Source organism: Actinacidiphila rubida (assembly GCF_900110255.1).
Classification (GTDB): domain Bacteria; phylum Actinomycetota; class Actinomycetes; order Streptomycetales; family Streptomycetaceae; genus Actinacidiphila; species Actinacidiphila rubida.
In genome coordinates this window covers 56189-102000 of record NZ_FODD01000032.1, presented here as the reverse complement: position 1 = coordinate 102000, position 45812 = coordinate 56189, and the positions used below count along the sequence as shown (strand labels likewise).

Genomic DNA, 45812 nt, shown 5'->3' with positions numbered 1-45812 from the left:
CACGCCGCCAGCGTTCGTCCTGAGCCAGGATCAAACTCTCCGTGAATGCTTCCGGGCTATCCCGGCAACACACGAAAGAGCGGCACCACGAGGAGGAATAGTCCCCGCAGTGCACAGCGTCCTCGCTGTGTCTCGCCTTCCCGCTACAGGAAGGACTTTTCAAAGGAACCACATCCACCACGGCGAACCGTGAGGGACGGGGTATCAACATATCTGGCGTTGACTTTTGGCACGCTGTTGAGTTCTCAAGGAACGGACGCTTCCTTCGGTTCCCTTTCGGGCCCCTCCGGGCTTTCCCTTCGTTGTGTTCCAACCTTAGCAGATGCTTTCCGGTCGGAATTACCACCGGGTCTTTCGGGGACACGAGTACCCGCCCGAGATTTCTCTCGAATGACGGGGGGTGTCTTCGGCAGACGATGTGGCATTGATCTTCGTCGTACGCTACCGGACAAGCCGCCCAGTTCGTGACAACCGTTCTAACCTACCTCCTCGCCCCGGGCGCGTCAAATCAGGCGAAGGTGGATGGGGGGGACTCCAGGTCCTCCAGCTCGATGCCGGGCGCGGCGAGGACGACGTCGCCCGCGATGTGAACGTCGTACTGGTCGCCGGTGGCGAGGTCGGCCACGCGGAAGTTGTCCACAGGCAGCGAACCGCTGTCCGTCGGGTGTGCTGTCCTGGTGATCAACGACCACGACTGGTCGACGGTCAGCGGAGCGAGCACGGGGGGCTGGAATGAGACGAGACGGACGCGGGTGGCCGGACCGCCGGGCTCGAGCCGGAGCAGGCGGGCGGTGGCGATCAGGAACGCCGGCGACAGTCCCGTGAACGCGTGCGCGGGCGCGTTTCCTTCTTGCGCCTGCTCGCCGGCGGGATCGGAGCGGACCCAGGTGACGCCGTCGAGGGCGGCGCCGCGAACCTGCCAGCCGCCGGCGTGGAGTTCGAGTCGGATGGGGCGGCCGAGCGCGTCGATCGTGAGGTCGACCGATCCCGCGTGATCGCCCTCGGGCGTCGTGGTCTGTGCGGTGTAGCGCCAGCCGGAAGGGCCGGTGGCGCAGTGGAAGTGTTCCTCACCGAGGGGGGTGTGGTCGTGCGTGTCATGGAACGAGTAGCGGCCGCGGGGCATGGTGTGGTCTCTGGGTTCGGCGAGGCCCCCGCCTCGCGGACGAGACGGGGGCCTCGTGCGCGTGGGATTCGTACGCGGGAGTCGCGTACGCCGCTGGTCAGTAGCGGTAGTGGTCCGACTTGTACGGGCCCTCGACCTTGACGCCGATGTAGGACGCCTGCTCCGGGCGGAGCGTGGTGAGCCTGACGCCCAGCGCGTCCAGGTGGAGACGGGCGACCTTCTCGTCCAGGTGCTTGGGCAGCACATAGACGCCGATCGGGTACTCCTCGGGCTTGGTGAAGAGCTCGATCTGGGCGAGGGTCTGGTCCGTGAAGGAGTTGGACATCACGAACGAGGGGTGACCGGTCGCGTTGCCGAGGTTCAGCAGGCGGCCCTCGGACAGCACGATGATCGTCCGGCCGTCGGCGAAGGTCCAGGTGTGGACCTGCGGCTTGACCTCGTCCTTGACGATGCCCGGGATCTTGGCCAGCCCGGCCATGTCGATCTCGTTGTCGAAGTGGCCGATGTTGCCGACGATCGCCTGGTGCTTCATCCGCTCCATGTCGGAGGCGAGGATGATGTCCCGGTTGCCGGTGGTGGTGACGAAGATGTCGGCGGTCTCGACGACGTCCTCGAGCCGCGCGACCTGGTAGCCGTCCATGGCGGCCTGCAGGGCGCAGATCGGGTCGATCTCGGTGATGATGACGCGGGCGCCCTGGCCGCGCAGCGACTCGGCGCAGCCCTTGCCGACGTCGCCGTAGCCGCAGACCACGGCGACCTTGCCGCCGATGAGGACGTCGGTGGCGCGGTTGATGCCGTCGACCAGCGAGTGGCGGCAGCCGTACTTGTTGTCGAACTTCGACTTGGTGACCGCGTCGTTGACGTTGATCGCCGGGAAGAGCAGCGTGCCCTCCTGCTGCATCTCGTACAGGCGGTGCACGCCGGTGGTGGTCTCCTCGGTCACGCCGCGGATCTCGGAGGCGAGCTGCGTCCACTTCTGGGCGTTCTCACCGAGCGTGCGGCGGAGCAGGCCGAGGATGACGCCGTACTCCTCGCTGTCGTCGGCCGCGGTGGCCGGCACGGCGCCGGCCTTCTCGAACTCGACGCCCTTGTGGACCAGGAGGGTGGCGTCGCCACCGTCGTCGAGGATCATGTTGGGGCCGCCGGTGGGGACGCCGGGCCAGGTCAGCGCCTGCTCGGTGCACCACCAGTACTCGTCGAGGGTCTCGCCCTTCCAGGCGAAGACGGGCACGCCCTGCGGGTTCTCGGGGGTGCCGTTCGGGCCGACGGCGATGGCCGCCGCTGCGTGGTCCTGGGTGGAGAAGATGTTGCAGGACGCCCAGCGGACCTCGGCGCCGAGGGCGACGAGGGTCTCGATGAGGACGGCGGTCTGCACGGTCATGTGCAGGGAGCCGGTGATGCGCGCGCCCGCCAGGGGCTGCGACTCGGCGTACTCCTTGCGGAGGGACATCAGGCCGGGCATCTCGTGCTCGGCGAGGGTGATCTCCTTGCGGCCGAAGGCGGCAAGGGACAGGTCCGCGACCTTGAAGTCGGTGGCGGTGAGGGTCATGCGTGCTGCTCCTCGCGGGTCGATTCGCGTCGGACAGGGATGGTGCGCGGCCGCGGGACGGCGTGGGGTGCCTCGACGTGCGGGCACACCTGTCCCCTGGCGGCAGCGCAATCCGTCGGAGGCCCTCTCTCCCTCGGCCGGTCACCACTGGCTGACCGCCCGACCGCCATCAGCAGCGACGTCTGGCTACGAACGAATCTACACCGGTGCGCCGGTCTGACGCAGTGCGTCTCGAGTGGCCCGCGGGTCAGCGTCCGCCAGGAGTCTGGTCGGGGTCGGGGCCCGCCGCGGCCGCGGCCTCGCTGTAGATGTCGGGTTCGAGGTAGATGGCGCGGGCGAAGGGTTCGGCGGCGCGGATGCGCTCCTCGGCGGCGTCGATGGCGCGCGCCACCTCGGTGGCGGTGTCGTCGTGCCGGACGGCGATCTTCGCGGCGACCAGGAGTTCCTCCGGGCCGAGGTGGAGGGTGCGCATGTGGATGATCCCGGTGACGGTGGTGCCGTCGACGGTCGCGGCGCGGATCCGCTGCAGGGACTCGGGGCCGGCGCCCTCGCCGATGAGCAGCGACTTGGTCTCGGCGGCGAGGACGAGAGCGATGCAGATGAGCAGGGTGCCGATGCAGAGGGTGCCGATGCCGTCCCAGACCCCGCTGTCGGTGGCCAGCGAGATGCCGACGCCGGCCAGGGCGAAGGCCAGACCGATGAGGGCGCCGAAGTCCTCCAGGAGGACGACGGGCAGTTCGGGGGCCTTGGCCCGGCGGATGAACTCGGTCCACGACATCGTGCCGCGGGTGTGGTTGGACTCCTTGATGGCGGTGCGGAAGGAGGAGCCTTCGGCGACGATCGCGAAGAGCAGGACGCCGACGGGCCAGTACCAGTGCTCGATGGGGTGCGGGTGGCGCACCTTCTCGTAGCCCTCGTAGAGGGCGAACATGCCGCCGACGGAGAACAGGACGATGGAGACGAGGAAGGCGTAGACGTACCGCTCGCGGCCGTAGCCGAAGGGATGCTCCTCGTTGGCGGCGCGCTTGGCCTTCTTGCCGCCGATCAGCAGCAGGGCCTGGTTGCCGGAGTCCGCGACGGAGTGCACGCCCTCGGCCAGCATGGAGGAGGAGCCGCTGAACGCGAAGGCCACGAACTTCGACGCGGCGATGGCGAGGTTGGCGCTGAGTGCTGCGACGATCGCCCTGGTTCCGCCTGACGCGCTCATAGGTGCTGGTGGTCCCTTCCCTCGTCCGCCTTTGCCGCGCCTTTACGTGCGCGACGGACGGACATTGTTGCAGCCTCGGTCTCCGCGGGTTCCTCAGGCGGTCACGGTGGCCCGGAAGACGGTGCCGTTGCCGGTGATGCTGGTGCGCTCGGTCGCCGGGACGTAGGCGGACTCGCCGGGCCCCAGGGTCAGGGTGCCGTTGCCGGCGCCGATGGTCTCCAGGTGGGCGATCCCGCTGGTGCACAGCAGGATCTGCGGGGTGCCGGCCTCCAGGACGCTGGGGTCGGAGCCGGGCGCCAGGGAGTACCGGGACAGGCGGAACTCGTCGATGGGCGCGGCGTACAGCTCCTCGCCGTCGGGGCCGGCCTCGGGGCGCAGCACGCCGGGGTCGCCGGCCTCGAAGCGGACGATGCGCAGGAGTTCGGGGACGTCGATGTGCTTGGGGGTGAGGCCGCAGCGCAGCACGTTGTCGGAGTTGGCCATGATCTCGACGCCGAGGCCGTCGAGGTAGGCGTGCGGGACGCCGGCGCCGAGGTAGAGGGCCTCGCCGGGCTGGAGCCTGACGTGGTTGAGGAGCATCGCGGCGATGATGCCGCGGTCGCCGGGGAAGCTGTGCGCGGCCTTGGCGTAGGCGGCGTAGTCGGAGGCGAAGGGGGTGGTGGGGTCGGCGGACAGGCGCCGGGCGGCTTCGGTGGCCGCGTGCACGGTGGCGGCGATGGCGTGCGGTTCGGCGCCGAGCACGGCGGCCAGGACCTCGCGCAGGGCCCGGTCCTCGGGGTGGGCGCGCAGGATGTCGACGTAGGGGGTGAGGGTGTCGACGCCGAGGGCTTCGATGAGTTCGGCTGCCTGGGCGGGGTCGCGGAAGCCGCACAGGCCGTCGAACTCGGACAGCGCCACGATCATCTCGGGCTTGTGGTTGGCGTCCTTGTAGTTGCGCTCGGGGGCGTCCAGCGGGATGCCGCGGGCCTCCTCGTCGGCGAACCCGGCCTTGGCCTGGGCCAGGTCGGGGTGGACCTGGACGGACAGAGGGGCGCCGGCGGCCAGCACCTTGAGCAGGAAGGGCAGGGTGGGGCCGAACCGCTTGACGCTGGACTCGCCGAGTTCTCCGGCGGGGTCGGCCGCGATGACGACGTCGAGGGGTTCGGGGCCGTTGCCGCGGTCGATGCGGGAGGGTGCGCCGGGATGGGCGCCCATCCACAGTTCGGCCTGGGGCTCTCCGGTGGGCTCGGTGCCGAGGAGGTCGGGGATGGCGGTGAGCGAACCCCAGGCGTACGGGCGGATGGTGGTGATGAGGCGGTTCATGCCGGTCATGGTCTCTCGGTCGAAGCGACGGCCAGGTAGACGGCCGCGAAATCCGTCAGGGCGAGGAGTTCGGCCGCGGTGTCCAGGGGGGTACCGTCCGCGGCAGAGATCTCACTCAGGGGTGTGTCGTGGGCGTAGGCCTGCTCGCGGGCCGCGGGGGCGGCCGAGCCTGCCTGCTCGGCGGACTCCTGGAGCAGCACGATCCGCAGGCGCAGACCGCCGGGGTCCTCGACGCGGTCGCGGAAGAAGTCCTCGGGGTCGGCGGCCAGTGCGCGGGCGCCGGCCTGGAGGGGGCCGTGGACGGTGAGGGCGGCGGGCAGTTCGGCGGCGAGCGCGGGGCGCCCGGCATGGGTGGCCAGCACGGTGGCGAAGCGACGGGCGCCGGCGGCGGCGATCCGGCCCTGGCTCCACAACAGCGGCAGGGACTCGTCGAGTTCGGCGGCGAGCGTCTTGGCCGGGTTGGTGTAGGTGGCGATCGCCGGGCCGCAGCGGGTGGCGACGTCGTCGAGGCGGTCGGCGACGCCCTGGAGGGCGGCGGTGGGAGCGCTGAGGACGCCGAGCCGGTCGGCGAGGGCGAGCAGGGGGGTGGCCAGGGCCCAGAAGGCGCCGGTGTCGGCGGTGGTGTCCCCCGGGGCGCCGGTGGCACTGCCGCCGGGGGCGCTGGCGTCCCAGCCCGGGCCGGCGGCGCCGTTGGTGTCGGAGGCGAAGGGCAGGGCCATGCCGCGCACCTGCCCCACGGCTTCGGCGAGCGGCGTGCCGGCGGGGGCGACCGCGCAGGCGGTGCAGCCGCGCCGGTAGGCCTGTTCCACCAGGTCGGTGAGGCCCTGCTCGTTGCCGCGGGGGGTGAGCAGGAGGAGCAGGTCGAGGGGGCCGGCCCAGCCGGGCAGCGTCCACCGGGACTGCTGCGGGGTGGGTCCGGTGGGGCTCAGCAGCTCCACCGGGCAGGTGCCGGAGCCGAGGGCGCCGAGCAGGTCGGCGACGGCGGCGGCTTCGGGGCCGTTGCCGGCCACGATCAGGGTGCGCGGGCGTCCGTCGGGCCGCAGGCCGGTCAGGCCGGCCTCGTCGGCGAGCCGCAGGGCGGTGCGGACTCGTGCTCCGGCGGCGGCGACGCCACGTAGCAGCCCGTGGACGTCGGCGCGGGCGAGCCGGTCGGGGTCGTCCAGCAGGGACTCGTCGAACACTGCGACCTCCCGGTCGGATGCGGCCTGGTCCGGCCGTGCCGGGACGTGGGCCGGCGCGGCCTGGATGCGCGCGGTCCGGGCCGTGCGGCCCGGTCGAGCGGTCCGGTCAGGAGGGGCGGCGGGCCTCGTCGACGAGCAGGACGGGGATCTCGTCCCGGACCGGGTAGGCCAGGCCGCAGCTGTCGGAGGTGCAGACGAGCTCGCTCGCGTCGGCGTCCTCGCGCAGCGGCGCGTGGCAGGCCGGGCAGGCGAGGATCTCCAGCAGGCTGGGTTCGACGAGCGGCATTGCGGTGTCCTCCGGACGGTTGCGGCGATCGGGGCGGGACTGGGCGGTGCGGGCGCGGGCGCACGGGGCGAACCGTGCGATCCGCGCGAACGCGTGATCCGGTGCGGCGTGCCGCCCGCCGTGCCTGCGGCTCTCGCTCCGTGCCCTCAGCCTATCGCCGTGGATCAGGCCCGCACGATCCCCAGGACCTCGTCGCGGAGGTGCGCGACGGTGGCGGCGTCGCGGGCCTCGACGTTGAGCCGCAGCAGCGGCTCGGTGTTGGAGGGGCGCAGGTTGAACCACCAGTCGTCGCCGGAGACGGTCAGGCCGTCGAGTTCGTCAAAGCCGACGCCCTCGCGTCCGGTGAACGCGGCCCGCACGGCCGCGGTGCTGGCGGCCTGGTCGGCGACGGTGCTGTTGATCTCGCCGGAGGCGGCGTAGCGGTCGTAGGCGGCGACGAGCGCGGACACCGGGCCCTCCTGGGTGCCGAGCGCGGCCAGCAGGTGGAGCGCGGCGAGCATGCCGGTGTCGGCGTTCCAGAAGTCCCGGAAGTAGTAGTGCGCGGAGTGCTCGCCGCCGAAGACGGCGCCGGCGGCGGCCATCTCCTGCTTGATGAAGGAGTGCCCGACGCGGGTGCGGACCGGCTTCCCGCCGTGCTCGGTGACGATCTCCGGCACCGACCGGGAGGTGATGAGGTTGTGGATGATCGTGGCGCCGGGGTTCTTGGCCAGCTCGCGCTCGGCGACGAGGGCGGTGACGGCGGACGGCGACACGGGTTCGCCGCGCTCGTCGACGGCGAAGCAGCGGTCGGCGTCGCCGTCGAAGGCCAGGCCGATGTCGGCGCCGGTCTCGCGCACCTTGGCCTGCAGGTCCACGAGGTTCTTCGGGTCGAGGGGGTTGGCCTCGTGGTGGGGGAAGGTGCCGTCGAGCTCGAAGTACAGCGGCACCAGGTCGAGCGGCAGCCCGTCGAGGACGGTGGGCACGGTGTGGCCGCCCATGCCGTTGCCGGCGTCGACCACGACCTTCAGCGGCCTGATGGCGGACAGGTCCACGAGGGAGCGCAGGAAGCTGGCGTAGTCGGCGAGGACGTCGCGGGCCGTGAGGGTGCCGGGGGGGGCGGCGGAGGCCGGCACCCCGGTCTCGGACCACTTCTCGGCGAGGTCGCGGATCTCGGTGAGACCGGTGTCCTGGCCGATGGGCGCGGCGCCGGCGCGGCACATCTTGATGCCGTTGTACCGGGCCGGGTTGTGGCTGGCGGTGAACATCGCGCCGGGCAGGCCGAGGCGGCCGCTGGCGAAGTACAGCTCGTCGGTGGAGCACAGGCCGATCTCGGTGACGTCCGCGCCGCGGGAGGCGGCACCGCGGGCGAAGGCCCGGGACAGTCCCGGCGAGGACGGCCGCATGTCGTGGCCGACGACGACGGCGGTGGCCTCGGTGACGGTCGCGAAGGCCGCGCCGAAGATCTCGGCGAGGGGCTCGTCCCACTGGTCGGGTACGACGCCGCGCACGTCGTAGGCCTTGACGATCTGCGACAAATCGGCCACTTCGCACCTCTGCTGTACGGGTTCTGAACGGTGGGGACGCTTTTCGCACCCCGAGGAGCCACAACCTACCGAAGCACGACGGTCCGCCGGCCGCACGACCCCGGGCTCAGGACTCGGGCGAGCGCAGCACCCTCAGATGGCCGCGCCGGGCGACCTCCATCGGATCGATGTCGCGGGCCGCGCCGCGGGCCGCGCGCTCCTGCGGCCGGGCCGCCTCGCGCACCGCGTTGGCCAGGGCCTCCAGGTCGTCGCCGCTGGGGCGCACCGGACCGGAGTCGGTCGCCAGCCGCACCACTTCCCAGCCGCGCGGGGCGGTGAGCCGTTCGGAGTGCTCGGAGCACAGGTCGTAGCAGTGGGGCTCGGCGTAGGTCGCGAGCGGGCCGAGGACGGCGGTGGAGTCCGCGTAGACGTACGTCAGCGTCGCGACGGCGGGGCGGCCGCAAGCGGTGCGCGAACAGCGACGTACAGGGCTCACGAGGTTGGACGGTACCGCACTCTTGAGCGGGCCGCGACGACTCTCCGGGAGGTCACCCGGTCGTGTCGCCGGAGTACGTCCGGAATCGATCGTTCCGTGCCGCGGGCCCTGACCTGCGGGTACGGCAGGGCGCCGCCTCCGGCTACCCAAGGTAACGGTCACCCCGCCCCTCCCACCGGCGGCGTCTTCGGTCGCGGGCTGGCGTATATACGACACATTCCTGGCCTGATGCGGTCCCAACCGCCGCCCTCGGAGGCGGCAATAGGGCGGCAATACGGCGGCGCTTCGCTCTTTGGAGGACAAGGGCCCGATCCCGTGCTGTACGTGCCTGCTCGCAGGACTAGGCTCACGCTGATGGACAGCACGGCACCCACCCCACCGACTCCCCCCGCACCGCGTCCGCGCCACCGCGACCGCCACGGGCGCGGGATGCGCGGACCCATCGCGCCCCCGCAGGTGCCGCTGGCCCTCAGCCGCGCGGACGCCTTCGACGACCTGGTGCGGGACGCCGCCGACCGGCTGGAGCGGCGCTGGCCGCAACTGGCCGACGTCGAGTTCGCCGTCCAGGAGGTGCCGTGGCCGCAGGACGGCCCGACCCCGGACGGCGACCCGGTGCCGCTGGGCCGGCTGATCGGCGCCGCGAAGGACCGCCCCAGCCGGATCGTGATCTACCGCCGGCCCGTGGAGATCCGCGCGAAGAACCGCGACGAACGGGCGCTGCTGGTCCACGAGGTCGTCGTCGAACAGGTCGCCGAGCTGCTCGGGCTGTCCCCGGAGAACGTCGACCCCAAGTACGGCGAGGACTGAGCCGCCGGACCCATGGCGTGCGGACGGCCGGCTCGGGGCCGGGTCTCGCCTCGGCCGTTCGGCGGAACGCGCGCGCCCCGGTCCGCAGCTGGACCGGGGCACGCGTCCACGGTTTCACGACGTCCGCGGTTCACGCGTTCAGCGGTTCAGGATCCGCAGTTCCGGCCCGGCCTTCGGCACCGCCACCATGCCCCGGTCGTCGGGCATCGGCTGGATGGTGAACATCGGGATGCCGTTGAGGGGCAGCGTCAGCGTCCGCGACGCGTAGAGGGTGCCGCCGCCGGGCGCCGGCTCGACCGTCACCGCGAACGCGCCCTTGCCGCCGCTCGGCGCCTCCGGCACGACGGACAGCGTCGTGCCCGCCTTGACCGTGACGGTCTTGGTCACCGCCTCACCGCCGGATGCCCCGGCCGAGGAGGTGATCTTGACGCTGGTGTCCTTGCCGGTCGCGGTCAGGTTCAGCGTCGAGGACTTGGCCCGGTTGTCGGCGACCGTGGCCCGGGTGTCGACCGGGGCCGTCGCCGGCAGGAACGCCAGGTCCTGCGAGCCGCTCTTGCCGCGGGTGACGCGCAGCGCGGCGACCACGGGGACGGCGCTGTGCACCGTGCTCGACCCGAGCAGAAGGGAACCGGCCTCGCCCTTGGTGAGGTCGCCCAGGTCGACCGCGGTCGTCATCCCGCTCTTGACGTGCAGGCTCTCGTTGCCGGCAGGCGTGATGGAGCCCGTGGACGTGGCCAGCTTCAGCGTCAGGTCCGCGTCGTCGGAACCCGGGTCGAAGACGACCAGGCGCACGTCGGTGGCGTCGGCGGGGATGCCCGGCATCACCAGGCTCGTCGCCGGGTCGCCGGAGGCCGGCAGCCAGTCCGCGCCCTTGTTGCCGTCGGTCGCCTGCACCGAGGCGCCGACGCGGCCGCTGCGCGCGACCACGTGCAGCGTCAGGTCCTGCTGCTTGTCGGCGACCAGCGTGGACAGCAGGACCGGCTCGGAGCTGTCGCCCGGGACGGTGATGCCGTCGCCCGTCGCCGCCTTCAGCTGGCCGTCCTTGCCGTACAGCTGGACGTCCACGACGGCCGGCGCCTCGTCGGGGTTGACCAGGTGCAGGTAGTCCTGGCGGCCCGTCGCGGTGCTCGCGCCGGCGAACCAGAACTCGCTGTCAGGGACGAGGCAGGAGGTGCCCAGCAGCCCGCGCGCGGAGCCGGAGTCGACCACGGTGGTCTGCTGCACGGTCCAGCCCGGGGCCAGCGGCCCGTCGGCGGTGCCGACCAGCGCGGGCGCGTCCGACTGGTCGGTGGTGGCGGTCACCGGCTTGCCCGGTGCCGTCAGCTTCGCGAGCGGCTTGCCCTTGGCCGCCGCCGGGACCAGCGAGGCGCTGCCGCCGGAGGCCCCGGACGCACCGGAGGCCCCGGACGAGTCGGACGCGCCCGCGGGCCCGGAGGAGCCCGGCGTGAACGACGTGTACGTGGTGGTGGCGAACTCCGACGAGGACGGCGCGGGGCACAGCAGCGTGGTGCGCTGCACCGGGAGCCGCGTCGGGCTGGTCGTGGTGGCCGCCGTCGAGCTGCCGCCGCCGGTGAGCGAGGCGGCGCCGGTGAGGGCGATCAGGGCGGCGACCACGCCGGCCAGGGAGATCGTGCTGCGGTTCACCGGTGGTCGCTCCCGTCGTGGCGCTGGTCGTCCTCTGCGTAGTAGCCGGCCGGATCGGCCTGGCCGCCGTGGCCCGCTCCCTCGGCGGCGCCGTGGTGGCCGGGGTAGCCCTGCTGCCCGTAGCCGTTCTGCTCGCCGTAGCCCTGGTCCGCGTATCCGGGCTGCCCGTCCGTACCGGGGGCCGGCGCGTAGGGGTCGTAGCCGGGCTGCTGCGGGACGTACCCGTAGCCGTCCCCGTACGCGCCCTGCTCGGCGCCGTAGCCGCCCTGGTCGGGGTAGCCCTGCTGCCCGTCCCACTGGCCGGCGGGGTCGCCCGCCTGCGCGTAGGCGGGGTCGACGTAGCCCTCCTGGTAGCCGTAGTCGGTCCCGGCCGGGGCCGCGTACGGGTCGTACGCGCCCTCTTGGGTGCCGTATCCCGGCTGGGCGGCCGCGTAGGCGGCAGCGGCGTCCTCGGAGGCGTCGTAGTTGCCCTCCTCGTGAGCGGCCTCGTCCGGTCCGTCGTGCTCGCCGGTGTCGTGCGCGCCTTGCTGCGCGGCGGCCTCCGCCTCGGCCGCGGCCTGCAGGCGGCGGGCCCTGCGGCCCTCGCCCGAGGCCTGGGCCGGGATCGCGGCCGCCGGGGCCTCGGCGTCCGGCAGGTCGTCGTCGACGTCGCGGCGGCGGCCCGGCAGGGCCAGCACGATCGTGACGAGCAGGAGGAACGCCTGCGCGCCCAGCCACCCGACGTGGGTGATCGGCTCCTCGTACGTCACGTCCAGCCGGCCGCCGGTGGAGGGCAGTGCGAAGCCCTGCGCCCAGCCGTCGACGGTCGTCGGCGACAGCGAGGTGCCGTCGAGGGTGGCGCGCCAGCCGGACGCGGCGGAGTCCGCGAGCCGCAGCACCCGGCCGGACGGGCCGGCGGGCACGGTGGTGTGCGCCTCGACGCGGCCCGAGGGCACGGAGACGGGCTGCGCGCCCTTGCTGGTGATGGTGATGCGGGAGACGGTCGCGTCGACCCGCCACAGCTCGCTGCCGTCGGTCTGGCTCACCCGGGACAGGCCCGGGGTGCTGTCCAGGATGCGGCCGAAGGAGCGCGGCGATCCCTGCTGCGCGAGCACGTAGCGGATGGCGTAGCCGGCGAGCCGGCTGCCCTGGTCGGCGCCGGAGCCGGCGACGAGGTTGGCGACGACGGTGTCGAGCGTGGGGTCGGCGGGGGCCGAGGCGGCGAGTTCCGCGTCGCCGATCTGGGCGCCGGAGCCGCGCACCAGGGCGTAGGTGACGTCGCCCGGGGTCCCGTTGAGCACCAGGGTGCGGGGCTGGTCGCGGGTGGTGGCCTCCTCGGCCACGAACGCCGGCACCTGCTGCGGATCGCCGCGCTTGATGGGGCCGTTGGCGCCGTCCACGACCCAGGTGAACGCGGCGAGCAGCGGCGCCGCGACGGCGGCGACCGCGATGAGGCCGGCCACCGGCTGGCGCCAGCCGAAGCCGCTGGCGGCGATGCGCTCGTTGGCGCCCTCGGCGCCGATCGTGGCGGCCGCCAGCAGCGCGAGGCCGTAGACGAGGGTGGCCGGGCCCGCCCAGTCCTTGCCGTTCTCCACGACGGCGAACAGCAGGCCGGTCAGGGCCGCGGCCCACGCCGCGGTGATGGCGGTGCGGCGGGTGCCGCGCATGAGGGCGGCGAGCGCGGCCAGCACGACGCCGACGAGCAGGAAGCCGCCGGACGCCTTGGGCCCGCCGGGGCTGAGCAGCAGGAGGTTCAGGCCAGAGGCGCTCTTGCTGCCGTATGTCAGGCCGGCCTCGTGGAGGAGGCGGCCGGGGTGCGCGAGCAGGCCGAGGGACCAGGGGGCGAGCAGCACCATCGGCGTCACCAGCACGGCCGCGGAGCGCAGCACGTGCGGGACGACCAGCTGGGCGGCGCCGCCGGCCAGCCGCCAGCCGAGCACGGCGGCGGCCAGCACCAGGGCGATCAGCCAGGTGACCGGGGTGAAGGCGGTGGTGAAGGTGAGCATCAGCGCCAGCGCCCAGGTGGCCCGCCAGCCCGGTTTCACACCGCGCTCGATGGCGGACGATCCCAGCTGGAGACCGGCGTACGACACGGCGGCGCGGGCCATCAGCGGCAGCAGGATGGCCAGCACGGCGGTGCCGAGCCGGCCGCCGGCCAGGGCGCCGGTGGCGGCGGGCAGGAACGCGTAGGCCACCGAGGCCCAGGCACGCAGCAGACGCGACTCGACCAGGGGGCGCGACGCGAAGTAGGCGGTGATGCCGGCCAGCGGCACGGAGGCGACCAGGAACAGCGTCAGGGTCAGGCTGGTGGAGCCGAACAGCACGGTCGCGAAGATCGCGAGCACCGCGAGGTACGGGGGTGCGGACTCGGTGCCGCCGGTGCCGAGGGCGTGCCACGAGCCCGCGTAGGCGCCCCACAGGTCGGAGGCGCCGGAGCCGACCGGCAGCAGGGCGCCGCCGGACAGCGTGCCGCCGCCGAGCAGGGAGCGGCAGGCGGCCAGCGACACGGCGAGCAGCACGGCGAAGAGCACCGGACCGGGCTTGCGGGCCAGCCGCTTGAGCCGGGCGAACTGCTCGACCTCCAGGAACTCGCCGTCCTCCTCGCCCGGCCCGGACTCCACCGCGCCGCCGTGGCGTCCGGCGGCGGCGGTCGAGGCGTCGGCGCGTCCGGCGATGTTGCTGACGACCTGGTCGACGGTGGCACGGACGGTCGCGCCGGGTGGCGGGAACAGCGGCCGCAGTTCGGCGGGCGGGACGACGCCGCGGCCGCGTCTGTGCCGGGCTCCCATGAGCCGGCCGGGCCGCAGCAGGACGCCGAGCAGGCCGACGATCTCGTCCACGGCCTGCCCGGGCACCTTGCCGACCAGGTAGGCCAGGGTGCGCAGCAGGGTGCCGACGACGATCCGGAGCACCACGTACGGGAGCAGCGGACCGCGGGTGTTGGCGAGCAGCGTGTAGACGGCGCCGGCCTTGTCGACGCGGTGCGGGTTGACCGCGGAGCGGCCCGCGCAGTCGACCGGGCGGCGCTCGCGGGAGGCCGCCTCGGCGTGGCGCAGGATCGCGTCGGGGGCGACCATCACGCTGTGGCCGGCGGCCTGGACGCGCCAGCAGAAGTCGACGTCGTCGCGCATGAGGGCGATCCGGCGGTCGAAGCCGCCGAGTTCCTCCCACACGTCGCGGCGCACCAGCATGCCCGCGGACGACACGGACAGCACCTGGCGCACCTGGTCGTGCTGGCCCTGGTCCTGCTCGCGGCGCTCGAGGCCGGTCCAGCGGCGGCCGCTGCGGGCGATGCTGACGCCGACCTCCAGCAGCTGCCTGCGGTCGTACCAGGAGCGGAGCTTGGGGCCGATGACGGCGGCCGAGGGGGTCGCCTCGGCGGTGCGCAGCAGTGCGGACAGGGCGTCGGGGTCGGGCTCGCAGTCGTCGTGCAGCAGCCACAGCCACTGCACGGGCTCGCCGTGCGGCCGGTCGTCCTCGTCGTACGACTCGTCGTTCCACGTGCGGTTGACGGGGTCCCAGCCGCTGCGGCGCGCGGCGAGGTACGGCAGGTCGTCGGCGGTCAGCGGCGGTACGGCGCGCACGGCCTCGTCGACGGCGGCGCCGAAGCCGGTGCGGCGGGCGAGGTGCAGGACGCGCTGGTCGCCGAGCGCCTCGGCGAGGAGGCGGGCGGAGTCGTCGGCGCTGCCGGTGTCGGCGGCGATGACGTCCTGGACCGGGCGGTTCTGGGTGAGCAGCCCGTCGAGGGCCTGGCGCAGCCAGCGCGCGCCGTCGTGCGCGACGAGCACGGCGGTGACGACGTGGCGCGGGAACTCAGGGGTGCCGGCCGGATGGGCGGCCGGTGCTGGGCTGTTCACGGACATCGAGGTTCGGGCCCCGGTTCGCTGGACTGCGGTGGACGCAACCGTCCCGGCGGGTGCGGGGGCGGACGTCTCGGACGGCCACCCACACTAACGGCTCACACCGCGGCCGCCGTCCGGGTGTGAGAACAACGGCAGCCCGCCTGGCCCGCGCGGGGGCGGGCAGGACGGGCTGCGGCAGGGCTCTGACCGGGCCGTTTGCCCGGGACGGCACCGGGACACGGGGGCCGCCGGGAGGCCTCGGGGTCAGACGACGCCCTTCTTCAGACGGCGTCGCTCGCGCTCGGACAGGCCGCCCCAGATGCCGAACCGCTCGTCGTTGGCGAGCGCGTACTCCAGGCAGTCGGACCGGACTTCGCACGCGAGGCAGACTTTCTTCGCCTCACGCGTGGATCCGCCCTTTTCGGGGAAGAACGACTCAGGGTCGGTCTGCGCACAGAGCGCGCGCTCCTGCCAGCCGAGTTCCTCGTCGGCCTCCTCGGCCAGCAGCAACTGGAACTGCTCGGTCATGCGCGCCCCTCGTCTGTCGTGCTTCCCCGTTGTTCCCTGCCGTCACCTGGTCCGGCTGAACGACACGAGTGAAATTACAAGTGTGTGGATCCGGGCCAGTCAAGCGGAGATCTGCTATTGGGTCCGTTATTCACTCCGCTGAACCAAGGGGTGACAGAAAGTGTTGAAATCAGCCCAAATTCCTGCATGCGTCAACCCTGGTCCGACCGATCACCCGCTCACACTCCGTCAGACGCAGTCGCGTCGCGCGGCGTTCCGCCCTCGGGGGTGAAGCGTTGTGGATCACATTTCCATCACAGAAGTACAACGTCACACCACGCGACACGTTCTCCAGGACCGGAATCGGATCTGCATCGGATCTGCACGGATGCCGCACCACCTATCCCCACAGCGCAGTGCACAAACCTTTCAGCACCTCGCGTTACCGGATCAGGTGAACCTGAAGGACATAACGGACATCCGTTTGACAAGCGGCCTACCGGCCCGGTCTCCTTGACGCCATGTACGCCGAGCAGCACGCGCCCTTCCGGACTCGCCTGAGCGAGTCCCGCTGCGTCGCGCTCGCGCAGAGCTGTTGTCGTTCCTGTCGCTGCCGCTGATTCCCCCCGCCCGGGCCGTCTCCCGGACCCGGCGCCGTCCGCATCACGCGCATCACAAGGAACGCATCCCATGGCTTCCGTGCACCCCCCGCACGCCCTGAGCACCGAATACGCCGCGAACACCGCGAACACCGAGTACCCCTCGTACTCCGACGTCTCGATCGCCGGTGACCCGCTGGCACTGCCCCACCTGCTCCCGGCGGTGCCCCAACACCCCGGCACCGTCGCCGAGTTCGCCGGACTCGCGCGCTCCCTGGCCGCCGACCGCGCCCAGTGGGCCCCGCTGGTGCGCTACGACGCCACCACCCGCTGGTACGCCCGCCTGCGGACCGGCCCCGGCTACGAGGTGTGGCTGCTGAGCTGGCTCCCCGGGCAGGGCAGCGGCCTGCACGACCACGGCGGCTCCTCGGCCGTCCTCACCGTGCTCGACGGCACCCTGCACGAACGCGCCCTGCCCCGTGCCGACCGCGGCGGCGAGACACGGCGCGGCCTGTCCCCCGGCGCGCAGCGCGTGTTCGCCCCCGGCTACGTCCACGAGGTGGTCAACGACTCCCTCGAACCCGCCGTCAGCCTGCACGTGTACTTCCCCGGACTGACCGAGATGACGCCGTACGCCTGCACGCCGACGGCGCACGGCAGGCCCGCGAGCGCCCCCGCCGGACGCTGAACTCTCCGGCGCCCTCGGCGTGCTGCAAGACTGGGCGTCATGCGAATCGTGGTTCTGGCCGGAGGTATCGGAGGCGCGCGCTTCCTGCGCGGCCTCAAGGCAGCGGCGCCGGAGGCGGAGATCACCGTCGTCGGCAACACCGGAGACGACATCCACCTGTTCGGGCTGAAGGTCTGCCCCGACCTCGACACGGTCATGTACACCCTCGGCGGCGGCATCCACGAGGAGCAGGGCTGGGGACGTGCCGACGAGACCTTCACCGTCAAGGAGGAGCTCGCCGCCTACGGGGTGGGCCCCGAGTGGTTCGGGCTCGGGGACCGGGACTTCGCGACCCACATCGTCCGCACCCAGATGATCGGCGCCGGCTACCCGCTCAGCGCCGTCACCGAGGCGCTGTGCGCGCGCTGGCAGCCCGGCGTGCGGCTGCTGCCGATGTCCGACGACCGCGTCGAGACCCATGTGCTGATCGAGGCCGACGGCGAGCGCAAGGCCGTGCACTTCCAGGAGTACTGGGTGCGGCTGCGCGCCTCGGTCCCCGCCCAGGCCGTCCTGCCCGTCGGCGCCGAGGCGGCCAAGCCCGCGCCCGGCGTGCTGGAGGCGATCGCCGCCGCCGACGTCATCGTCTTCCCGCCGTCCAACCCGGTGGTGAGCATCGGCACCATCCTCGCGGTGCCCGGCATCCGCGAGGCCATCGCCGAGGCCGGTGTGCCCGTCGTGGGCCTGTCCCCGATCGTCGGGGACGCCCCGGTGCGCGGCATGGCCGACAAGGTGCTCGCCGCGGTCGGCGTGGAGTCCACCGCCGCCGCGGTCGCCGCCCACTACGGCAGCGGGCTGCTCGACGGCTGGCTCGTCGACACCGTCGACGCGGGCGTGGTCGGCGAGGTCGAGGCGGCCGGCATCCGCTGCCGCGCCATCCCGCTGATGATGTCCGACCTGGACGCGACGACCCGCATGGCCCGCGAGGCGCTCGACCTGGCCGAAGAGGTGCGCGCGTGAACTCCCCCGCCGCCGCGCCGCGTTACGAGGTCTTCGGCGTGCCCGGCATCGGCGAGGTGCAGCCCGGCGACGACGTCGCCAAGCTCATCGCCGCCACCGGTACCGCGCTCGCCGACGGCGACGTGGTGATCGTCACGTCCAAGATCGTCAGCAAGGCCGAGGGCCGGCTGGTGCGCGCGGACGACCGCGAGGCCGCGATCGACGCCGAGACCGTCCGTCTGGTCGCCCGGCGCGGCCCGACACGCATCGTCGAGACCCGGCACGGCTTCGTCATGGCCGCCGCCGGTGTCGACGCCTCCAACACCCCGGCCGGCACCGTGCTGCTGCTCCCCGAGGACCCCGACGCGTCCGCCCGCCGCATCCGCGAGCGCCTGCACGCGGACCTCGGTGTGCGCGTGGGCGTCGTCCTCACCGACACCTTCGGCCGGCCCTGGCGCAACGGCCTGACCGACGTGGCGATCGGCGCGTCCGGCGTCCGCGTCCTGGACGACCTGCGCGGCGGGCGGGACGCCCACGGCAACCCGCTCAACGTGACGGTCACCGCCACCGCCGACGAACTGGCCGCCGCCGGCGAGCTGGTCAAGGGCAAGGCCGACGGCCTGCCGGTGGCCGTGGTGCGCGGCCTGCCCGCCGTGGTCGACCCCGCGCCCGGCGACGACGATCCCGGGGCCCGGCCCCTCGTGCGCTCCGCCGCCGACGACATGTTCCGGCTCGGCACCTCCGAGGCGGTGCGCGAGGCGGTGTCGCTGCGGCGCACCGTCCGCGAGTTCACCTCCGAGCCGGTCGACCCCGCGGCCGTCCGCCGCGCCGTCGCCCTCGCGGTCACCGCGCCCGCGCCGCACCACACCACCCCCTGGCGCTTCGTCCTCCTGGAGACCCCCGAGGTGCGGACCCGGCTCCTCGACGCCATGCGCGACGCCTGGGAGGCGGACCTGCGCCGCGACGGCTTCTCCGAGACCAGCATCGCCAAGCGGCTCCGCCGCGGGGACGTGCTGCGCCGCGCGCCCTACCTCGTCGTCCCGTGCCTCGTCGCCGACGGCGCCCACCCCTACCCCGACGCGCGGCGTTCCGCCGCCGAACGCGAGATGTTCGTCGTGGCCGCCGGGGCCGGCGTGCAGAACTTCCTCGTCGCCCTGGCCGGCGAGCAGCTCGGCTCCGCGTGGGTGTCGTCCACGATGTTCTGCCGCGACGTGGTCCGGGACGTGCTCGGCCTGCCCGGGGACTGGGATCCGATGGGGGCGGTGGCCGTCGGACGGCCCGCGGTCGCGCCTCCGGCGCGGGCGGTTCGTGAAGCTGAGCCGTTTCTGGCGGTGCGTTAGCTTTTTTTTTCCCGTTTTTCTCCCACCCGCCCGCCCTCCCCCAGACTCCGTCCGGGGGTGCCCCCAGGCCGTCCGAAGGTGCGGGTCTCTGGTGGCTGGGTCGGTGGAAAACGGAAAAAGCGAGCTACGACCGCCACGACGGAGGATTCGGTGCCAGCCGAGGCGCCCGCCTCGGCGGGCCCGGCGCCCCGAGAACGATGAGCCGGGCAGCCCGGTGCCGCTGCCCGGCGTACGGCTCCAGCAACCTCAGCATCGTCTCGTCGTCGGACTTCTGCTCGCCGGTGAGCGCGAACCCGATGTGATGCGGAAGGTGCAGGTCCCCGACCGTCACCGCGTCCGCCGCACCGTGGCTGCGCTGCAGCGTCTCCGCGGCCGTCCACGGTCCGATCCCGGGGATCGTCTGGAGGCGCAGCCCCGCCTCGGCCGGGTCCAGCGCGGCCAGCGCGTCGATCCGCGCGCCGACGCGGACCGCGCGCATCACCGTGGACGCGCGCTTGTTGTCGACGCCCGCGCAGTGCCAGTCCCAGGAGGGCACGCGGGCCCACCCGCGGGCGTCGGGCATGACCCGCATCCGGTCGGCCGGGGACGGCCCGGGCGCGACCTCGCCGTGCTGGAAGAGCAGCGTCTTCCACGCGCGGTACGCCTCGATCGTGGTGACCTTCTGCTCCAGGACCGCCGGGATGAGCGCTTCGAGGACGAGTCCGGTGCGGGTGAGCCGCAGCCCGGGGTGCCGCCGGTGGGAGTGGTGGACGACGCGGTGGCGGGGCGCGAAGCCGGACTGGTCGTCGTCCGCGCCGAGCAGGCCCGGCATGGCGTCGAGCAGCCACTGCGCGCCGGGGCCCCAGGCGTGGCCCTCGAGTTGGGCGGGGCTGCCGGTGACGCGCAGGGTGGCCGGGCCCTGAGGGGTGCGGCTGGCGCGCCACACCGCGCCGTCGGGGGTGATGCGGAACGCCGGGTCCGTGCCGCCGCGGCGCAGCGGCATGACGGTGAGGCGGACGTCCAGCGGCCCGGACGGCGTCCACCGGCGGGTGGCGGCGGACGTACCGCCGACGCGGCTGGCGGGGATGGCGGGCACGCTGCCGAGCGTACTCGGGCGCGCCGACACTGCGGCCGGGTGCGGGGCGCACCGGCACGGGACGAACCCGGCGCCGGGCGAGCAGGCCGCGCCGGACGTCCCGCGGACGCCCCACGCCCACCGCCCCGCGGGCGGCAGCGGCACCGGCGCGCGGCCCGCATGGGCCGCACGCGGTATCCGGAAGGCCGCCGCAGGCGCTGCGCGCTACCCGTCGGAGGAGAAGCGGATCGCGGCCGGCTCGATGCGCGCCCCGCACCAGACGCGGACACCGCCGAGCAGTTCGTTGTCGGCGCCGACGTGGGCGCCGTCGCCGACCACGACGCCGTCCAGGACGGTGCGGCTGCCGACCCGCGCACCCGCGCCGACCAGGGAGTTCCTGACGACGGCATCGGGCTCGATCCAGGCGCCGGCCAGGATCGCGCTGCCGTCGACGCGGGCGCCGGAGCCGATCACCGCGCCGGCGGCGACCGAGGTGCCGCCGGACAGCTTGGCGTCCTCGGCGACGTCCGCGCCGGGCAGCACGAGCCGTTCCCCGCAGCGCCCGGGCACGGCGGGCGACGGTGCCCGGCCCAGGACCAGGTCGGCGGAGCCGCGGACGAAGGCCTGCGGGGTGCCGAGGTCGAGCCAGTAGGTGGAGTCGACCATGCCCTGGAGGTGGGCGCCCGCGGCCAGCAGGTCGGGGAAGGTCTCGCGCTCCACGGAGACCGGCCGGCCGGCCGGGATGGCGTCGATGACGGAGCGGGTGAAGACGTACGCGCCGGCGTTGACCTGGTCGGTGACGATCTCCTCGGGCGTCTGCGGCTTCTCCAGGAAGGCGGTGACGCGGCCGTCCGCGTCGGTGGGCACGAGGCCGAACGCGCGGGGGTCGGGCACCTTGGTCAGGTGCAGCGAGACGTCGGCGCGGGCGCGCTGGTGGGTGTCGACGAGGGCCCGGATGTCGAGGCCGGTGAGGATGTCGCCGTTGAAGACGAGTACCGGGTCGCCGGGCGCGGAGTGCAGCCGGTGGGCGACGTTGCGGATGGCGCCGCCGGTGCCGAGCGGGTCCGTCTCGGTGACGTACTCCAGGTGCAGGCCGAGCGCGGAGCCGTCGCCGAAGTGCGGTGCGAAGACCTCGGCGAGGTAGGACGTGGCCAGCACGATGTGCTCGATGCCCGCGGCCCTGGCGCGGGCCAGCTGATGGGTGAGGAACGGCACGCCGGCCGCCGGCACCATCGGCTTGGGGGTGTGGACGGTCAGCGGGCGCAGCCGCGTTCCCTTCCCGCCCACGAGCAGGACGGCCTCTTTCGCTCCGGTGGTCACGGGTGCCGTGGCCGGGTATGCCGTCGTCTGGAGTGCCGTCGCCTGGTCAGGGTGTGCACGCATGGGGAAGATACTGACATAAGCCGCAAAGCAGATGATTCAGTGTCCGGGGAACAGCCGTTCGTGCTCCGTCGGCCACCCGTTCGGACGCGGGAACGCCCGTGCTGGTTGCCTGGGCCCCCGGCCGGGCCGCCTGCGGCAGGGACTTCTCCGGCAGGGACCTCTCCGGCCGGACGGCGGTCCGATCATGCCAGGTAGCCTGGCGGGCGTGACAGCCACCTCCGCGACCCCCGCACAACTTCTCTCCGACGCCCTGCGGGCCGACCCCGGCCGTCCGCTCGTCACGTTCTACGACGACGCGACCGGTGAGCGCGTCGAGTTGTCGGTGGCGACGTTCGCGAACTGGGTGGCGAAGACGGCGAACCTGCTCCAGGACGACCTCGGCGCGCAGCCCGGCGACCGGCTCGCGCTGCTGCTGCCCGCGCACTGGCAGACCGCGGTGTGGGTGCTGGCCGGTTTCTCGGTGGGCGTCGTCGTCGAGCCGGGCGGCGACCCGGCGGGCGCGGACCTGGTCGTGAGCGGCCCCGACACCCTTGACGCGGCGCTGGCCTGCGGCGGCGAGCGGATCGCCCTGGCCCTGCGGCCGCTGGGCGGCAGGTTCCCGCAGCCGCCGGCCGGGTTCGCCGACTACGCGGTGGAAGTGCCCAGCCAGGGCGACCGGTTCGTGCCGTACGCGCCGCCGGCCCCCGGCGCGCCCGCGCTCCGGCTGCCGGGCGGTGAGCTGCTGACGGGCGCCGAGGTGACCGCACGGGCCCACGCGGACGCGGCCGCGCGCGGCCTCGACCGCGGCGCGCGCGTGCTGTCGGGGCTGCCGTACGACGGCTGGGAGGGCCTGTCCGCGGGGCTGCTGGCGCCGCTGGCGGCCGACGCCGCGGTGGTGCTGTGCCGCCATCTGGACCAGCTGCCGGCCGAGGGACTGGAGCGGCGCAAGGACAGCGAGCGGGTCACGCACACCGTCTGAGGCCGGGCGGCGCCGCGAACCGGGACGACGGGGACGAGCGGCGGGCGGGCCACGGCGGTGAACGCCCCGCCCGCCCCATGCCGACCTCGCGCCCCGGACGTCGCACCCGTCGCCCGCACCACCGGCCCCACCTGGGCAACTCCCGTGCCGGACAAGGTTGCTTGGGCAACCAAACGGCCTGTTCGACAGTCTGAACGAATGCCGGTCGGGCATTCGGGTCCGACCCCCGGGCTGCCCGGAGGGCCCCGGCATCGGGGACCTACCGAGGGACGGCCAACGTGACCACGCCAGCTCAGCCTCCGCAGGGCGACGCGACGCCCGGCTCCGGCACCGGGGCCGACGGCACCCCCCAGGGGGGCACCCCGCGTCCCCCGCGGCGGTTCCGCTGGCTGCGGATCCTGGCGATCTGCACGGCCGTCTCGGTGCTCGCCCTGGCCGGCGGCGTCTGGTACGTCTACCAGCGGCTGAACGGCAACATCACGACGGACACGGTGACCGAGAACGAGCTGAAGGTGCACGCCTCGCAGCGGCCGCCGGAGACGCCGACCAGCGCGGAGAACATCCTGCTCATCGGCTCGGACAACCGCGGTGACGGCAACGGGCAGTACGGCCAGGACACCGGCACGCAGCGTTCGGACACCACGATCCTGCTGCACCTGTCGGCCGACCGCGGCAGTGCCACCGCGGTGAGCATCCCGCGCGACCTGATGGCGCACGTGCCGGAATGCGCCAAGCCGGGCGGCGGCACCACGAAGGCCCGGTTCGAGCAGTTCAACTGGGCGTTCGAGCAGGGCGGCGCGGCCTGCACCATCCGCACGGTGGAGGACATGACGCACATCCGCATCGACCACCACCTGATCGTGGACTTCACCGGCTTCAAGAACATGGTCAACGCGGTCGACGGCGTGGACGTGTGCGTGGCGGAGCCGGTGCACGACACCAAGGCGCACCTGAACCTGCCCGCGGGCCGGCAGAAGCTCGACGGCGAGCAGGCGCTGGGGTACGTGCGGGCCCGCTACAGCATCGGCGACGGCAGCGACACCGAACGGATGCAGCGCCAGCAGGCGTTCCTCGGCTCGCTGATCAAGAAGGTGCGCAGCAACGGGGTGCTGCTCAACCCGGTCAAGCTGTACCCGCTGCTGGACGCGGCCACCAAGTCGCTGACCGCCGACCCTGGCCTCGACTCGCTCAGCGAGCTGTACGACCTGACGCAGTCGCTGCAGAAGACGCCGACCGGGGCGATACGTTTCCTCACCGTGCCGCGCGAGCAGTACACGGCGGACCGCAACCGTGACCAGTTGCAGCAGCCCGCCGCCGACGCCCTGTTCGCGGCGCTGCTCGCGGACGCGCCGGTCAACGTCGCCGCCCACGCCGGGAGTCCGTCCGGCGACGGCACCGCGACCGCCTCTCCCGGCACCACGGCGACTCCGACGGGCACCCCGTCCGGGACCCCGTCCCGCACCGCGCCCGGGACCCCGTCCGGCACCCCCTCGGTGACGGCGGGCGGCACCCCGTCCGGCACTCCGTCCAGCGGCGCGCCGACGTTCCAGGGCACGACGGCGGAACAGGACGTGTGCGGCAAAGACCGCTGAAAACCTCCTGAAAGCCGGTCTCAAGCCACCGCCGCGTTGCGGTGGTTTGTCCTGGTCCGCACGTCGCACACCAGTCGAACACGGGCATCTCGGCCCAACTGGGCCGCTAGTGTGGGCGATCGGACGATCCCGGACCGGAGGGCCTGACGAACCGTGGACACGCAAGGCCGCAGGCGCACCGACCCTCCGGGGTCATGGGTCCTCGATCCGGCGACCGGTACCTACCGGCAGCGCGAGGAGCAGGAGCCCGCAGGACCGTCCGCGAGCCGTGGGACCCGGCGGCCCGCGGCCCCGTCGATGCCCCAGCAGACGCGGAGCGGCGACATCGCGGGAGGCCGGCCCGCGAGCAGGTCCGGCAGCCGCACGGCACCCGGCAGGACGTCGCCTCCTCCCCGCCGGACGGCACGGCCGTCGGTGCCCGGTCCGCGCCGTCGCGGCGGGGGCCGGCGCCGGTCGGCGCCGGGGGCGTCGCGCCGCAAGAAGGCGCTGCTGTGGACCGCGGGCGCCGTCGGGTTCGTGCTGGCCGCGACCGCGATCGGCGGGTACGTGGTCTACGAGCGGCTGAACGGCAACATCACCACCGTCGACGTCGGCGACGCGGGCAGCAAGAGCGTCACGCACGACGGACCGATGAACATCCTGGTCATCGGCACCGACAGCCGCCAGGGCCTGGGCGACCGCTACGGCGACCCGGGCAGCGTCGGGCACGCGGACACCACGATCCTGTTCCACGTCGCGGCCGACCGCGGCAGCGCCACCGCGATGAGCATCCCCCGTGACATCGTCACCGGCATCCCGGACTGCCCGACGCGGCAGAAGGACGGCACCACCAAGGTCGTCCCCGGCACCCCGCAAGGCCTCACCTCGCCGAAGTTCAACGAGAGCCTGGGCCAGGACGGCCGGGACCCCGGCTGCACCATGCGCCTGGTGGAGCAGATGACGGGCCTGAAGGTCGACCACTTCATGATGGTCAACTTCGAGGCGGTGAAGACCCTTTCGAGCGCGGTCGGCGGCGTCGACGTCTGCCTGGCGCGCCCGCTGGTCGACCCCAAGTCCCATCTGGACCTGAGCGCGGGACGGCACACGCTGGAGGGCGAGCAGGCGCTCCAGTTCGTCCGCACCCGGCACGCGCTGCGCGACCAGAGCGACCTGGACCGGATCAAGCTCCAGCAGAACTTCCTCGGCGCGATGATCCGGAAGATCAAGTCCCAGGGCACGCTGACCAGTCCGGCCAAGCTGTTCCGGCTGGCCGACACCGCGACGAAGGCGCTCACCGTGGACAGCGCCATCGGCAGCGTCACCAGGCTCAGCAGCCTGGCGCAGGACATCGCCGCCGTCGACACCAGGCACATCACCTTCACCACCGTCCCGGTCGTCGACAACCCCGACGAGAAGGTGCACGCGACCGTCGTCGTCGACCGCACCCGCGCACCCCAGTTGTTCGCGGCGCTGCGCGACGACGTGCCATTGTCCAAGGCCGCCGGGCACGCGGGGCCGGCCCGCCGTCCGGCCCCCGATCCGCGGCTGACCGGTCCCAAGGCGCCGCCGTCCGCGGTGGAGGTGACGGTGCTCAACGGCAGCGGCATCAACGGCGCCGCGCGCACCACGGTCACGTGGCTGCGCGACGCCGAGGGCGTCGGGCGGCCCGCGAACGGCGGCAACGCGCCGGCGCCGCTGGCCGCGACGGCGCTGCGGTACGCGCCGGCCCAGGCGGACCAGGCCCGCGCGCTGGCCGCGATGATGGGGCTGCCCGCCTCAGCACTGCGCCCGGCGGCGGACGGCACCGCTCCCCCCGGTCCCATGACCCTCACGCTCGGTGGCGACTTCACCGCGGCCGGCACCCCCGTCGACGCGCCCCCGGCCGTCCCGGCGGGATTGCAGAAGACCGAGGCGGACAGCACCGCCTGCGTGGGGTAGCTTGCGGATCGAAACGCCCGACCCCGCATGGAGGACCACGCCGTGGACGCACAAGGCCCCGGGGCCGTGGACCCGGCGGACCAGTGGGTGCTGGACCCGGCCACCGGCGAGTACCGGTGGCGGACGGACCAGCCGCCGGTCCCCGCCGAGGGGCGCTACACGCCCGCACAGCCGCCCGCAGACCCCGCATCCGACGGGTACGCGCACCAGGACACACCCGCGTACGGCACGCACGCGGCCGCCTCCGACCCGCACGACATGTACCGGCCGCACGCCGCGCAGGACGCCTACGGGACGCCCGGGGCGTACGCCGGCTACGAGGCGCGGGGCGGCTACGACGACCACGGCGCGTACCAAGCACCCGGCGCGCACGGCGCCGAGGACTCCGGCGGGGCCGAAGGGTCCAACGGGGCCGACGGGTACGGGGAGTACGCGCGGTACGACGGGTACGGCACCGACGGGTACGGCGGCAGCGGCTACGGCGACGCCGGCGGCACGCAGGCGCAGACGGCCGCCGAGCCGGGCGCGGGGGCGGGCGCCGGCGCCGGCGCGCCGGACGTGCCCGCGCCGCGGGCGGCCGCGCCCGGGGGCCGCGCGGCGGCCAGGGCCAGCCGCCGCAAGCCGCGCGGGCGCACGGCGGTCAGCAAGCGGACGATGGTCTGGTCGGCCGGTGCGCTGGGCGTCGTGCTCGTCGCGACCGGGGTCGGCGTGGCCCTCTCCCAGGGGGACTCCGGCGCGGTGTCCGTGCACGCGGTGGACGTCGGCAACGCGGCGTCACCCACGGTCTCCATGACCGGCACGATGAACATCCTGGTGATCAGCGCGACGGGACAGGGCGGTTCGGGCACGGCGGGGGGCTCGGGCGCCGCGGGCGCGGACTCCGCGATCCTGCTGCACCTGTCCGCCGACCGCGCCGACGCCACGGCCGTCACGATCCCCGGCGATCTCGTCACGGCGATCCCCGACTGCCCGGTGAAGCAGGCGAACGGCACCACCAAGGTCGTCCCCGGCAGTCCGGTGAAGGGCGCGTCGCCGACGTTCGCGCAGAGCCTGGGGGTTCAGGGCCGCGACCCGGGCTGCACGATGCGCACCGTCGACCAGCTGACCGGGCTCAAGGTCGACCACTTCCTGCTGGCCGACGCCCGGGCGGTGCAGGAGCTGACGACCGCCGCCGGCGGCGTCGACGTCTGCCTGAAGTCCCCGCTGTCCGACCCCGCCACGCATCTCGACCTGAGCGCGGGCAAGCACAAGCTGACCGCCGCGCAGGCGCCCGCGTTCCTCACCGTCCGCGACGCGCCGCCCGGACACGGCGACGTGGACCGGGCCCGGCTGCAACAGGCTTTCGTCAGCGCGCTGTTGCGGCAGTGGAAGGGCGGCGGCGAGACGGCCCGGGCGCTCGGGGACGCGGCGGCCCGCACCCTGACCGTCGACCCCGCGCTCGCGCGGTCCGGCGGACTCCGCACGCTGGCCGGCGAGGTGGGCAAGCCGGACATCACGCACGACACGTTCGCCGCGCTGCCGGTGACCGCGGGTTCGGGAGGCGGTGCGGGAGCGTCCGGCGCCACGGCGACGCTGGACAGGACCGCGGCCGCGCAGCTCTTCTCGCTGATGGCCCGGGACGTCCCGCTGTCCGCGGGGCCGGCCGCGCCCGATCCGAAACTCGTCGGGCCGAAGGCCACCCCGCACGACACCCGCGTCACCGTGCTCAACGGCACGGGAAACTTCGGCGCGTCCCAGGACGTGCTGAACTGGCTGCAGAACGAGAAGGGCGTCAACCGCTCCGCCAACGGCGGCGACGCGCCCGCCGCCCTGCCCGAGACCCGGCTCGCGTACGCCCCCAACCAGGCCGACCAGGCCCGTTCGCTGGCCGCGATGATGGGCCTGCCCGCCTCGGCCCTGCAGGAGGGCACCAAGAACGTCGGGGCGCTGACGTACATGACGCTCACCCTCGGCAAGGACTACAAGGCCCCCGGCACCCCCATCGCGCTGCCCGCGGGACCGCCCAAGGGCCTGCGGACGACGACAGCGGACAGCACCACCTGCGTGGGATAGGGTCACACCCCGACCGCGGGTTCTGACGCGGTCCGCCCGGTTCTGACCAGAGAGCACCTCCCGTTTGTGCCAAGGGGGCGATACGGGGGTCCGGCGGACTGCAACTATCGGCGGCCTGTGACCGTCTGACACTCAAACGGCCACGGCCACGGCCAACCGGGGCGGGGGCGCAACGCCCGCGCAGGGGGAAAGGCTTGCAATGCGCGACGACATGGCGCGGGGGAACGGCTACGGTTCCGCCCCCGGTCAGGGCGAACCCGCCTGGGACCAGGGGATGTTCCGCGATGACGCGCGCGCGTACTCCCCCGAGCAGGGCGGCCACGGGAGCGCTCCCGGCTACGGGAGTGGGAGTGGGAGCGATCCCGGTTACGGCCGCGAGCAGGACACCCGGGGCATACCCGGTCCGCGGCGCGCCGAACCCGGATCGCGGCGCGCGGGCGGAGGACGGGGCGGACCGGGCGGTCCCGGTGGGCCCGACGGCCCGGACGGGCTGACCCCCGGCCCCGGCCACCGGCGCGGCGGGCAGCGTGGGCGCCGGAAGGCGAAGAGCCGCAGGCGAAAGATCCTCCAGTGGACCGCGATCGGCACCTCGGTCGCCGTCCTGGGCAGCGCGGGCGCCGCGTTCGGCTACTACGAGTACCTGTCGAGCAAGATCCGCAAGGGCCAGCGCGTCAGCGGCGACACGCACGCCGTGAAGGCGAAGGCCAACGCCAACGGCGACACCCCGCTGAACATCCTCATCCTCGGCTCGGACTCCCGTGCCGATCCCGAGGACCAGAAGCTCGGCGGTGCGGCGGACAGCGTCGGCGAGCGGGCCGACGTGATCATGATCGCGCACCTGTCGGCGGACCGCACGAACATGTCGATGGTGAGCATCCCGCGCGACACCCGGGTCGACATACCCGCGTGCGAGGACCCCAAGACGCACAAGACGTTCCCCAAGACCAACGACATCATCAACGCGTCGCTGGCCCGCGGCGGTGCCGGCTGCACGCTGGCCACCGTGCAGAACCTCACCGGCGGCCTGTACATCGACCACTGGCTGAAGATCGACTTCGCCGGCGTGGTGAAGATGGCCGACGTCCTCGGCGGCGCGGACGTGTGCGTCCAGCAGAACGTCGACGACCACTCGACCCGGGCCCAACCCGGCGGCTCGCACCTGCACATGACCGCCGGCACCCACACGGTGAAGGGCCAGCAGGCCCTGCAGTGGCTGCGCACCCGGCACGCGTTCGGCAGCGACGCCGGCCGCTCCAAGGCGCAGCACATGTACATGGGCTCGCTGCTGCGCAACCTCCGCAGCCAGAACCTCTTCTCCAACCCGGGCCGGCTCAACGACATCGCCACCAAGGCGATGGAGGCGTTCCAGGTGTCGTCCGAGATCGGCACGCCGAAGAAGCTGTACGACCTGGGCATGCAGCTCAAGAGCATCCCGCCGAACCGCACGACGATGCTCACCATGCCGCGCATCGCCGACCCGCAGGACCCCAACGCGCACTACCTGCCGGCGCCCAGCGCCGGCACCGTGTGGGCGCTGATGCGCAACGACGTCGCGATGGACGCCAACGGCAAGGCGGCGAAACCCGGTTCGCCGAGCGCCAAGCCGACCGCCCCCGCGGGTCCGCCCGCCGCGGCCGCGTCGACCATCCCCGTCTCCGTCCTCAACGGCACGTCGGGCACGCAGGGCGGCGTGCCGACCCAGCACCGGGCGGCGGACGTCGCACAGGTGCTGGTGACCAAGGGCTTCACCAAGGCGGCGCCCGTGCAGCAGGCGGCGGCGAGCCCGTCCACCACGCTGGTCTACCCGTCGAGCGGCGGGGACCAGGGCAGGGCGGACGCGCTGGCGGTCGCGAAGGCGCTGGGCTTCCCGGACAAGAACGTCAAGGCGTCCAGCAGCGTGCAGGCGATCACGCTGACCGTCGGCGCCGACTGGAAGACCGGCGGCGACTACGCGAAGACGCTGCCGACGGCGGGTTCGGTGCCGTCGGACTCCGACGCGATGAACGGCTCCGAGGACGTCAAGAAGAACTGCATGTTCATCGAGCCGACCTACCGGTTCTGAACGGGCGCCCGACAGCGGTGAGCGCCGGGCCCTCGGGGCCCGGCGCCCGTGCGTTCCGGTGGTGCGGTCCGTCCGGCCGGTCAGCGGTCCGCGGCGGTCCCGGCGGCGGGCGCCTGGGACGGCGCCGGCTCGCCGACCACGGCGGGGCGGCGGCTGGCGATCACCCGGCGGGCCAGGGACCGCGGGCTCGTCAGGAAGCCGTAACCCCAGCACATGTGCATGGTGGCCAGGGCCAGCGGGATGCGCAGGCGCGCGCCGAACGGCAGCCCGCGGCCGGCCGGGAGCGAGCCCGCGGTGATGCCGACGGCGTACGCGGCCGGGACCAGCAGCGCCCACGGGGTGAGCACGGCACCGACGACCAGCCCGGCGACGTTGGCCAGCAGGGCCGCGGGGGCGGCCAGGTAGCGGAGGTTGACCGAGCCGCGGTGGTAGCGCGTCACCACGCGGCGCCAGCGGCCGTAGTCCTTGTACTGCTTGGCGAGGGTCCGCACGCTGGGCCGCGGCCGGTAGGAGACCCGCAACTCCGGCGAGAACCAGATGAGATGGCCGGCCTCGCGGATGCGGTAGTTCAGCTCCCAGTCCTGGGCGCGGACGAACTCCACGTTGTAGCCGCCCTGCTGCTCCAGCACCTCGCGGCGGAAGACCCCGAGGTACACGGTGTCGGCGGGGGCGGCGGCGCCTCCGGTGTGGAAGGCGGCGTTGCCGACGCCGATCTTCGCGGTCATCGCGGCAGCCACCGCGTGCTCCCAGTCGTTCTCGCCCTCGGCGTGCATGATGCCGCCGACGTTGGCCGCGCCGGTCTCGTCGAGCAGCCGCACGGCGGTGGCGATGTAGTCGGCGGAGAGCATGCCGTGGCCGTCGACGCGGACCACGACGGGGTGCCGGGACGCCTGGATCGCCGCGTTGAGGGCGGCGGGGGTCCGGCCCGTCGGGTTGGGCACGGTGTGCACCCGGGCGTCCTCGGCGACGAGTTCGGCCGCGATGGCGTCGGTGCGGTCGGTGGAGGGCCCGAGGGCGATGACGACCTCGAGCTCGCCGGGGTGGTCCTGCTCGAGGATGTGCCGGACCGCGTTGCGCAGGTGCCGTTCCTCGTTGAGCACCGGCATGATCACCGAGACGGCCGGGGGTGCGGGGTGCATGGCGTCGTTCATCACGCCAAACGTTACCGCTAACGGGGGACCCCAGCGCGTGGGGTCAAGACCGACAGTCCTATTTGTCCCTAGCCTGAACGGGTTCTGTGCCCCCACCCCCGGAGGTCCTGCCCGTGCCGCCCACCCGGCGCCGCCCGCCGTCCGTCGACGTGGGCGGCCGCCCGCCCGCCCCCCGCCGCGAGCGCCCGCCCGCGGAGGGACGCGGACGGCCGGGAGGCGAGGGCCGCGGCGGGGCGGCGGGGCAGGTGCGCGGACGGCCCCCGGCCGATCCGCGGGTGCGCCGCCCGGCCGATCCCCGCGACCGGCGCCCGGCCGACCCGCGCGGGCGGCGGCCCGCCGAGCCCGGCGGACGGCGGCCCGCCGATCCGCGCCGCCGGCCGATGGCGGATCCCCGCGGGGGCCGCAGGCCCGGGCCGCGGCCCGCCCGGCAGCGGCGGCCGGTGCGCTGGGGCCTGCGGATCTCCGGCGCGATCGCACTGCTGGTGATCACCGCGAGCGGGCTGGGGCGCGCCGCGGTCAACGGCATCAGCGGCTCCATCGACCGCGTGGACGCCTTCGGCGGCATGCAGGGCCGTCCCAGCGGCTCCAAGGGCACGAACTTCCTGCTGGTGGGCACGGACGGCCGGGACGGTCTGGCGCCGGACGAGAAGAAGCACTTCCACCTCGGCGGCGCGCCCTGCCACTGCACCGACACGATCATGCTGGTGCACCTGTCGGAGGACCGGCGGCGGGCGAGCGTCGTGAGCATCCCGCGCGACACCTACGTGCGGCTGCCCGACGCCTCGACCCTGCGGGTCTCCGGCTCATCCCCCGCGGCCGGGGCCGCGGCCGGGGCCGTGGCCGCCTCCGCCGCGGGCTCCCCGCACCCGCCGGGCCCGTCGCCGACCGCGATCACCGGCACGCACCCGGCGAAGATCAACCAGGCGTACGCGCTGGGCGGCCCGAAGCTCACCGTGCGGACCGTCGAGCAGCTGACCGGTGTGCACATCGACCACTACCTGGAGGTCGACTTCACCAGCTTCATGAAGACCGTCGACGTCATCGGCGGGGTGCCGGTGTGCACGTCGGTGCCGCTGAAGGACTCCTTCACCGGGCTGAACCTGCCGGTCGGCACCACGACGCTGGACGGCGGCCAGGCGCTGCAGTACGTGCGCTCCCGGCACGTCGACGGCTCCTCCGACCTGGGCCGCATGCAGCGGCAGCAGCGCTTCCTCGCCCAGGTCATCCACAAGATGACCAGCGGGGACGTGCTGCGCGACCCGCTGGAGCTGAGCCATGTGGCGAGCACCGTGCTGGGGTCGGTGCGGGCCGACCAGGGGCTGAGCACCACCGACCTGATCCGGCTCGCGCAGGGCATGAAGGACTTCTCGCCGCGCTCGTCGGAGTTCGTGTCCGTGCCCCTGAGCGTCCTGAACTACCAGGTGCCCGGCATCGGCTCCACGGTGAAGTGGGACGAGGCCAGGGCGGGCCGGCTGTGGGCGGCGATCCGCGCGGACCAGCCGCTGGCCGCCCCGCCGGCCAAGGACGCGCCGCGCCCGAAGGCGTCCGCGGCCGCGGCCCCGGTGGACGTCGACCCCGCGACGATCAGCGTGCGGGTCGCCAACGGCACCGCGACCGACGGCCTGGGCGCGACGACGCAGAAAGCGCTGCACGACACCGGCTTCGCGACGCCCGGCGTGCCCACCACGGCGCCGCAGCGCACCGCCCGCACGGTCATCCGGTACGACCCGCGCTGGGACCGTTCGGCCCGCGCGCTGGCCGCCGCGCTGCCGGGCGCACAGCTCCAGCCCGCCGCCGGGCAGGGTCCGGTGATGAAGGTCACCCTCGGCGCGGACTTCACGAGGGTGGCGCCGGTGGCGGCCCGGGCCAAGCCCCAGCCGCCGTCCGGCACCGCGGTCACCGGCGACCAGGAGGTCTGCGCGTAGACCGGGCCGGCGGCGCGGCGCACGGGCACGGACCCGGGCCGCAGCGCGGCGCGAGGTCAGTCCTCCAGGCCCTCGGCGGCCCGCTCGCGGCGCAGCTCGACGATGGCGCGGCGCCTGGCCAGCCGGTGGGTACGGCGGATCTGGGCCTCCTGCCAGCGCCTGCGGTCCCGGTCGGTCTCGGGGAGCACCTGGGGCACCCGCCGGGGCTGGCCGTCGGCGTCGACGGCGACGAACACCAGGTAGGCGCTGGCGACCTGCTTGGCCGGGCCGGACTCGTTCCACCGCTCGGCGACGACCCGCACGCCGATCTCCATGGACGTCTTGCCGGTCCAGTTGACCTGCGCCTTGACGTGCAGCAGGTCGCCGACGCGGACGGGCTCCAGGAAGGCCATCTCGTCCATCGCGCCGGTGACCGCGGGGCCCCCGGAGTGGCGGCCGGCGACGGCGCCCGCCGCGTCGTCGACGAGTTTCATCACCACGCCGCCGTGCACGGTGCCCAGCAGGTTGGTGTCGTGGGCGCTCATGATGTGCGAGAGCGTGATGCGGGAGGCGGAGGTCGGCTTCCCCGGGATCACCGGGACGGCCGGGGTGGGCAGCGGGTCCGGCCTGCCCTGCGGTACGGCGGATGAGTCGATCACGAGTTCCACCTTATGTCCGTTACACAACCGCTGCGGCCGCCGGTCCTATGCATCGGGTCTGCTACAGAACCTCCGCGGATTCCGGTTCGCCGGCCGTATCCGGGCACACTGACCGACATGAACGGTTGGAGCGATGACACCGAGCAGCGCCGGAGTGCGGAACCGCCGCTGCCCCCCGAACTGTCGCCGCGCAGGGCAGCCACTGCCGGCGGCGGAGTCCCGTCGCAGTCGCGCCGCCCCCAGCCGGGCGGTGGCTCCTACGACGGCTACGGGCCGCCCTCGACGAGCGGCGGGCCCGACGGCGGACCCCGGCGCCCGCGCTGGAGCACCCGCAAGAAGATCGGCTACACGGCGCTCGGCCTGGTCGTCGTGCTGCTCGTGGTGTCCGTCTCCACGTACTTCTGGGCGGACTCCAAGGTCCGGCGCGAGGTCGACCTGAGCAAGGTCGAGGACCGGCCGGCCCCGGGCAAGGGCACGAACTACCTCATAGTCGGGTCCGACAGCCGCGAGGGCCTCACCGCGCAGGACGAGAAGAACCTGCACACCGGTGCCGCGTCCGGTCAGCGCACGGACTCGATGATGATTCTGCACACCGGCAGCAACGGCAACACGATGATGAGCCTGCCGCGTGACTCCTACGTCACGATCCCGGCGTTCACCGGCCAGCAGTCGGGCAAGCGCTACGGCGCCTCCACCCACAAGCTCAACCGCGCCTACGCCGACGGCGGCCCGGAGCTGCTCACCCGCACCGTCGAGTACAACACCGGCATCCACATCGACCACTACGCGGAGATCGGCTTCTCCGGCTTCGTGAACCTGGTCAACGCGCTCGGCGGCGTCAACATGTGCCTGGACAAGGCCGTGCACGACAAGGCCTCGGGCGCGGACTTCAAGGCCGGCTGCCAGAAGCTGAACGGCCAGCAGTCGCTGGCGTTCGTCCGGCAGCGCCACCAGGAGGCGGACCAGGACCTGGGCCGCATGCGCAACCAGCAGAAGTTCCTCTCGACGCTGGCCCACCAGGCCGCGTCGCCGTCGACGGTCCTCAACCCGTTCAAGCTCTACCCGGTGATCGGATCGGGCCTGGACACCCTCATCGTCGACAAGAAGATGAGCCTGTGGGACCTCACGTCCATGTTCTGGGCGATGAAGGGCGTCACCGGCGGCGGAGGCCACTCGATCACCGTGCCGATCGCCAACTCCAACTACATGACCCCCAACGACGGTGACGCCGTGAAGTGGGACATGACGAAGGCCAAGCAGCTCTTCGGCGAGCTGCGGAACGACGACAAGGTCACGGTGTCCGGCAACTAGCACCGGCCGCCCGGGCCCGCGGCCCGGACGCGCACACGACGGCGGCCCGGCTCCCCTCGGGGGGAGCCGGGCCGCCGCGTGTCATGCGGGGAACCGGTCCGCCGACCGGTCCCCTGCCCGCGTCAGTGGCGGGCGGGAGTCCGCCGGCGCAGCATGAAGACCGCGCCACCGCCGACCGCCACGAGGGCGGCCGCGATGCCGGCGATCATGCCGGTGTTGCTGCCGCCACCGGTCTCGGCCAGGTTCTGGCCGCCGCCGGCCGCGGGGGACGGCGCGTTGGTGTCCGCGACGGCCGCGGCGCTGGTGGAGCTGCTCGCGGAGGCCGCGGGCGTGCTCGGCGTCGCCGAGGTGGTCGGGGAGTCCGACGGGCTCGGAGAAGCCGACGTGCTGGGGCTGGTCGGCACGGTGGGCGCGGAGCAGGCCTTGTCCGGCGTCGTGACGTCCTTGGTGCCGACGTCGGCACCCGAGGTCTTCTTCACGGTGACGGTGTAGGTCGTGCTCGGCTGCCAGTCCACCGGGAACTGCACGGTGACGCCGTCACCGGAGCCGATGACGGCGGTCTTGCTGCCGACGTCCTGCCCGCCGGTCGACACGGTGATGTCGACGGGGGTGTTGGAGCCGTCCTTGTCCACGACCTGGATGTAGCCGTGGCCGGAGTCGTCGCACCCGGCACTGGGCGTGAACTCGGTGATGGAACAAGCGAGCGCGGTGCCTGCAACGCCCAGCGCAAGCGCGGCTGCGGCGGAGGCAACGCCGATGGTACGCACCGCTATGGCGGTGCGGCGGTTTGTGGACACGTCTTCCCTTCACGGGATCGGTTCTCGTCGGAGTCGCCATCCAGCGCTGGCCGTTCGGCCCCCCGTCTCGCTGGTGATGACGCCCCACAGCTCTACAAGTCGCCGCGAGTCGTTGTCAATTGGCGGCAAATGGGACTCAAAGCACTCATGCCGTCGCCGGACCCGTGCAAACACTGCCAAGAGGTCACGGGCCCGCGGAGGTTTATTACAGAGTTGAGACCTACGGAGCCCCACCGGCTCCGCACGTCACAGGAGTTGACAGTTGATCGACGGCCGGTCGTCAGCCGGTCGTCACGAGACACGGTTGCCCAGTTTGTCCAGGCTGTGGGTGGCGACGTAGTCGGCCATCGTGTCGTTGCGCAGCGCCTCCCACAGCTCCGAGGAGGCGTTGGGGTCGAGCAGGACGACGGACTGCTTCTGGATGGTGTCGAAGCCGCCGACGGGCGCGTTCATGAAGACCATGTCGGACGAGCGCACGTCGCGCATGTTCCACACCAGGCCGCGCAGGTCGCCGTCCGAGAGCCGGTCGTCGACGCTGACCACCGACGTGACCTGGTCCAGGGTCCGCTTCAGCTTCAGCGGGTTGGTGAACGTGCCGCCGGAGAGCATCTTGGAGAGCACCGCGCGCAGGAAGTTCTGCTGCCGGTGGGTGCGGTCCAGGTCGCCGCGCGGCAGCCCGTAGCGCTCGCGCACGTAGTCCAGGGCGTCGTCGCCGTTCATGTGGTGGGTGCCGGCGGTCCAGTAGCCGCCGGGGCCGTTGTAGCGCTTGACGGTCTTGTCCACGGTGATGTCGACGCCGCCGACGGCGTTCGTCAGGTTCTTGAAGCCGCTCCAGTCGATGACCGCGAGGTGGTCGACCGTGACCTTCGTCAGGCGCTGCACGGCGTCGATGAGCAGCGGCGGGCCGCCCCAGGAGAACGCGGCGTTCAGCTTGGCCTGGCCGTGGCCGGGGATGGTCACCCACGAGTCGCGGGGGAGCGAGACGACGTAGGCATGTTTGTGGTCGGCGGGCAGGTGGACGAGCATCATCGTGTCGCTGCGCTGCGCGCCCGGCTTCCATTCCGGGGCCTTGGCGTCCTTGCCGGTCGTCGGCAGGTCCGAGCGGGAGTCGACGCCGACGAGCAGGAAGGTCTCGCTGCCGTCCTTCGACGGCGGCGGCAGGGCGGAGCGCGGCACGTTGGTCGGGAAGGCGTCGGGGATGCGCTGGACGCGGCCGGTGTAGTGCTCGTAGGCCCAGTAGAAGGTGCCGGCGATCAGCAGGACGCCGGTGCACAGCAGGCCCAGGGCGGCGAACAGCACGCGGCGGGTCCGGCGCCTGCGCCGCGCCCTGCGCTCGGGGTCGCCGGGTCGCACGGGGTCCGTCCCCGGGGCGCCCGGGTCCGCGGGGCCGGTTCCGGGCTCGTCGGGGACGGCCGGCGCGGCTCCGGACTCCACGGCGACTCCGGACTCCACGGCGGTCCGGGCTCCGGGGACCGTCCCGGACGCGCCGCCACGGCCCTCCGCGCCGCCGGACAGGAGTGTGTCGAGCGTCTCGCGTCTGCCGTCCTCCCCGCCCGTACCGCCGCTACCGGTCGTGCTGCCCGTACTTCCGGCGCCGGCCGCTTCCCCCGCGCCTTCGCCGCTGCCGACTCTGCCGCCGTCCCCGTCCCCGTCCCCGTCGCTGCCGACGCCCATCCCCAGCACCCCCACACCCCGGCCCGCCCATAGATCCGCCCGTGCGACGTATGGACGCATTGTGGACCTCCGCGTTCGACCTCACCCCTGATTTGGCCGAGCCGGTGCCGACTATGCTCGCCGCATGCCTCTCAAGCTCACCGTCATCGGACTCGGCTACCTCGGCGCCACCCACGCTGCCGCCATGGCTGAGCTCGGCTTCGACGTCCTTGGCCTCGACATCGATCAGACGAAGACCGACCTGCTCGCGACCGGCAGGACGCCGATGTTCGAGCCCGGTCTCGAGGACCTGCTCGCCCGGCACGTGGCCGGGATCGAGGGCTCCAGCGGGCGTCTGCGCTTCACCGCGTCCTGGGAGGAGGTGGCCGAGTTCGGCGACGTGCACTTCGTGTGCGTGAACACCCCCCAGAAGCACGGTGAGTACGCGTGCGACATGAGCTACGTCGACTCCGCCGTCTCGATGCTGGCCCCGCACCTGCGGCGGCCCACGCTGGTGGTCGGCAAGTCGACGGTGCCGGTGGGCAGTGCCGCCCGGCTGGCCTCGATGCTGCGGGAACTGGCCCCGGCCGGCGACGAGGTGCAGCTGGCGTGGAACCCGGAGTTCCTGCGCGAGGGCTTCGCGGTGGACGACACCCTGCACCCGGACCGGATCGTGGTCGGCGTCGACGACGAGCGCGCTGAGGCGCTGCTGCGCGAGGTGTACGCCAAGCCGGTCTCGGAGGGCACGCCGTTCGTCGTGGCGGACTACCCGACGGCCGAGCTGGTGAAGACGGCGGCGAACGCCTTCCTCGCCACGAAGATCTCCTTCATCAACGCGATGGCCGAGGTGTGCGAGGCCGCCGGCGGCGACGTCGCCACGCTGGCCGAGGCGATCGGCCACGACGACCGGATCGGCCGCAAGTTCCTGCGGGCCGGCATCGGCTTCGGCGGCGGCTGCCTGCCCAAGGACATCCGCGCGTTCATGGCGCGGGCCGGTGAGCTGGGCGCGGACCAGGCGCTGACGTTCCTGCGCGAGGTCGACTCGGTGAACATGCGGCGCCGCACCCACATGGTGGAGCTGGCCAGGGAGGCCCTCGGCGGCGGTTTCCTGGGCCGCCGCATCGCGGTGCTCGGCGCGACGTTCAAGCCGGACTCCGACGACGTGCGGGACTCGCCCGCGCTCAACGTGGCCGGGCAGATCCAGCTGCAGGGCGGCCAGGTCACTGTCTACGACCCCAAGGGCATCGACAACGCCCGGCGGCTGTTCCCGACGCTCGGCTACGCGCCGACCGCGCTGGACGCGGTGCGCGGCGCGGACGCCGTGCTGCACCTGACCGAGTGGCAGGAGTTCCGCGAGCTGGACCCCGCGGCCCTGGCCGAGGTCGCCGGGCAGCGGCACATCCTGGACGGCCGCAACACGCTCGACCCCGCGGTCTGGCGCAAGGCCGGCTGGACCTACCGCGCGATGGGCCGCCCCACGGCGTAGCACCGCACGCACCTTCCGCCGCCCGCCGCCCGCCGCCCGCCGCCCGCCGCCCGCCGCCCGGACACGCGTTCCCGGGATCCGCCGTCCCGGGAACGCGTGCATAGAGCCGGTAAAGCCGCGGAGGCCGCGAAGTCGGCCCTCCACCTGTTCGTCTACAGTCCTGTAGACCTACAGCGATGGCGCGTCCGCGCCGGAGAGGCGGCGGAAGCCCCATGGAGCAGTCCGGATACGGCAACACGGTCGCGGCGGAGACGGCGCGCACCGGGCCCGCGCACCGCCGGCGCGGCGCGGCGGACCCGCGGGCCTGGACGAAGGTGCCGGTACGGATCACCGCGTGGTTCTGGCTCGCCAAGGTGCTGACCACCGGGATGGGCGAGACCACCTCGGACTTCCTCGGCCACGCGCTGAACCCCGCGGTGGCCGGCGCGATCGGGCTGCTGGGCCTGGCGGGCGCGCTGCTGCTGCAGTTCCGCGTCCAGCGCTACTCGCCCTGGATCTACTGGCTCGCGGTCGTCATGGTGAGCGTCTTCGGCACGATGGCCGCCGACGTCGTCCACGTGGTCGCCGGCGTGCCCTACGCGGTCTCCACGGTGGCGTTCTCGGTGCTGCTGGTCGTGGTGCTGACGGCCTGGTACCGCAGCGAGGGCACCCTGTCGATCCACAGCATCTCCACCCCGCGCCGCGAGCGGTTCTACTGGGCCACCGTCCTGACGACGTTCGCGCTCGGCACCGCCTGCGGCGACCTCACCGCCGGCACCCTGCACCTGGGCTACTTCTCGTCCGGCGTGCTGTTCGCGGTGGCGATCGTGGTTCCGGCCCTCGCGCGGCTGATGGGCCTCAACGCGGTGGCCGCGTTCTGGTGGGCGTACATCCTGACCCGCCCGCTGGGCGCGTCCTTCGCCGACTGGATGGGCGTGCCCACCCACCGCGGCGGGCTCGGCTGGGGCACCGGCCCGGTCAGCCTGGCGCTGGCCGCGCTGATCGTGGTGGCGGTCGGCTACCTGGCGGCCGAGGACCGCAGGTCCGGGACGCTCGCCTGAGGCCTGGACCCCGCGGGGCCGGGGCGCCTCGCCGGCGCCCGGCACCGCCCGTGACGCGGGCGGGTGTCCGACCCTGACTCAGGCGCCCGCCCGCCGCCGGCGGTAGCCGCGCATCTTCTCGCGGCTGCCGCAGATCGCCATCGTGCACCAGCGGCCGCGGCCCGCCGGGCTGCGGTCGTAGTACACCCAGCGGCAGCTCTCGGCCGCGCACGCCTTCAGCCGCGGCCAGGTGCCGGCCGCGACCCCCGCGGCCACGGCGGCCGCGACCTCCGCGGTGAGCGCCGCCAGCCCGGCGAGGCCCTCGGCCGGGCGCACGGCGGCCCCTCCCGCGGCGTCGGCCTCGAGCCGCAGCGGTGCCGCCGCCAGCAGCGCGTTCACCCCCCGCAGCGCCTCGGCCGGCACGTCGGCACCCGCGTGCGCCGCGCACACCTCCCGCAGGGCCTCGCGCAGTTCCAGCGCGCCCGCCAGCGTGCCGGCGTCGACCGGCCCGGCCCCGATCCCGCGTGCCCGCAGCCAGGCCGCCAGGTCCTCCGGCGTCCCCCACGCCTCGTCCCCGCCCTCCAGGTCCACGGTGTTGACCAGATCCTGGACGAGATCCAGGGGGGCGGGCGCGGGGTCGCGAAGTGCCGGCTGCTCCATCCTTGCCACGTTACCGCCGTACCGCCATGATGAGGTAACGGTTACCGGCTGACCGTGCATACGGGTAACGCGTACCCGAGAGACCGCGACGCCGGCCGGTGGCACCACCGCCACGAGAGGAGCGCCCCATGATCGGCACCCTGTCCGCCGTCGTCCTGGACTGCCGCGACCCCCAGGCCCTGGCCGCCTTCTACGCCGAGGTGCTGGGCGGCGAGATCACGGTGGAGGAGGAGGGGAGCTGGGTGGAGCTGGAGCGGGCGGGACAGCAGCGGCTGAGCTTCCAGCTCGCCCCCGGACTGCGCGCCCCCGCCTGGCCGGACCCCGAGCGGCCGCAGCAGTTCCACCTGGACATCGCCGTGCAGGCCGCGCGGATGGACGACGCGGAGAAGCGCGTCCTGGAGCTGGGCGCGCGCCTGCTGGAGGGCGACGGCGACGGCGCCCGCACCTGGCGCGTGTACGCCGACCCCGAGGGCCACCCCTTCTGCCTCTGCGCCTGCTGAGCCGGCGCCCACCGCCGCCACGCCCCCGCCCGGTCACCACCCCCACCACCGTTCGTCGTCACCCGGACGCCGTACCGTAGCCCGGTGGGTGGAAGCTGCTGCTGCCTCCAGCGCAGCCGACGAGGGGACCTCCGACAGCGGTGGCCGTACTGACAACTCCGCCGCCGCAGCGGCGGCGCCGAAACGTGCCGTGGCGCACGATGGCCGGCCTGCTGCCGGCCCTGCTGGTCGGTGCCTGGATGGCCGGGCACTGGTCGGTGGTCGCCGACGGTGGCCGCGACCTGCTCTCGGCCCACCGCGGCTGGCTCGTCGCGGCCCTCGCCGCGACCGGTCTGGGCTGGGTCGCCAACGCCCTGGCCCGGCAGGGCACCGTCCACGAACGCCTGCCCGCGGTACGGCTGGTGGTCACCCAGTTCGCGGCCACGGCCGCGGGACAGCTCGCCCCGGCCGGGATCGGCGCGAGCGCCGTCAACCTGCGCTTCCTGCGCAACCACGGGCTGCCGCTGATGCGGACCTCGGCGGCGCTCGCGCTGTACTCGCTGGCCGAGTCGATCAGCCGGGTCACCCTGCTGCTGGTGCTGCTGGTCGCCTTCCCGCACGCCCTGCACACCGCGGGGATGCTGCCGGGCCGCACCGGCATGGTGCTGGTCGCGGTGATCGCCTCGGCCGTGCTGGCCGGCGCGGTGGCGGTGCTGGCCTCCATGCGGCGGGTGCGGGACGCGGTCCGCGGCTTCGTGGTCTCCGCGGTGGCCGACATGCGCTCGCTGCACGCCCGCCCGTCCAGGGCCATCGCCCTGTGGGGCGGCTCCCTCGCCTTCCCGGTCCTCCAGGCGGCGTCGATGGCCGCGGTGGCCATGGCCCTGGACATGCCGGTGCCGGCGGTGCACGTCGGGATCGCCTACCTGGCGGCGACGTGCCTCGCCGCCGTGATACCCAGTCCGGGCGGCATCGGCTCGGTGGACGCCGCGCTGGCGCTGGCCCTGGTCGCGGCCGGGTCGCCGACCGCGACCGCGGCCTCGGCGGTGCTGGGCTTCCGCATCGTCACCGTGTGGCTGCCGCTGGTGCCCGCCGCCGTCGCGCTGTCCGCGCTGATCCGGCGCAAGGTCCTGTAGCCGCCGCGGGCGGACGCCGGCGCGCCCGCCCGTCCCCGCTCAGACGCCGTCGAGTTCCTCGATCGTCGCCGTCGAGGGACCGCGCCGGGCCTGGAGGGCCGCCGCCGCGGTCTCCGCGTCCCGCAGCACGCGCACGGCGTTGCGCCAGGTCAGCTTGGCGAGGTCCGCGTCGGACCAGCCGCGGTCCAGGAGTTCGGCCACCAGCCGCGGGTAGGACGCCACGTCCTGGAGGTCGGCGGGGGTGAACGCGGTGCCGTCGAAGTCGCCGCCGATGCCGATGTGGTCGACGCCGGCCACCTCGCGCATGTGGTCCAGGTGGTCGGCGACGGTGGCCGCGGTGGCGAGCGGCCGCGGGTGCGCCTCCTCGAAGGCGCGCTGCACGACCATGGCCTCGGGCGTGGTGTCCAGCGGGTGCAGGCCGTTCGCGCGCATGTTGGCGTCGGCCTGGAGCGTCCACTCGATGGCGGCCGGCAGGATGAACTTCGGCACGAACGTGGCCATCGCGACACCGCCGTTGGCGGGCAGCGCGGCGAGCACGTCGTCGGGGATGTTGCGGACGTGGTCGCAGACCGCGCGGGCCGAGGAGTGCGAGAAGAGCACCGGGGCCTCGGCGACGCGCAGCGCCGCGCGCATCGTGTCCGGCGCGACGTGGGAGAGGTCGACGAGCATGCCCAGCCGGTTCATCTCCCGGACGACCTCCGCGCCGAACGCGGTGAGGCCGCCGGGCACCGGCTTGTCGGTGGCCGAACCGGCCCACGCGGTGTTGTCGTTGTGGGTCAGCGTCATGTAGCGGACGCCCAGGTCGTACAGGCTCCGCAGCACGCCCAGCGAGTCGTCGATGCTGTGGCCGCCCTCGGCGCCCATCAGGGACGCGATGCGGCCGCCCGCGCGGGCCGCCTCCATGTCGTCGGCGGTCAGCGCGAGCCGCAGGTCCGCGCTGTGCAGCGCGGTCATCCGGCGCACCACGTCGATCTGCTCCAGCGTCGCGGTGACCGCGTCGGCCCCCGCCAGGCTGGTGGAGACGTACACCGACCAGAACTGCGCGCCCACCCCGCCGGCCCGCAGCCGCGGGATGTCGGTGTGGGTGCGCTCGCGCTGGTCGGCGGCGATGTCCAGCCGGTTCAGGTCGTACGAGACCTGCTCGCGCAGCGCCCACGGGAGGTCGTTGTGCCCGTCCACGACGGGATGGGCGGCGAGCAGGTCACGGGCGCGGGCGAGGAGATCCATGCCCCGCAGCCTATTGGCCGCCGAACCCGAATCCCGCGGCACCCGCGACCTTGGCCCGCAGGCGTCGCCCCTTGTCGGTGGCCTGTTCGGTCAGCGACTCCTGGAACTCCCGCATGCGCACGAGCAGTTCGGGGTCGTGGGCGGCGAGGATGCGCGCCGCGAGCAGACCGGCGTTGCGGGCGCCGCCGATGGAGACGGTGGCGACGGGCACGCCGGCCGGCATCTGCACGATGGACAGCAGCGAGTCCATGCCGTCGAGGTACTTCAGCGGCACCGGGACGCCGATGACCGGCAGCGGGGTGACGGACGCGAGCATGCCGGGCAGGTGGGCGGCACCGCCCGCGCCGGCGATGATCGCCTTCAGGCCGCGCTCGGCGGCCTGCTCGCCGTACGCCACCATGGCGTGCGCCATGCGGTGCGCGGAGACCACGTCGACCTCGTACGGGACGGCGAACTCGTCCAGCGCCTGGGCCGCGGCCTCCATCACGGGCCAGTCGGAGTCCGAGCCCATGACGATGCCGACCAGCGGGCCGCGGGCCGGCTGAGGCGCTTCACTCATCGATCGTTCCTCGCAGGTATCCGGCCGCGTGGGCGGCGCGCTCGCGCACGTCCGCCAGGTCGTCGCCGTAGGTGTTGACGTGGCCGACCTTGCGGCCGGGCTTCACGTCCTTGCCGTACATGTGGATCTTCAGGCCCGGGTCGCGGGCCATGCAGTGCAGGTAGGCCGGATACATGTCGGGGAAGTCCCCGCCGAGCACGTTGGCCATCACCGTCCAGCGGGCCCGCGGGCGCGGGTCGCCGAGCGGCAGGTCGAGGACGGCCCGCAGGTGGTTGGCGAACTGGGAGGTGGCGGCGCCGTCCATCGTCCAGTGGCCGCTGTTGTGCGGGCGCATCGCCAGCTCGTTGACCAGCACCACGGAGCCGCCGTCGGGGCGCCGGACCTCGAACAGCTCGACGGCCAGGTGGCCGACGACGCCCAGCTCGCGGGCCACGGTCAGGGCGAGCTGCTGGGCCTGCGCCGACAGCTCGTCGGACAGTCCGGGCGCGGGCGCGATCACGGTGTCGCAGACGCCGTCGACCTGGATCGACTCCACGACGGGGTACGCCACGGCCTGGCCGTGCGGGGACCGCACGACGTTGGCGGCGAGCTCCCGGACGAAGTCGACCTTCTCCTCGGCGAGCACCGGCACCCCGGCGCGGAACGGCTCGGCGGCGTCGGCCTCGGAGCGGGCGATCCACACGCCCTTGCCGTCGTAGCCGCCGCGGACGGTCTTCAGCACGACGGGGTAGCCGTCGCCCTCGTCGGCGAACCGCGTGACGTCGGCCGGGTCGGCGACGATGCGGTGCCGCGGGCAGGGCACGCCGATCGCGTCGAGCCGGGCCCGCATGACGCCCTTGTCCTGGGCGTGCACGAGCGCGTCGGGGCCGGGGCGCACGACGATGCCGTCCGCCTCCAGGGCCCGCAGGTGCTCGGTGGGCACGTGCTCGTGGTCGAAGGTGAGGACGTCGCAGCCCGCGGCGAAGGCCCGCAGCGTGTCCAGGTCGCGGTAGTCGCCCACCGTGACGTCGTGGACCACCTGGGCGGCCGAGTCCTGCGGCGTGTCGCTGAGAATCCTGAAGCGGATGCCGAGGGGGATGCCGGCCTCGTGGGTCATGCGGGCCAGCTGGCCGCCGCCGACCATGCCGACTACGGGGAATGTCACGGTTCTTCCTGCCGGGATACGCGGGTGGTGCGAGGGGACCAGTGCGCGTCCTAGCCCCGCCGGATGGCACCTACCAGGGTATCTTCCGTACGACCGCACCAACAACGAGCCGTGATCGCCGTACGATCGCACTACATGGTTAGCATGAGGGGGGCGCTATTGACTCCCCGCACCCGGACCGCGAACGGTTGGCCGCCCTGGTGCTCGATCCGCACAGACAGGGCCGAACGATCACCATGAGCGGACTGCGCACCCTGGGCTCGAATCTGAAGCGGTTGCGCAGCGAGATCGCCAAGTTCGGTGCCGTGGGCGGCGCCGGCGTCCTGGTGAACCTCGGCGTCTTCAACCTGATCATGCACAACACCGGACTGCAGACGGTCCGGTCGTCGATCATCGCCACGGTCGTGTCGATCGCCTTCAACTACGTCGGCTTCCGCTACTTCACCTACCGTGACCGCGACAAGGCCGGACGCACCCGCGAGCTGGGGCTGTTCCTGCTGTTCAGCGCCATCGGCCTGGTGATCGAGAACGGCATCCTGTACCTGGCCACCTACGGCTTCGGCTGGGACAGCACGGTGCAGAGCA

The 45812-nt window shown here is 73.5% G+C and carries 37 protein-coding genes (1 of these 37 cut by a window edge); 16 read left to right on the top strand and 21 right to left on the bottom strand.

Features of this window, described 5'->3' with window-relative positions; translation table 11 throughout:
• Positions 1–508: 508 nt before the first annotated feature.
• The 8 genes from BMW99_RS28250 to BMW99_RS28215 all read right to left on the bottom strand — a co-directional run bounded on the left by BMW99_RS28250 (position 509) and on the right by BMW99_RS28215 (position 8736).
• Positions 509–1123: a hypothetical protein gene (locus tag BMW99_RS28250; protein WP_069463492.1), complete on the bottom strand. Its 615-nt coding sequence runs from the start codon at positions 1121–1123 to the stop codon at positions 509–511.
• A gap of 97 nt (positions 1124–1220) precedes the next feature.
• Positions 1221–2672 carry an adenosylhomocysteinase gene (gene ahcY / locus BMW99_RS28245; protein ID WP_069463493.1) on the bottom strand — a complete coding sequence of 484 codons (1452 nt, stop codon included), beginning with the start codon at positions 2670–2672 and terminating at the stop codon, positions 1221–1223.
• Between the two features lie 247 nt (positions 2673–2919).
• Positions 2920–3879, bottom strand: coding sequence for a cation diffusion facilitator family transporter (locus BMW99_RS28240; protein ID WP_069463494.1), 960 nt, complete (start codon positions 3877–3879; stop codon positions 2920–2922).
• 93 nt (positions 3880–3972) lie between these two features.
• Positions 3973–5181: a mannose-6-phosphate isomerase, class I gene (manA, locus tag BMW99_RS28235; RefSeq protein WP_069463496.1), complete on the bottom strand. Its 1209-nt coding sequence runs from the start codon at positions 5179–5181 to the stop codon at positions 3973–3975.
• A gap of 5 nt (positions 5182–5186) precedes the next feature.
• Positions 5187–6362, bottom strand: coding sequence for an SIS domain-containing protein (locus tag BMW99_RS28230; protein WP_075017785.1), 1176 nt, complete (start codon positions 6360–6362; stop codon positions 5187–5189).
• Between the two features lie 106 nt (positions 6363–6468).
• Positions 6469–6648 (bottom strand): Trm112 family protein, encoded by a 180-nt coding sequence (locus tag BMW99_RS28225; protein ID WP_069463183.1) that lies wholly within the window; start codon positions 6646–6648, stop codon positions 6469–6471.
• Positions 6649–6812: 164 nt separating this feature from the next.
• Positions 6813–8171, bottom strand: coding sequence for a phosphomannomutase/phosphoglucomutase (locus tag BMW99_RS28220; protein ID WP_069463184.1), 1359 nt, complete (start codon positions 8169–8171; stop codon positions 6813–6815).
• Between the two features lie 106 nt (positions 8172–8277).
• The gene (locus tag BMW99_RS28215) at positions 8278–8736 is read right to left on the bottom strand and encodes a DUF3499 domain-containing protein (RefSeq protein WP_075017792.1); all 459 of its coding nucleotides are present in this window, start codon (positions 8734–8736) and stop codon (positions 8278–8280) included.
• 264 nt (positions 8737–9000) lie between these two features.
• Between BMW99_RS28215 and BMW99_RS28210 the strand changes: the two genes are divergently transcribed.
• Complete coding sequence (locus BMW99_RS28210; protein ID WP_069463186.1) at positions 9001–9453, top strand: metallopeptidase family protein; 453 nt, start codon at positions 9001–9003, stop codon at positions 9451–9453.
• 138 nt (positions 9454–9591) lie between these two features.
• Here BMW99_RS28210 and BMW99_RS28205 read toward each other — a convergent pair whose 3' ends face one another.
• The 3 genes from BMW99_RS28205 to BMW99_RS28195 all read right to left on the bottom strand — a co-directional run bounded on the left by BMW99_RS28205 (position 9592) and on the right by BMW99_RS28195 (position 15446).
• Entirely contained in the window at positions 9592–11097 is a 1506-nt protein-coding gene (locus tag BMW99_RS28205; protein ID WP_069463187.1) for a DUF5719 family protein, read from the bottom strand.
• Complete coding sequence (locus tag BMW99_RS28200) at positions 11094–14939, bottom strand: glycosyltransferase (protein WP_069463188.1); 3846 nt, start codon at positions 14937–14939, stop codon at positions 11094–11096. The genes BMW99_RS28205 and BMW99_RS28200 overlap by 4 nt, the downstream gene beginning before the upstream one ends.
• Before the next feature lie 243 nt (positions 14940–15182).
• Positions 15183–15446, bottom strand: a complete 264-nt coding sequence (locus BMW99_RS28195) for a WhiB family transcriptional regulator (RefSeq protein WP_031519519.1) — start codon at positions 15444–15446, stop codon at positions 15183–15185.
• A gap of 669 nt (positions 15447–16115) precedes the next feature.
• Here BMW99_RS28195 and BMW99_RS28190 point away from each other — a divergent pair.
• The 3 genes from BMW99_RS28190 to BMW99_RS28180 are packed head-to-tail and all read left to right on the top strand — an operon-like array spanning position 16116 to position 19027.
• The gene (locus BMW99_RS28190; protein ID WP_079138355.1) at positions 16116–16712 is read left to right on the top strand and encodes a cysteine dioxygenase; all 597 of its coding nucleotides are present in this window, start codon (positions 16116–16118) and stop codon (positions 16710–16712) included.
• A 39-nt stretch (positions 16713–16751) separates the two neighbouring features.
• Positions 16752–17708, top strand: coding sequence for a 2-phospho-L-lactate transferase (cofD, locus tag BMW99_RS28185; RefSeq protein ID WP_069463189.1), 957 nt, complete (start codon positions 16752–16754; stop codon positions 17706–17708).
• Positions 17705–19027, top strand: coding sequence for a coenzyme F420-0:L-glutamate ligase (locus BMW99_RS28180; protein WP_075017784.1), 1323 nt, complete (start codon positions 17705–17707; stop codon positions 19025–19027). The genes cofD and BMW99_RS28180 overlap by 4 nt, the downstream gene beginning before the upstream one ends.
• Before the next feature lie 124 nt (positions 19028–19151).
• Here BMW99_RS28180 and BMW99_RS28175 read toward each other — a convergent pair whose 3' ends face one another.
• Both BMW99_RS28175 and manB read right to left on the bottom strand, forming a co-directional pair.
• Complete coding sequence (locus tag BMW99_RS28175; protein ID WP_075017791.1) at positions 19152–20009, bottom strand: DNA-3-methyladenine glycosylase family protein; 858 nt, start codon at positions 20007–20009, stop codon at positions 19152–19154.
• A gap of 297 nt (positions 20010–20306) precedes the next feature.
• On the bottom strand, positions 20307–21464 hold the full coding sequence (gene manB, locus BMW99_RS28170; RefSeq protein ID WP_079176205.1) for a mannose-1-phosphate guanylyltransferase: 1158 nt from the start codon (positions 21462–21464) through the stop codon (positions 20307–20309).
• A gap of 205 nt (positions 21465–21669) precedes the next feature.
• On the opposite strand from manB, the gene BMW99_RS28165 reads away from it, so the two are divergent.
• The 5 genes from BMW99_RS28165 (at position 21670) to BMW99_RS28145 (ending at position 30045) form a co-directional block, all read left to right on the top strand.
• The gene (locus tag BMW99_RS28165; RefSeq protein WP_176735785.1) at positions 21670–22422 is read left to right on the top strand and encodes a TIGR03089 family protein; all 753 of its coding nucleotides are present in this window, start codon (positions 21670–21672) and stop codon (positions 22420–22422) included.
• A 278-nt stretch (positions 22423–22700) separates the two neighbouring features.
• The gene (locus BMW99_RS28160) at positions 22701–24014 is read left to right on the top strand and encodes an LCP family protein (protein WP_069467570.1); all 1314 of its coding nucleotides are present in this window, start codon (positions 22701–22703) and stop codon (positions 24012–24014) included.
• 414 nt (positions 24015–24428) lie between these two features.
• Positions 24429–25931 carry an LCP family protein gene (locus BMW99_RS28155; protein ID WP_245791658.1) on the top strand — a complete coding sequence of 501 codons (1503 nt, stop codon included), beginning with the start codon at positions 24429–24431 and terminating at the stop codon, positions 25929–25931.
• A 42-nt stretch (positions 25932–25973) separates the two neighbouring features.
• The gene (locus BMW99_RS28150) at positions 25974–27983 is read left to right on the top strand and encodes an LCP family protein (protein ID WP_143080576.1); all 2010 of its coding nucleotides are present in this window, start codon (positions 25974–25976) and stop codon (positions 27981–27983) included.
• A gap of 199 nt (positions 27984–28182) precedes the next feature.
• Positions 28183–30045, top strand: coding sequence for an LCP family protein (locus BMW99_RS28145; RefSeq protein ID WP_245791657.1), 1863 nt, complete (start codon positions 28183–28185; stop codon positions 30043–30045).
• An 80-nt stretch (positions 30046–30125) separates the two neighbouring features.
• On the opposite strand, the gene BMW99_RS28140 is transcribed toward BMW99_RS28145, so the two are convergent.
• Entirely contained in the window at positions 30126–31184 is a 1059-nt protein-coding gene (locus tag BMW99_RS28140) for a glycosyltransferase family 2 protein (RefSeq protein WP_075017790.1), read from the bottom strand.
• A gap of 392 nt (positions 31185–31576) precedes the next feature.
• Between BMW99_RS28140 and BMW99_RS28135 the strand changes: the two genes are divergently transcribed.
• Complete coding sequence (locus BMW99_RS28135; protein ID WP_075017789.1) at positions 31577–33121, top strand: LCP family protein; 1545 nt, start codon at positions 31577–31579, stop codon at positions 33119–33121.
• A gap of 56 nt (positions 33122–33177) precedes the next feature.
• On the opposite strand, the gene BMW99_RS28130 is transcribed toward BMW99_RS28135, so the two are convergent.
• On the bottom strand, positions 33178–33756 hold the full coding sequence (locus BMW99_RS28130; protein ID WP_407640329.1) for an acyl-CoA thioesterase: 579 nt from the start codon (positions 33754–33756) through the stop codon (positions 33178–33180).
• Between the two features lie 120 nt (positions 33757–33876).
• Here BMW99_RS28130 and BMW99_RS28125 point away from each other — a divergent pair, with 120 nt between their 5' ends.
• On the top strand, positions 33877–35070 hold the full coding sequence (locus BMW99_RS28125; protein ID WP_069464637.1) for an LCP family protein: 1194 nt from the start codon (positions 33877–33879) through the stop codon (positions 35068–35070).
• Between the two features lie 122 nt (positions 35071–35192).
• Here BMW99_RS28125 and BMW99_RS28120 read toward each other — a convergent pair whose 3' ends face one another.
• Together BMW99_RS28120 and BMW99_RS28115 are read right to left on the bottom strand one after the other, a co-directional pair.
• Entirely contained in the window at positions 35193–35867 is a 675-nt protein-coding gene (locus tag BMW99_RS28120; protein WP_069464636.1) for an LAETG motif-containing sortase-dependent surface protein, read from the bottom strand.
• Between the two features lie 291 nt (positions 35868–36158).
• Positions 36159–37541, bottom strand: coding sequence for an LCP family protein (locus BMW99_RS28115; RefSeq protein ID WP_079176203.1), 1383 nt, complete (start codon positions 37539–37541; stop codon positions 36159–36161).
• Between the two features lie 124 nt (positions 37542–37665).
• Between BMW99_RS28115 and BMW99_RS28110 the strand changes: the two genes are divergently transcribed.
• Both BMW99_RS28110 and BMW99_RS28105 read left to right on the top strand, forming a co-directional pair.
• The gene (locus tag BMW99_RS28110) at positions 37666–39006 is read left to right on the top strand and encodes a UDP-glucose dehydrogenase family protein (protein ID WP_075017782.1); all 1341 of its coding nucleotides are present in this window, start codon (positions 37666–37668) and stop codon (positions 39004–39006) included.
• A 212-nt stretch (positions 39007–39218) separates the two neighbouring features.
• Positions 39219–40046, top strand: a complete 828-nt coding sequence (locus BMW99_RS28105) for a COG4705 family protein (protein ID WP_079176202.1) — start codon at positions 39219–39221, stop codon at positions 40044–40046.
• 78 nt (positions 40047–40124) lie between these two features.
• Here the strand turns inward: BMW99_RS28105 and BMW99_RS28100 are convergent, their stop codons facing one another.
• On the bottom strand, positions 40125–40685 hold the full coding sequence (locus tag BMW99_RS28100; RefSeq protein WP_075017781.1) for a CGNR zinc finger domain-containing protein: 561 nt from the start codon (positions 40683–40685) through the stop codon (positions 40125–40127).
• Between the two features lie 128 nt (positions 40686–40813).
• Between BMW99_RS28100 and BMW99_RS28095 the strand changes: the two genes are divergently transcribed.
• Both BMW99_RS28095 and BMW99_RS28090 read left to right on the top strand, forming a co-directional pair.
• Complete coding sequence (locus BMW99_RS28095; RefSeq protein WP_075017780.1) at positions 40814–41185, top strand: VOC family protein; 372 nt, start codon at positions 40814–40816, stop codon at positions 41183–41185.
• Between the two features lie 140 nt (positions 41186–41325).
• The gene (locus BMW99_RS28090) at positions 41326–42297 is read left to right on the top strand and encodes a lysylphosphatidylglycerol synthase transmembrane domain-containing protein (protein WP_245791656.1); all 972 of its coding nucleotides are present in this window, start codon (positions 41326–41328) and stop codon (positions 42295–42297) included.
• A 39-nt stretch (positions 42298–42336) separates the two neighbouring features.
• On the opposite strand, the gene BMW99_RS28085 is transcribed toward BMW99_RS28090, so the two are convergent.
• Genes BMW99_RS28085 through BMW99_RS28075 form a run of 3 tightly spaced genes read right to left on the bottom strand, consistent with a single transcriptional unit; the run spans position 42337 to position 45227 of the window.
• Positions 42337–43524: a dipeptidase gene (locus BMW99_RS28085; protein ID WP_069462038.1), complete on the bottom strand. Its 1188-nt coding sequence runs from the start codon at positions 43522–43524 to the stop codon at positions 42337–42339.
• Between the two features lie 10 nt (positions 43525–43534).
• Positions 43535–44083, bottom strand: coding sequence for a 5-(carboxyamino)imidazole ribonucleotide mutase (gene purE, locus BMW99_RS28080; protein ID WP_069462037.1), 549 nt, complete (start codon positions 44081–44083; stop codon positions 43535–43537).
• The gene (locus tag BMW99_RS28075; RefSeq protein WP_075017778.1) at positions 44076–45227 is read right to left on the bottom strand and encodes a 5-(carboxyamino)imidazole ribonucleotide synthase; all 1152 of its coding nucleotides are present in this window, start codon (positions 45225–45227) and stop codon (positions 44076–44078) included. Before BMW99_RS28075 ends, purE begins: the two co-directional genes overlap by 8 nt.
• A 236-nt stretch (positions 45228–45463) precedes the next feature.
• Here BMW99_RS28075 and BMW99_RS28070 point away from each other — a divergent pair, with 236 nt between their 5' ends.
• A protein-coding gene (locus BMW99_RS28070; RefSeq protein ID WP_069462035.1) for a GtrA family protein crosses the window boundary here: on the top strand, positions 45464–45812 show its 5' portion. The gene runs 185 nt beyond the window's last position; 349 of the gene's 534 nt are visible here — the first part of the coding sequence; it begins with the start codon at positions 45464–45466; its stop codon lies beyond the right edge, outside the window.

Bases quoted from the DNA above. Each gene is read 5' to 3' on its own strand.
- manB (WP_079176205.1), bottom strand. From the start codon at position 21,464: ATGCGTGCACACCCTGACCAGGCGACGGCACTCCAGACGACGGCATAC.
- BMW99_RS28115 (WP_079176203.1), bottom strand. From the start codon at position 37,541: ATGGGCGTCGGCAGCGACGGGGACGGGGACGGGGACGGCGGCAGAGTC.
- ahcY (WP_069463493.1), bottom strand. From the start codon at position 2,672: ATGACCCTCACCGCCACCGACTTCAAGGTCGCGGACCTGTCCCTTGCC.
- BMW99_RS28225 (WP_069463183.1), bottom strand. From the start codon at position 6,648: ATGCCGCTCGTCGAACCCAGCCTGCTGGAGATCCTCGCCTGCCCGGCC.
- BMW99_RS28200 (WP_069463188.1), bottom strand. From the start codon at position 14,939: ATGTCCGTGAACAGCCCAGCACCGGCCGCCCATCCGGCCGGCACCCCT.
- cofD (WP_069463189.1), top strand. From the start codon at position 16,752: ATGCGAATCGTGGTTCTGGCCGGAGGTATCGGAGGCGCGCGCTTCCTG.
- BMW99_RS28240 (WP_069463494.1), bottom strand. From the start codon at position 3,879: ATGAGCGCGTCAGGCGGAACCAGGGCGATCGTCGCAGCACTCAGCGCC.
- BMW99_RS28100 (WP_075017781.1), bottom strand. From the start codon at position 40,685: ATGGAGCAGCCGGCACTTCGCGACCCCGCGCCCGCCCCCCTGGATCTC.
- BMW99_RS28190 (WP_079138355.1), top strand. From the start codon at position 16,116: ATGGCTTCCGTGCACCCCCCGCACGCCCTGAGCACCGAATACGCCGCG.
- BMW99_RS28095 (WP_075017780.1), top strand. From the start codon at position 40,814: ATGATCGGCACCCTGTCCGCCGTCGTCCTGGACTGCCGCGACCCCCAG.
- BMW99_RS28140 (WP_075017790.1), bottom strand. From the start codon at position 31,184: ATGCACCCCGCACCCCCGGCCGTCTCGGTGATCATGCCGGTGCTCAAC.
- BMW99_RS28175 (WP_075017791.1), bottom strand. From the start codon at position 20,009: ATGCCGCTGCGCCGCGGCGGCACGGACCCGGCGTTCCGCATCACCCCC.
- BMW99_RS28125 (WP_069464637.1), top strand. From the start codon at position 33,877: ATGAACGGTTGGAGCGATGACACCGAGCAGCGCCGGAGTGCGGAACCG.
- BMW99_RS28085 (WP_069462038.1), bottom strand. From the start codon at position 43,524: ATGGATCTCCTCGCCCGCGCCCGTGACCTGCTCGCCGCCCATCCCGTC.
- purE (WP_069462037.1), bottom strand. From the start codon at position 44,083: ATGAGTGAAGCGCCTCAGCCGGCCCGCGGCCCGCTGGTCGGCATCGTC.
- BMW99_RS28135 (WP_075017789.1), top strand. From the start codon at position 31,577: ATGGCGGATCCCCGCGGGGGCCGCAGGCCCGGGCCGCGGCCCGCCCGG.
- BMW99_RS28250 (WP_069463492.1), bottom strand. From the start codon at position 1,123: ATGCCCCGCGGCCGCTACTCGTTCCATGACACGCACGACCACACCCCC.
- BMW99_RS28195 (WP_031519519.1), bottom strand. From the start codon at position 15,446: ATGACCGAGCAGTTCCAGTTGCTGCTGGCCGAGGAGGCCGACGAGGAA.
- BMW99_RS28110 (WP_075017782.1), top strand. From the start codon at position 37,666: ATGCCTCTCAAGCTCACCGTCATCGGACTCGGCTACCTCGGCGCCACC.
- BMW99_RS28210 (WP_069463186.1), top strand. From the start codon at position 9,001: ATGGACAGCACGGCACCCACCCCACCGACTCCCCCCGCACCGCGTCCG.
- BMW99_RS28105 (WP_079176202.1), top strand. From the start codon at position 39,219: ATGGAGCAGTCCGGATACGGCAACACGGTCGCGGCGGAGACGGCGCGC.
- manA (WP_069463496.1), bottom strand. From the start codon at position 5,181: ATGAACCGCCTCATCACCACCATCCGCCCGTACGCCTGGGGTTCGCTC.
- BMW99_RS28145 (WP_245791657.1), top strand. From the start codon at position 28,183: ATGCGCGACGACATGGCGCGGGGGAACGGCTACGGTTCCGCCCCCGGT.